At 62.1% G+C, this 56,145-nt stretch carries 55 protein-coding genes, 2 tRNA genes and 3 pseudogenes (1 of these 60 cut by a window edge); 25 read left to right on the forward strand and 35 right to left on the reverse strand.

What is annotated here, in order from left to right:
* From B3547_RS16200 to istB (B3547_RS16210), 3 genes and pseudogenes are all read left to right on the forward strand, one after another.
* Positions 1-349: pseudogene (locus B3547_RS16200) on the forward strand (IS21 family transposase); the annotation flags it as partial.
* The gene (gene istB / locus B3547_RS16205) at positions 336-1,064 is read left to right on the forward strand and encodes an IS21-like element helper ATPase IstB (protein ID WP_292964706.1); all 729 of its coding nucleotides are present in this window, start codon (positions 336-338) and stop codon (positions 1,062-1,064) included. The pseudogene B3547_RS16200 and the gene istB (B3547_RS16205), both read left to right, overlap by 14 nt.
* Positions 1,065-1,243: 179 nt before the next feature.
* A complete protein-coding gene (gene istB, locus B3547_RS16210; protein ID WP_414690569.1) occupies positions 1,244-1,825 on the forward strand; it encodes an IS21-like element helper ATPase IstB in 582 nt (193 codons plus the stop codon).
* A gap of 67 nt (positions 1,826-1,892) precedes the next feature.
* Here istB (B3547_RS16210) and B3547_RS16215 read toward each other — a convergent pair.
* The 6 genes and pseudogenes from B3547_RS16215 to B3547_RS16240 form a co-directional block, all read right to left on the reverse strand.
* Positions 1,893-2,626: pseudogene (locus B3547_RS16215) on the reverse strand (IS3 family transposase); the annotation flags it as partial.
* Positions 2,627-2,691: 65 nt separating this feature from the next.
* Positions 2,692-2,955, reverse strand: a complete 264-nt coding sequence (locus tag B3547_RS16220; protein ID WP_292964708.1) for a YHS domain-containing protein — start codon at positions 2,953-2,955, stop codon at positions 2,692-2,694.
* 34 nt (positions 2,956-2,989) lie between these two features.
* Positions 2,990-4,759, reverse strand: coding sequence for an oleate hydratase (locus B3547_RS16225; RefSeq protein WP_025291896.1), 1,770 nt, complete (start codon positions 4,757-4,759; stop codon positions 2,990-2,992).
* A 29-nt stretch (positions 4,760-4,788) separates the two neighbouring features.
* Positions 4,789-5,649 carry a 3-hydroxyacyl-CoA dehydrogenase gene (locus B3547_RS16230; protein WP_292964715.1) on the reverse strand — a complete coding sequence of 287 codons (861 nt, stop codon included), beginning with the start codon at positions 5,647-5,649 and terminating at the stop codon, positions 4,789-4,791.
* On the reverse strand, positions 5,646-6,143 hold the full coding sequence (locus B3547_RS16235) for an acyl-CoA thioesterase (RefSeq protein ID WP_025291894.1): 498 nt from the start codon (positions 6,141-6,143) through the stop codon (positions 5,646-5,648). The genes B3547_RS16230 and B3547_RS16235 overlap by 4 nt, the downstream gene beginning before the upstream one ends.
* Positions 6,140-6,802, reverse strand: a complete 663-nt coding sequence (locus B3547_RS16240; protein ID WP_223806878.1) for a TetR/AcrR family transcriptional regulator — start codon at positions 6,800-6,802, stop codon at positions 6,140-6,142. The genes B3547_RS16235 and B3547_RS16240 overlap by 4 nt, the downstream gene beginning before the upstream one ends.
* A gap of 102 nt (positions 6,803-6,904) precedes the next feature.
* Between B3547_RS16240 and B3547_RS16245 the strand changes: the two genes are divergently transcribed.
* The 4 genes from B3547_RS16245 to B3547_RS16260 all read left to right on the forward strand — a co-directional run bounded on the left by B3547_RS16245 (position 6,905) and on the right by B3547_RS16260 (position 10,468).
* Positions 6,905-7,999 carry a catalase family protein gene (locus B3547_RS16245; RefSeq protein ID WP_292964719.1) on the forward strand — a complete coding sequence of 365 codons (1,095 nt, stop codon included), beginning with the start codon at positions 6,905-6,907 and terminating at the stop codon, positions 7,997-7,999.
* Positions 8,000-8,040: 41 nt separating this feature from the next.
* Entirely contained in the window at positions 8,041-8,652 is a 612-nt protein-coding gene (locus tag B3547_RS16250) for a hypothetical protein (protein ID WP_025291891.1), read from the forward strand.
* 3 nt (positions 8,653-8,655) lie between these two features.
* Positions 8,656-10,041: a Dyp-type peroxidase gene (locus tag B3547_RS16255; RefSeq protein ID WP_127691147.1), complete on the forward strand. Its 1,386-nt coding sequence runs from the start codon at positions 8,656-8,658 to the stop codon at positions 10,039-10,041.
* 262 nt (positions 10,042-10,303) lie between these two features.
* Positions 10,304-10,468 (forward strand): hypothetical protein, encoded by a 165-nt coding sequence (locus tag B3547_RS16260; protein ID WP_158013973.1) that lies wholly within the window; start codon positions 10,304-10,306, stop codon positions 10,466-10,468.
* Positions 10,469-10,565: 97 nt separating this feature from the next.
* On the opposite strand, the gene B3547_RS16265 is transcribed toward B3547_RS16260, so the two are convergent.
* The 5 genes from B3547_RS16265 to B3547_RS16285 all read right to left on the reverse strand — a co-directional run bounded on the left by B3547_RS16265 (position 10,566) and on the right by B3547_RS16285 (position 15,822).
* The gene (locus B3547_RS16265) at positions 10,566-10,973 is read right to left on the reverse strand and encodes a DUF2147 domain-containing protein (RefSeq protein ID WP_084717660.1); all 408 of its coding nucleotides are present in this window, start codon (positions 10,971-10,973) and stop codon (positions 10,566-10,568) included.
* A gap of 139 nt (positions 10,974-11,112) precedes the next feature.
* Positions 11,113-12,261, reverse strand: coding sequence for an ABC transporter permease (locus tag B3547_RS16270; protein WP_127691148.1), 1,149 nt, complete (start codon positions 12,259-12,261; stop codon positions 11,113-11,115).
* Positions 12,258-13,421, reverse strand: coding sequence for an ABC transporter permease (locus tag B3547_RS16275; protein WP_127691149.1), 1,164 nt, complete (start codon positions 13,419-13,421; stop codon positions 12,258-12,260). Before B3547_RS16275 ends, B3547_RS16270 begins: the two co-directional genes overlap by 4 nt.
* Positions 13,418-14,455 carry an HlyD family secretion protein gene (locus B3547_RS16280; RefSeq protein ID WP_292964720.1) on the reverse strand — a complete coding sequence of 346 codons (1,038 nt, stop codon included), beginning with the start codon at positions 14,453-14,455 and terminating at the stop codon, positions 13,418-13,420. Before B3547_RS16280 ends, B3547_RS16275 begins: the two co-directional genes overlap by 4 nt.
* A complete protein-coding gene (locus B3547_RS16285) occupies positions 14,452-15,822 on the reverse strand; it encodes a TolC family protein (RefSeq protein WP_292964721.1) in 1,371 nt (456 codons plus the stop codon). Before B3547_RS16285 ends, B3547_RS16280 begins: the two co-directional genes overlap by 4 nt.
* An 86-nt stretch (positions 15,823-15,908) precedes the next feature.
* On the opposite strand from B3547_RS16285, the gene B3547_RS16290 reads away from it, so the two are divergent.
* Entirely contained in the window at positions 15,909-16,529 is a 621-nt protein-coding gene (locus B3547_RS16290; RefSeq protein ID WP_292964722.1) for a TetR/AcrR family transcriptional regulator, read from the forward strand.
* 301 nt (positions 16,530-16,830) lie between these two features.
* On the opposite strand, the pseudogene B3547_RS16295 reads toward B3547_RS16290, so the two are convergent.
* Positions 16,831-17,979, reverse strand: a pseudogene (locus B3547_RS16295) (IS3 family transposase).
* On the opposite strand from B3547_RS16295, the gene B3547_RS22080 reads away from it, so the two are divergent.
* Positions 17,978-18,214 (forward strand): diguanylate cyclase domain-containing protein, encoded by a 237-nt coding sequence (locus B3547_RS22080; RefSeq protein WP_414690570.1) that lies wholly within the window; start codon positions 17,978-17,980, stop codon positions 18,212-18,214. The pseudogene B3547_RS16295 and the gene B3547_RS22080 overlap by 2 nt on opposite strands.
* 96 nt (positions 18,215-18,310) lie before the next feature.
* On the opposite strand, the gene B3547_RS16300 is transcribed toward B3547_RS22080, so the two are convergent.
* The 9 genes from B3547_RS16300 to B3547_RS16340 form a co-directional block, all read right to left on the reverse strand.
* The gene (locus B3547_RS16300) at positions 18,311-18,547 is read right to left on the reverse strand and encodes an acyl carrier protein (RefSeq protein ID WP_086485699.1); all 237 of its coding nucleotides are present in this window, start codon (positions 18,545-18,547) and stop codon (positions 18,311-18,313) included.
* A 101-nt stretch (positions 18,548-18,648) separates the two neighbouring features.
* Entirely contained in the window at positions 18,649-18,948 is a 300-nt protein-coding gene (locus B3547_RS16305) for a polyhydroxyalkanoic acid system family protein (RefSeq protein WP_086485700.1), read from the reverse strand.
* Between the two features lie 20 nt (positions 18,949-18,968).
* Complete coding sequence (locus B3547_RS16310; protein ID WP_292964723.1) at positions 18,969-19,391, reverse strand: PaaI family thioesterase; 423 nt, start codon at positions 19,389-19,391, stop codon at positions 18,969-18,971.
* A 3-nt stretch (positions 19,392-19,394) separates the two neighbouring features.
* Positions 19,395-20,327 (reverse strand): electron transfer flavoprotein subunit alpha/FixB family protein, encoded by a 933-nt coding sequence (locus B3547_RS16315; protein WP_127692171.1) that lies wholly within the window; start codon positions 20,325-20,327, stop codon positions 19,395-19,397.
* A 25-nt stretch (positions 20,328-20,352) separates the two neighbouring features.
* Positions 20,353-21,102, reverse strand: coding sequence for an electron transfer flavoprotein subunit beta/FixA family protein (locus tag B3547_RS16320; RefSeq protein WP_292964724.1), 750 nt, complete (start codon positions 21,100-21,102; stop codon positions 20,353-20,355).
* Between the two features lie 16 nt (positions 21,103-21,118).
* Entirely contained in the window at positions 21,119-21,751 is a 633-nt protein-coding gene (locus B3547_RS16325; protein ID WP_292964725.1) for an NAD(P)H-dependent flavin oxidoreductase, read from the reverse strand.
* A gap of 265 nt (positions 21,752-22,016) precedes the next feature.
* The gene (locus B3547_RS16330) at positions 22,017-23,807 is read right to left on the reverse strand and encodes an acyl-CoA dehydrogenase C-terminal domain-containing protein (RefSeq protein ID WP_292964726.1); all 1,791 of its coding nucleotides are present in this window, start codon (positions 23,805-23,807) and stop codon (positions 22,017-22,019) included.
* Between the two features lie 55 nt (positions 23,808-23,862).
* Positions 23,863-26,190 carry a 3-hydroxyacyl-CoA dehydrogenase/enoyl-CoA hydratase family protein gene (locus B3547_RS16335; protein WP_292964727.1) on the reverse strand — a complete coding sequence of 776 codons (2,328 nt, stop codon included), beginning with the start codon at positions 26,188-26,190 and terminating at the stop codon, positions 23,863-23,865.
* Positions 26,187-27,323, reverse strand: a complete 1,137-nt coding sequence (locus B3547_RS16340; protein ID WP_084277353.1) for a thiolase family protein — start codon at positions 27,321-27,323, stop codon at positions 26,187-26,189. Before B3547_RS16340 ends, B3547_RS16335 begins: the two co-directional genes overlap by 4 nt.
* Before the next feature lie 276 nt (positions 27,324-27,599).
* Between B3547_RS16340 and B3547_RS16345 the strand changes: the two genes are divergently transcribed.
* The 6 genes from B3547_RS16345 to B3547_RS16370 all read left to right on the forward strand — a co-directional run bounded on the left by B3547_RS16345 (position 27,600) and on the right by B3547_RS16370 (position 33,390).
* Positions 27,600-28,964, forward strand: a complete 1,365-nt coding sequence (locus B3547_RS16345) for a DUF3422 domain-containing protein (protein WP_292964728.1) — start codon at positions 27,600-27,602, stop codon at positions 28,962-28,964.
* A gap of 162 nt (positions 28,965-29,126) precedes the next feature.
* The gene (locus B3547_RS16350; RefSeq protein WP_127692166.1) at positions 29,127-29,492 is read left to right on the forward strand and encodes a DUF2147 domain-containing protein; all 366 of its coding nucleotides are present in this window, start codon (positions 29,127-29,129) and stop codon (positions 29,490-29,492) included.
* 36 nt (positions 29,493-29,528) lie between these two features.
* Positions 29,529-30,830, forward strand: coding sequence for an OmpP1/FadL family transporter (locus B3547_RS16355; protein WP_414690573.1), 1,302 nt, complete (start codon positions 29,529-29,531; stop codon positions 30,828-30,830).
* A complete protein-coding gene (locus B3547_RS16360) occupies positions 30,830-32,506 on the forward strand; it encodes a long-chain-fatty-acid--CoA ligase (protein WP_292964729.1) in 1,677 nt (558 codons plus the stop codon). The genes B3547_RS16355 and B3547_RS16360 overlap by 1 nt, the downstream gene beginning before the upstream one ends.
* Positions 32,507-32,677: 171 nt before the next feature.
* A complete protein-coding gene (locus tag B3547_RS16365) occupies positions 32,678-33,049 on the forward strand; it encodes a MerR family transcriptional regulator (RefSeq protein WP_254894963.1) in 372 nt (123 codons plus the stop codon).
* A gap of 273 nt (positions 33,050-33,322) precedes the next feature.
* Positions 33,323-33,390: transfer RNA gene (locus B3547_RS16370), tRNA-Ser, on the forward strand.
* Between the two features lie 400 nt (positions 33,391-33,790).
* Here the strand turns inward: B3547_RS16370 and B3547_RS16375 are convergent.
* Complete coding sequence (locus B3547_RS16375) at positions 33,791-34,180, reverse strand: hypothetical protein (RefSeq protein ID WP_292964730.1); 390 nt, start codon at positions 34,178-34,180, stop codon at positions 33,791-33,793.
* A gap of 21 nt (positions 34,181-34,201) precedes the next feature.
* The gene (locus tag B3547_RS16380; protein ID WP_292964731.1) at positions 34,202-35,350 is read right to left on the reverse strand and encodes a serine hydrolase domain-containing protein; all 1,149 of its coding nucleotides are present in this window, start codon (positions 35,348-35,350) and stop codon (positions 34,202-34,204) included.
* A 125-nt stretch (positions 35,351-35,475) separates the two neighbouring features.
* Between B3547_RS16380 and B3547_RS16385 the strand changes: the two genes are divergently transcribed.
* Complete coding sequence (locus tag B3547_RS16385; protein ID WP_292964732.1) at positions 35,476-36,597, forward strand: sensor histidine kinase; 1,122 nt, start codon at positions 35,476-35,478, stop codon at positions 36,595-36,597.
* Positions 36,590-37,315: a LytR/AlgR family response regulator transcription factor gene (locus B3547_RS16390; protein WP_292964733.1), complete on the forward strand. Its 726-nt coding sequence runs from the start codon at positions 36,590-36,592 to the stop codon at positions 37,313-37,315. Before B3547_RS16385 ends, B3547_RS16390 begins: the two co-directional genes overlap by 8 nt.
* 809 nt (positions 37,316-38,124) lie before the next feature.
* On the opposite strand, the gene B3547_RS16395 is transcribed toward B3547_RS16390, so the two are convergent.
* The 6 genes from B3547_RS16395 to B3547_RS16420 form a co-directional block, all read right to left on the reverse strand.
* The gene (locus B3547_RS16395; protein ID WP_292964734.1) at positions 38,125-39,453 is read right to left on the reverse strand and encodes a sensor histidine kinase; all 1,329 of its coding nucleotides are present in this window, start codon (positions 39,451-39,453) and stop codon (positions 38,125-38,127) included.
* Positions 39,450-40,127: a response regulator transcription factor gene (locus B3547_RS16400; RefSeq protein ID WP_292964735.1), complete on the reverse strand. Its 678-nt coding sequence runs from the start codon at positions 40,125-40,127 to the stop codon at positions 39,450-39,452. Before B3547_RS16400 ends, B3547_RS16395 begins: the two co-directional genes overlap by 4 nt.
* A 4-nt stretch (positions 40,128-40,131) precedes the next feature.
* Entirely contained in the window at positions 40,132-41,511 is a 1,380-nt protein-coding gene (locus tag B3547_RS16405) for an efflux transporter outer membrane subunit (protein WP_292964737.1), read from the reverse strand.
* Positions 41,508-44,612 carry an efflux RND transporter permease subunit gene (locus B3547_RS16410; RefSeq protein ID WP_292964739.1) on the reverse strand — a complete coding sequence of 1,035 codons (3,105 nt, stop codon included), beginning with the start codon at positions 44,610-44,612 and terminating at the stop codon, positions 41,508-41,510. Before B3547_RS16410 ends, B3547_RS16405 begins: the two co-directional genes overlap by 4 nt.
* Positions 44,612-45,625 carry an efflux RND transporter periplasmic adaptor subunit gene (locus B3547_RS16415; protein ID WP_292964741.1) on the reverse strand — a complete coding sequence of 338 codons (1,014 nt, stop codon included), beginning with the start codon at positions 45,623-45,625 and terminating at the stop codon, positions 44,612-44,614. The genes B3547_RS16410 and B3547_RS16415 overlap by 1 nt, the downstream gene beginning before the upstream one ends.
* Before the next feature lie 171 nt (positions 45,626-45,796).
* A complete protein-coding gene (locus B3547_RS16420) occupies positions 45,797-46,048 on the reverse strand; it encodes a hypothetical protein (RefSeq protein WP_084276688.1) in 252 nt (83 codons plus the stop codon).
* Positions 46,049-46,057: 9 nt separating this feature from the next.
* Between B3547_RS16420 and B3547_RS16425 the strand changes: the two genes are divergently transcribed.
* From B3547_RS16425 to B3547_RS16435, 3 genes are read left to right on the forward strand one after another with little or no spacing between them, the layout of a single operon-like run.
* Positions 46,058-46,981, forward strand: a complete 924-nt coding sequence (locus B3547_RS16425) for an AraC family transcriptional regulator (RefSeq protein ID WP_292964744.1) — start codon at positions 46,058-46,060, stop codon at positions 46,979-46,981.
* Positions 46,974-47,423: a DUF4199 domain-containing protein gene (locus tag B3547_RS16430; RefSeq protein WP_292964746.1), complete on the forward strand. Its 450-nt coding sequence runs from the start codon at positions 46,974-46,976 to the stop codon at positions 47,421-47,423. The genes B3547_RS16425 and B3547_RS16430 overlap by 8 nt, the downstream gene beginning before the upstream one ends.
* On the forward strand, positions 47,420-47,794 hold the full coding sequence (locus B3547_RS16435) for a DUF1801 domain-containing protein (RefSeq protein ID WP_084276685.1): 375 nt from the start codon (positions 47,420-47,422) through the stop codon (positions 47,792-47,794). The genes B3547_RS16430 and B3547_RS16435 overlap by 4 nt, the downstream gene beginning before the upstream one ends.
* A 13-nt stretch (positions 47,795-47,807) precedes the next feature.
* Here B3547_RS16435 and B3547_RS16440 read toward each other — a convergent pair whose 3' ends face one another.
* Positions 47,808-49,736: an alpha/beta hydrolase family protein gene (locus B3547_RS16440; RefSeq protein WP_292964749.1), complete on the reverse strand. Its 1,929-nt coding sequence runs from the start codon at positions 49,734-49,736 to the stop codon at positions 47,808-47,810.
* A 74-nt stretch (positions 49,737-49,810) separates the two neighbouring features.
* Between B3547_RS16440 and B3547_RS16445 the strand changes: the two genes are divergently transcribed.
* The gene (locus B3547_RS16445) at positions 49,811-50,665 is read left to right on the forward strand and encodes a helix-turn-helix domain-containing protein (RefSeq protein ID WP_292964751.1); all 855 of its coding nucleotides are present in this window, start codon (positions 49,811-49,813) and stop codon (positions 50,663-50,665) included.
* Between the two features lie 13 nt (positions 50,666-50,678).
* Here B3547_RS16445 and B3547_RS16450 read toward each other — a convergent pair whose 3' ends face one another.
* The 4 genes from B3547_RS16450 to B3547_RS16465 form a co-directional block, all read right to left on the reverse strand.
* Positions 50,679-51,128 carry a VOC family protein gene (locus B3547_RS16450; RefSeq protein WP_292964753.1) on the reverse strand — a complete coding sequence of 150 codons (450 nt, stop codon included), beginning with the start codon at positions 51,126-51,128 and terminating at the stop codon, positions 50,679-50,681.
* A complete protein-coding gene (locus B3547_RS16455; RefSeq protein WP_292964755.1) occupies positions 51,125-51,751 on the reverse strand; it encodes a LuxR C-terminal-related transcriptional regulator in 627 nt (208 codons plus the stop codon). The genes B3547_RS16450 and B3547_RS16455 overlap by 4 nt, the downstream gene beginning before the upstream one ends.
* Before the next feature lie 121 nt (positions 51,752-51,872).
* Positions 51,873-52,106, reverse strand: a complete 234-nt coding sequence (locus B3547_RS16460) for an AlpA family transcriptional regulator (RefSeq protein ID WP_292964757.1) — start codon at positions 52,104-52,106, stop codon at positions 51,873-51,875.
* Positions 52,107-52,152: 46 nt separating this feature from the next.
* Complete coding sequence (locus B3547_RS16465; RefSeq protein WP_084276680.1) at positions 52,153-52,614, reverse strand: transcriptional regulator; 462 nt, start codon at positions 52,612-52,614, stop codon at positions 52,153-52,155.
* Between the two features lie 560 nt (positions 52,615-53,174).
* On the opposite strand from B3547_RS16465, the gene B3547_RS16470 reads away from it, so the two are divergent.
* Positions 53,175-53,825 (forward strand): lytic transglycosylase domain-containing protein, encoded by a 651-nt coding sequence (locus B3547_RS16470; RefSeq protein ID WP_414690574.1) that lies wholly within the window; start codon positions 53,175-53,177, stop codon positions 53,823-53,825.
* Between the two features lie 43 nt (positions 53,826-53,868).
* Complete coding sequence (locus tag B3547_RS16475) at positions 53,869-54,048, forward strand: DUF5818 domain-containing protein (protein WP_292964841.1); 180 nt, start codon at positions 53,869-53,871, stop codon at positions 54,046-54,048.
* On the opposite strand, the gene B3547_RS16480 is transcribed toward B3547_RS16475, so the two are convergent.
* Positions 54,036-55,310 carry a tyrosine-type recombinase/integrase gene (locus tag B3547_RS16480; RefSeq protein WP_292964758.1) on the reverse strand — a complete coding sequence of 425 codons (1,275 nt, stop codon included), beginning with the start codon at positions 55,308-55,310 and terminating at the stop codon, positions 54,036-54,038. The two genes, B3547_RS16475 and B3547_RS16480, sit on opposite strands and share 13 nt — an antisense overlap.
* A gap of 104 nt (positions 55,311-55,414) precedes the next feature.
* Between B3547_RS16480 and B3547_RS16485 the strand changes: the two genes are divergently transcribed.
* Both B3547_RS16485 and B3547_RS16490 read left to right on the forward strand, forming a co-directional pair.
* Positions 55,415-55,486: transfer RNA gene (locus B3547_RS16485), tRNA-OTHER, on the forward strand.
* Positions 55,487-55,653: 167 nt separating this feature from the next.
* Positions 55,654-56,145, forward strand: the beginning of a protein-coding gene (locus tag B3547_RS16490; RefSeq protein WP_292964759.1) for a hypothetical protein. The gene runs 564 nt beyond the window's last position; only the first 492 of its 1,056 coding nucleotides appear in the window; the start codon lies at positions 55,654-55,656; its stop codon lies off the right edge, out of view.

The following is a 56,145-nucleotide window of genomic DNA, read 5'->3' on the forward strand; positions in this document are numbered from 1 at the left end:
CAAGCCCGGAGCCTTGCGCAACGGCGCTCCCTTCCAGGGCTGGGACCTGCCGCCGGCACTGGCGCGGCTGCGCCGCAAGCTGGGGAGTGGCGACGAGGCCGATCGGCGCTTCGTCCGGGTGCTGGCGGCCGTGCTGACCGATGGTCTGGACGCGATCGAGGCCGCGATCCGCGAGGCGCTCGACGCCGGTGCCGCCAGCGACGAGGTGATCCTCAACATCCTGGCCCGGTACCGCGATCCACCATCTGACCGGCCTCTCGATGTGGTCGTCGACCTCAAGCTCAGCCATCCGCCAGTGGCGGACTGCGCCCGCTACGACACGGTGCGAGGCCTCGATGCAGCGGCATGAGATGATCGAGGCGATGCGCGGGCTCGGCCTCAGGGGTATGGCCGGCGCGTTCGACGAGGCTGTCACCACGGGGCTGCAGCGCAAGCGCACGACTCACGAGATCCTGACCGACCTGCTGCGGGCAGAAGCGGCGCATCGTCATGCCGCCTCGATCCGCTACCGCATGACCGCGGCGAAGTTGCCCGTGGTCAAGGACCTCGATGCCTTCGTGTTCGAGGGCACGCCGATCAACGAGGGCCTGGTGCGCTCCCTCCATGCCGGCTCGTTCGTGCCCGCACGGCGCAATATCGTGCTCATCGGCGGCACGGGCACCGGCAAGACCCATCTGGCCACCGCGATCACCGCCAGCGTCGTCTGTGCCGGCGCCCGCGGGCGCTACTTCAACACAATCGACCTCGTCACCCGGCTCGAGGAGGAAGCCCGCATCGGCAAGGCCGGCGCCATGGCCGCCCAGCTCAGCCGGCTCGACGTCGTGGTCCTCGACGAACTGGGCTACCTGCCGTTCGCCCGCTCAGGCGGGCAGCTGCTGTTCCACCTGATCAGCAAACTCTACGAGAAGACCTCGGTCATCATCACCACCAACCTGGCCTTCGGCGAGTGGCCTACCGTCTTCGGCGATCCCAAGATGACCACCGCGCTGCTCGACCGCATCACCCACCATTGCGATATCGTCGAGACCGGCAACGACAGCTGGCGCTTCAAACACCGTAGCTGACCACCTCAGAAATCGACTTCGCGCTGCTGCCGCCTCCGGTCGGGCTACGCCCTCCCTACGTCGCCAGCAGCGCGAAACCTGCGCCCAGCATCAATCGTCCCACGCAACCCAAAGGGGGTCCCTTTTGCGCGCCGATAGGGGGTCCCGATTGGACGCCGATTGACACCAAGGCCAGGATCATGGCACTTGCCGAGCTGAACTTCGTCGCTCGCGCCGAGGTGGTCCATCTACTCGGCCCGCCCGGCACCGGTAAAAGCCATCTGGCCAGTGCGCTTGGCCTGGAAGCCGTCAGGGCAGGCAAGAGCGTTAGCTTCATCACCCTTGCCGATCTGATCGGCGCTCTCGCGAAGGCTGAGCGCGAGGGCACATTGCGGGAGCGGCTTCGCTTCTACTGCCGGCCATCGCTCCTGATCGTCGACGAAATCGGATACCTCCCGGTCATACCCGGCGGCGGTAACCTGTTCTTCCAGTTGGTCAATGCACGCTACGAAAGGGGCGCGATGATCCTGACCTCGAACCGCGGCTTTGCCGAGTGGGGCGACATCTTCGGCAGCCCCGTAGTGGCAACAGCCTTGCTCGACCGTCTGCTGCACCACGCCATCGTCATCCAGATCGATGGCTCAAGCTACCGTCTGCGTCGCCATGCCGATCTCTTGCCCGAGCACATCAGGGCAAACGCGCCAATTACACCGCCCGCACTGATCGAACCACGCCGCCGCGGGCGCCCACCCAAAAAAGGAGGCTCGCCACCAACCACCTGACTGCCCAAAACCTGAAGTGGGGAATTTTACTTTGTCACTTCCGGGGATTTTTACAGTGCCGTTGACAGCATTCCCTGCTGGCCTCATCGATGATGGTCAGGATCCGGAACTTGCGGCCCTCATGCGTGCGCCCTTCGACAAAGTGATAGGCCCAGACATGCCCCGGATATTCGGGCCGCAAGCGGATGCACGATCCGTCGTTAAGCCATAGACGCCCGCGTTTTGGCTGGCGCGGCGGCACCTTCAGCCCCTCGCGCCGCCAGATCCGCTCGACCCGCTTATGGTTCACCGTCCACCCCGCATGGCACAGCAACGCCGTCACCCGGCGGTAGCCGTAGCGACCATATTGCTTTGCCAGCGCGATGATGTCCTCGGTCAACGCCTGTTCGTCATCTGCCCCGCGCGGTACCTTGCGCTGTGTCGATCGATGCTGCCCCAGCACCCGACATATCCGTCGCTCGGATACCCAGACTGGCAGATCCCGTCGTACTTGATCGATGCAGCGCCGTCGCCGCGCGGGGCTCAGAAGTTTCCCTTTGCAGCCTCCTGCAGGATCAGCTTGTCCAGCGTCAGGTCGGAGATCGCCCGGCGAAGCCGCTGGTTCTCCTTCTCCAATTCCTTCATCCGCCGCGCCTGGTCGGTCTTCAGGCCACCATATTCCTTGCGCCAGCGATAATAGGTCTGCTCGCTGACCGCGATCCGCCGGCACGCCTCGGCAGTCGAGGCCCCCTGCGCCAACACGATCTCAACTTCACGCAGCTTGCCGATAATCTCTTCCGGCTTGTGCTTCCTGCTCGGCATTCAATGTCCCTTTCGTGGTCCAGACTATCATAGTCTCTGGGCCACTCAGCAGGGGGCAGATCACTCTAACCGTCACGCCCCGCCGAAGCGGGATAGCGCTGTGGATCGGCCACGAACTTGGCCTTGCATCCCGCCGAGCAAAAGACATAGCGCTCGCCCTCATACTCCGCTTCATGGGCCACGGTAGCGGGATCGACCACCATTCCGCACACCGGATCGAGCGTGGTAGAGCGGGAGGCCGTATCATCATCCCGCCCTTCATTGCCATGGAGAGCATGGCCCTGCCCGCCTTCAGTCGCTGGCTCGCTCTCTGGGTCATCGTTGGCCATCCTTCACCTTCCACTGCGCCTGCGGATCCACCTCTCACTCTTTCGAGATCAGGTCGTACTCCTCGAGCAGTTTCGCGATCTCGGTGCCTTCCAGCTTCTTCATCAGCAGCTTGCGCAGGAAGGCCGGCCCCGGCACGTCGATCCCCTTTCCATCACGAAGCGGTGTGACGGCGGCAAGCAGCGTGCGGATATCGTAGGTCGAGTTGAACACTTCGGGTACCCCGCGCTCGACATCCATGAGAGTGTAGACGGCCTCCATTGGTGTCCGGACCGAATATTCGGTCGTGAAGATGCAGTCACGCTGCTTCGACTCCGCAAACTGGCCGATAAAGGCGAAATTGACCGCACCTTCCGGCACGACGTCTGGCCGGTCGCCGGCCTGGCGCGGCATGAAGAAAGCGGTGATGTACGGCATCATCGTCGGCACGGTGCTGGCGCCCTTCGCGGCGAGTTCCGGGATGTCCTCGACAGGCACCCCGAGGTGATAGAGCCACTCCTGCGTGATCTCCTCGCCAGTGCACTCCTGCATCGGCTTCTTCACATAGTCACCGGGCTTGTCCACGAAGAGCGCATAGAACCAGGCGATCATCTGGTCCTTGGGCTGTTTCTTGAAATGCGGTTGGCGATGCACCGTCCAGCTCAACAACCATGCGGAATCCTTCACCGTGACAATGCCGGCCGAGACGATCTTGCCAGTGAACGGGTTACGCTTGGTGATCTTTTCGACATACTCCGCAATGCGGGGATCGGTGGCCGTGATCGACGCCGACGCCCATTTTGTTTCCGGGATATGGGCGCCGAACACATCCGGGCGTCCGAAAGCCGTATCCTTCGCCGCGATGCGCCGCCACAGGTCCCAGGCCGGTGCCGGGCCTTCGTTCAGCTTCGCCGGCGTGTGGTGGTCGCCGTTGTCGGAATTCTCGGTCAGCGACCCGATGGTGATGAAAACGAGGTCATCGGGGCCGAGATCGACACCGCCTTCCTCGCCCTTCTCCTTCCAGTGGATGCGGGTCGCCTGCTTGCGGCCCTCCTGGATATCGAAATCGACATCCGTCACCTCGACGCCATAGCGGAACTTCACGCCCCGTTCCGTCAGCCACTTCACCAGCGGCAGGACCATCGATTCATACTGGTTGTAGCGGTTGAACTTGAGCGAGGAGAAATCCGCCAGATGTGCGATGTGATGGATGAAGCGGTGGATGTAGAGCTTCATCTCCAGCGCCGAATGCCATTCCTCGAAGGCGAACATGGTGCGCCAGTAGAGCCAGAAATTGCTCTTGAGAAAATCTTCGCTGAAGACCTCGTTGATCCGCTTGTTCTCCATTTCCTCGCGGGTCGCGAGGAAGATCGAGATCAGGTCCTTCTGCGCCCGGTCGTTCAGCGTCAGCAAATGCTTGTCTGGAACGTCCTGCCCCTGGTTCTGGGTCGTGCGCTGAAGTGAGAAATTGGGATCGTCCTTGTTGAGCCGATAGAACTCATCGAGAACGCTGGCGTCCTCGATTTCCAGCGAGGGGATGGAGCGATACAGGTCCCACAGGCATTCGAAATGCTCTTCCATTTCGCGGCCGCCGCGGATGACGAAACCCTTGTCCGGCACATCGAGACCATCGAGCGCGCCGCCGGGAATATCCAGCTCTTCGAGGATGGTGATACGCTCACCTGCTATACCGCCGTCGCGGATGAGGAATGCCGCGCCGGCGAGCCCCGCGAGACCCGAGCCGACGAACCAAGCCGTCTTCCTGTCAGCGCCTTCCGGCTTGCGGGGACGGACAAACGCTTCATAGTTTCCGCTGCTATAGTGCATGGCGAACTCCTCTTGTTCTTGTGGTCGGATCAGTCGGCGGGCTTATAGCTGTAGAAGCCTTCGCCCGAGGCGATGCCCAGCTTGCCCTTGTCGATGTAGTTTTCCTTCAGCCATGCGGCGAGCGACCGGGCATGCTTATCGCCGTGGGAAAGAATGTTGTAGGGCGTATTAAGTCCTATCATGTCGTAGATTTGGAACGGCCCCATCGGCGCACCCGTTGCGATCCGCCACACCTTGTCGACGTCATGCGGATTGGCATAACCGCCTTCGGCGAGCTCGGCTGCGGCGTTGAGCAGCGGCACAAGCAGGGAATTGAGGACATAGCCCGCCTTTTCCCTGCGTATGGGGATGGGCACCATGCCGATATCAGAAGCGAATTTGAGAATAGTGTCGATGACCGCCGGATCTGTCTCGGGCGTTCCCATCACCTCGGCCGTATTGAATTTCCAGATGTTGTTGGCGAAGTGCAGCGCCAGGAACCGATCTGGCCGGCCAGTGAAATCCTTTAGATCGCTGGGCAGCAGCGTCGAACTGTTGGTGGCCAAGATCGTGTCCGATGGCGCCAACCTTGCCAGCTTCTCATAAAGCGCCTGCTTGATCGCCAGCACTTCTGGCACGGCTTCGATAACCAGATCGGCATCCGCAACGGCTGCAGCCAGATCGCTTGTCAGTATAATCCTGCCCATTGTGTCGGCTTGCAGGTCCGCCGCGCCGGTCACCTCCTTGCGATAGGTTTCGACCAAAGCTGCGAGCCGCAGCCGCGCCTTCTGCAGGCTCTCGTCACTGATGTCGTATGCGACTACTTCAAAGCCGGTATAGGCCGACTGGAATGCGATCTGGCTGCCCAGCACGCCCGTTCCAAGCACTGCGACTTTTCTGATTTCGGTCATGCGTTCCTCTCCTGCCCTGTGGCATCGCGCAGAAACGGCGCCGCGACTTCAACAGGCACCCGGACCAGCTTGCCAGTCGCTTTTTCGATCAGCGCCCATTGGGAAAGGGCCGACACGAGTACCGTGCCCTTGTTGTCGGTGAAGTCGACGCGGCGCGAATAGCGCGCCCCGCGCGGTCGTCCCTCAACCCAGGTGACCGCGGTTGCATCCTCACCCGCCCGGACATTGCCGCGATAATCGACCTCATGCCTGAGGACCACCGCGACATAGGTGTCGGTATCGCCTGGGCGAGCCGCCGCGAACCAGTGCGCCACCGAGGCATCCTGGAGCCACGTCACCCAGACCGCATTGTTGACATGATCAAGTTCGTCGATGTCGTGTTCCTCGGCTCGGAAGCTGATGTGGAAGCGACATTGTTCGTCGATCTTGCCCGACAGCGGGTCGCCCGCAGCATCGCAACCGATCCGTCGGCGCTTGAGGCCGTCCGAGTTCATGGCTTTGCAGGCTCCAGCACATCGAGCCCCGCCATGGCGCGGAAAAAGCCGACCAGCATCTCGTCGCGCGAGATGGCCCCTTCGACATCACCCTGGACGGCCAGCCCCATCCAAAGCGCATAAAGGCCGATGCCGGCCTGCTCTGCCGGCAAGGCCGGCCGCAGAGAGAAACGCCTGACGAGGTCGGCCACGAGCTCACCGAACATCCGATAGCAAGCCGCCTTGCCCTCCCGGTGTCGCTCGGCAAAGGCCGGATTCCGTCGTGCATGAAGTTGCAGTTCGATCGAAAGCAATGACCATTGAGGTTCTTCGGCCAGCTTCGCGAGACGGTCGGCGAGCACCTCGAGCGTCGCCTCGATATCGTCCCCGACGCACTGCGCAACGATATCGCGCAAGAGCGTGACTTCGTCCTGTATGTGGCTCTGCAGTATGTCGACCAGCAGGTCATCCTTGCTGGCGAAGTTGGAATAGAACGCGCCCTGCGAATGACCCGCCGCGCTGCAGATGTTGCGGATCGACATTGCCGCCACGCCTTCCTCTACGATCGAGGCATGCGCCGCTGCGATCAATCGATCCCGGGTCTGACGCTGTGTTTCCTTGCGCGTAGGTCGCATGACGTTCGCCCTCAAAAACAGCCACGCCTTTGAAACTTTTGCCATCGATCAGCGTTGACCGGAAAACCAGATATCACCTGATATCCCGATTGGATGACAATTTCGAGGCTAAATTGCTCATCCCTCGTCAAATGCTGCCGCAAAGGAGTGGCCTTGGCTGACACCTATATTCTCTACTCCCCTGATGTGGAGACGGTTGGCGATGACGAAGATCGTCTCACCGCCGAAATTCTCGAAATCATGGCTTCGACCAATCGCAGGGCGTTCGAGCGGCACCGGCACGCGGTACGGGACGCCCATGCCAAGAGCCATGGGTTCCTGAAGGCCGAACTTATCGTCCCCGAATTGCAGCGGCATCTGCGCCAAGGCCTGTTTGCGCGACCCGCGACCTATCCGGTGGTGATCCGCCTTTCCTCGGCGCCGGGTGACATTCACTCCGATACCATTCCCGCCCCGCGCGGAATGGCCATCAAGGTCCTCGGCGTCGAGGGCGAACGGCTGCTGCCCGGGGACACTGGACGCAATCAGGATTTTCTACTGGTGAATATTCCAGTCCTGAGCTTCGGCACGATCGGCAAGTACCGCCAGCTCATCGGGCTCCTCGAAAAGAATGCACAGAATCCGGCCTTCCTCCAGCGTGCGATGGCCGGAGTCGCGCGAGGCGTCGAGGCAGCGGTCGAGGCCGTCGGCGTGGAACCGGGCGCGACACTGCGCGGCCTCGCCCGGGACAATGATCATCTCCTGGGTGAGACCTATCACTCGATGGCGGCGATCCGCTTCGGCGATTACATCGCCAAGATCAGCGCGGCGCCGCTGTCCGACAATGTCCGGGCGCTCACGGGCCAGGATGTCGGCACGGTCGAGGATTCCACGATGCGAGACCTGGTGGTCGAGCATTTCCGCGAGCAAGGCGCCGAGTACCAGCTCCGGGCACAACTCTGTGCCGATCTGGACAAGATGCCGGTCGAGGACGCGGCCGTGCTCTGGCCGGATGACCTGTCGCCGCACCAGCCGCTCGCGACGCTGCGCATTCCGCCGCAGGACGCCTATTCGCCCGCACGACGCGTCTATGGCGACGATGTCCTCTCCTTCAACCCGTGGCACGGCATCCGCGAGCATCAGCCGCTCGGCTCGATCATGCGGGTGCGGATCGCCGCATATGAGCGGTCCACCCGCTACCGCCACGAGATGAACGCCCAGCCGCGGGTTGAGCCGACGAGCATCGACGCCATTCCAGACTGAGCCTGCACAAACCTGCCAGATTTCGAGAAAGGAGGCCTGTCATGGCCGATACCGAAGAAGCACCTCAGATCGATGAAACCCGCCTGCAGGCCATCCGCCGCAGGATCGAGGAAGTTGCCGGCGATGCGCCGCAACTCGCCAAACTGGCGCTCGAGCAGATGGTCACCAAACATAATCCTGATCTCAAGGGTACGGCGGGTTCCGCCGGTCGGGTCGGCGCGCAGTCGGGCAATGTCTCGGAACTGACAGCAATCGCCAAACTGAAGCCTGGCGGCGCCGATCGGCTGCGGCGCATTTTCGGCCTGGTCAACGGCAATTTCGACGGTGCCCAGAAAGTGGGCACGCTCCACAATATGCGCTTCGTGTTCTTCGACAACGACACGCGCATTCTGTTCGCGACCGCCTATGATGGCGACTGGGACACCTATATCAACGACTTCGCCACCAAGATCCCGGATTTGATGGACCTGCTCTTCGCCTCGGTCGAGGGCTGGCCCGGCATCGCCAGTCCCAAAGTCAAGGACTTCATCGCCGACCACCAGATCACGGCGGCCGGCTGGTTCGTCGCCAATCCGCAGGTCACCGTCGTCGATGTGCGCCGGCTCCAGCGCATGGAGCACGCCGTCAACGAATTCCTCGACAAGGTGGGCTGACCAATGGCTATCCTTCAAAAGCTGAGAGAGCGTTTCCGTCGCGACAGCGTCACGCTCGATCTCCACGATATCCAGGCGCTGATCCTGCGCAGCCGACCCGAGCCTTATGTCGGCCTCCATGCGATGCTCCACTTCGATGAGGCCGAGGGCGCGCGCGATCTGCTCGGTCGTTTGGCGCCGCATATCGCGTCCGCCGACAATTGGAGTGAGGATCTCGATTTCTGGATCGGCGCGGCGCTGAGCTTCGAGGGCCTCAAGGCGCTCGGCGTCCCCGATGCCCAGCTCAAGACCTTTCCCCTTCCCTTCCAGCAGGGCATGGCCGCACGACGCGAGCAGTTGCGCGATTTCGGCCCGAACGCGCCAGAGCATTGGGAAGAGGTGTTCAAGCCGGGTAACTGCCACATGGCGCTGACCATCTACGCCGTAGACGATGCAGCGCTGGACAAGGCACTGATTGCAGCACGCGTCGAGCTCGACCGGAGCACCGGCGTGACGTTGCTGGGAGAGCATCGTTTCGGCGCGCCGGGCGATGCCAAGAACCCGTTTGGTTTCAGGGACTCCATCTCTCAACCTGCAGTCGAAGGCAGCGGCGTCGATCCCATCCCCGGCGAAGAGCGTCCGATCAAGGCCGGCGAGTTCATCCTGGGTTATGAAAGCGAGAACGGTCAGCCACTTGGCATGCCGGAGCCTGCTGCGCTCGGAAAGAACGGCACCTTCGTCGTCCTGCGCAAGTTCCAGAGCCGGGTCGGCTGCTTCAACGCTTTCCTCAAGGCACATGGCGAGACGTCCGAGGAACGCGAGCTTCTGGCGGCCAAGATGTTCGGCAGGTGGCGCTCCGGTGCACCGCTGACCTTGTCGCCGGATCATGACGATCCGGCACTGGGCGCCGATCCGCTGCGCAACAACGACTTCAATTTCAAGGACGACCCCAAGGGCCGCGTCGTGCCGCTCGGCTGCCATATGCGTCGGCTCAATCCGCGTGATTCCGAGCTCACCCTGCTGACCGACGTCAACATCCATCGGATCATCCGCCGATCTTCGACCTTTGGCCCGGTCTATTCCGAGGACGTCTCGCCCGAGGATGATGCCAAGGGTGATCGCGGCATCTTCTTCATCTTCATCAGCGCGCGCGCCTATGACACGATCGAGTTCATGCAGCAGGAATGGATCAATCGTGGCAACTTCGTTGATCTCGGCGAAGAGCGCGATCCTGTCGTAGGTCTGCATGAGGAGGATAGTCTTTTCACGATTCCCCGTGCGCCGGCCCGCAAGCGCATTGATGGCGTGCAGACGTTCAACGTCATGAAGGGCGGCGAATATCTGTTCATGCCCAGCTTGTCGGCGTTGACCTGGTTATCGAGGGGAAGCTGGCGATCAAGCGGCGTGTGATCGTCGCGCAATTTCCAAGCCTGGGAGAGCAACCCTGCTATGATGATCCCGCTCATCTGGGACGGCACGATGTGCGAAGGAAGCATTTGAGCTTCAAAAGAGAACTCGCCTGATCATGAACGTACTGATCGTTTACGCGCATCCCGAACCCACTCATTTAATGCGGCGCTGAAGCACCGCGCTGTCCAGATTCTTTCCAGATTCGGTCATAGCGTGGTGGTAAGCGACCTTTATGCAATGGGGGTTCAATCCTGTGGCGGGAGTGAACGACTTTGCAGGCGACCGCGCCAGTCTGGAGTTTCTGTCAATTCCGCGCGAGCAGACAAAGGCGTTCGCTCATTGCGATCGCCTGGACGAGTTCGAAAGCTCAGAATATCAGCGCGCGCCGATCAATGTGCTGACGGCGGAAGGTCAGTTGGAGGCATGAATCTATCTCGATGCTGACCAGGCGAGATGAAATACCGATTTGGTTCAGTAGCCGTGCACAACTGACGCGCCTGCGCCACCGCTCCACCCACATAGGCTCACCGCACGCGCGTCCAGTCTTGTGACTTGCACGCGATCCGGCCTACAAGGCAGCCGGAGCCTCGAAGCGTTTTCGCATCAATTGACACAATAGTGCCTGAAAAAGTCTTGGCGATGTCAGGAACGAAAACACGGCCGCGCCAGATTCCGTTCCGATCCTTGGTGAAGTCGCGGAACAGCTGCTGCCCGATCAGATTTGGCGTACCGCCACGCCGAGCATCAGCGATCGCCTTTTCATTGGCCCAGATGACAGTGCCACACATCCGATTGGCGCAAGGTCGCACTTCGACATGCACGCTGTTCTGAGGGTTACGCCATATGCCTCCCGCCCCATCCTGCGGGGCACCGACGCTCGCTGTCGCCATTGACAAGCATATCAGAGCGCTCGAAAGCTTTAGGCCGTGCATGTTCCACCTCACACATAGATCTTCAGCCACTAAGACGGTCTTGGACGTGTTGTGAGCGTCACAGCCGTCCCTCGCCGCTTCTGGCTCGCAGCCCGGGCACACGTCGAGCGCATCTCGCCCGTGACCAGTCAACAGATTATCATTGGCTTCCCGACGGCACCGGCGCCGAAAAGATACGTTGTCGCCTCACGTCCAAGCCTGTGAGACGCCACCAGGCCACTATCCCGTACAGAATTACCAACATGGCGAGGTTGATGACCTCCACCCACTGGTCGATCAGGCTGGCGCCCATCTGGTTTACGCCCACCATCAGATGGATTCCTGGCGTCGTCGGCAGTAGGCGGGCAAGCATTACGAGCCAGGTAGGTGTCTCTTCGGCCGGCCAGGACAGCCCGGCCAGAAAGAAGATGACCAGAGAGGTCCCCATGAGCAACTGCAAGGGGCGCTCTCGGGTCCGGAAGAAACTGGCTAGCGCGAGCGCGGCCGCGACGGTAGCCCCGACAAAGAGGCTGCCTGCTGCCAGCAGCGTAGCGGGCGAGGCTGCAGCTCTGGGGTAATCCTGAAACCAGAAGACGAAGCCTGCGTAATAGGCGATGTCTGCCCAGCCGATAACAAAGAAAGCGAGCGCGACACCGACGAGGCTATGGGCCGAGAAATGAAGCCGGCCCCCGCCATCGCGCATCGTACCTGCAAGCATGGCCAGACCCATCAGCAAGGTCTGATAGATGATGAGGAAGCCGACACCGGGAAAAACGGTACTTCCGTAACCCTCGCGGGTGTTGAAGAGCGGACGCTGGACCAGGGAAAGGGCGGGATTGGCGGGCGCGCCTTGCGCCATCGCTTGATCGACCGCAGCTTCACCACCGATAGCTGCCAATGCGGAACCGACCCCGGCAAGGGCGGTGCTGCTGCGCAGCAGATACGCGCCGTTGCCATAAATGGAAACGATACCCTGCGCGCCATTGAGGATGCGACGCTCGAAACCCTCGGGAATGATGACGATCGCGCCGGCGCCTCGAGTCTGAAGCCAGCTCTGTGCCTGCATTGGGGATGACAATCGTTCGGCAAGATCGACCTGCTGAAGGGCGGAGAGCTTGTGAACCAGCGATCGGCTCGCACCGCTGTTGTCGAGATCGACAACAGCCACCGGAATACGGGTGGCGACCTCCCCAGAATATGCTGACGGGTAGAAGAAGGAATAGAGGATCGTTGAGACGACGATCAGCATGAAGGCCGAACGATCGGTGAAAACCGCGCGGAGGGTTCCAAGGAAGGCGCGGCCGATCATCGTCGCCCCCAGACAGCAGGATTGCTGGAGGCTGCCAGAAGCCGCGGCAAACCGATACACAGGCCGAAAGCGAGAAATCCGCACAGGATGGCGAGCAATTTAGCGGACATGGCGACAGGCGCGCCGATCATCCATTGTTCGGCAACGAGGCGGGCGAACGTGGTATAGGGCAGAAGCGCGCTCCATAGCCGTGCGAAGGCAGAAGAGGACTCGATCGGAAAAATCGCTCCGGCGAACGCGAAGGAAGCGCCCGCATAGAGCGCGGTCATGGACAGTGCCTGCCCCATGGACAGAGTCAGCCCGACGATCAGAACGGCCATGCCGGCATAAGCGAGATACATGGCGAGGTAGCCCGCCATGAGCATCACGACGCTCCCTGCGACGGGCCAGCCGCGTAAGCCCACGAGGTAGGTGGTGGCAAGCGCCGCCCAAAGCATGAACACTGCAAGATAGGGGACCAGCTTGCCGGCGATCGCGGCGATAGCCTCTCGCCTGGATCCCGCCAGCCATGTTCCGATTGTTCCGTCGCGCAGTTCGCGACCCAGCGCACTGACGACCGCGATCATGAACAGCAGATGCAGCAAGGCGGGATGAATCAGGGCGACAAGCTGGAGTTCATAACTGGCTTGTGGATTGTAGAGGATCCGGCTTTGAACAGCGATCGGCGCCGCGCGTACCCGGGCGGGGCCGATGATTGCAGCGGTCTGCTGTGTTGCCAGCACGCGAGCCTGTCCCTGGACGACGGCGCTGACCTCGCGCAGGATCGACCCCGATGGTGTCGAATAGCTGGCGTTGTAGAATACCGACACTTGACCCGTTTCACCGCGCAGCACGGCGCGCTCGAGTCCCTGCGGGATCAATATGACCGCATAAGCGGCGTTGGAACGTACCACATGCTCTGCTTCCAGCATCGAGACCGGACGCGCCGCGACACGCAAGCCCGGAGCCACCTCCAGCCGTCGGACGAGTTCACGCGCAATGCCGCCTCCATCTTCGTCGACCACGGCGACAGGCAGGTCACGCATCACGCCCGACGAGATCTGGATTGCGATCGCCGCCAGCAGCGCCAACGGTAGCCAGCTGATGAGGGCGAGGTCCCAGAAGCTGCCTTGCAGAAACGCAAGTTCGCGGCGGGCACTGACCAGAAAGGCCGCGTTCATTGTGGCCAGTCGAACAATATGGTCATGCCCGGACGCAGTCCGTCGATCGAAGTGACGGGGATGGCGCGCACCTCGAAACTCTTTACATCGAAACCGGTTGATTGCCGGGTCGCGCGCCAGGTCGCAAAATCACCTGCCGGCGCGATGAAGGAGATGCGGAACTGCGCCGTACGGTCACCCAATGCGGGTATCCGCCCGGTCAACGTCTTACCTCGCCGGATGGCGTTGAACTGATCTTCACGCAAAGTGAGAGTGACCCATGGGTTCTGGATGTCAGTAAGGACGAAGACCGGAAAGCCCTGCGGAACCAGCTCACCAACCTGGGCAAGTCGTCGTCCGATTTCGCCTTCCGACGGCGCACTCACGCGTGTTTCCCGTTTTGCCGCCTCGACCTCAGCAACGGCGCCGCGCGCCTGTTGCACCTGGCCCCCGGCCGCCTGTCGGTCCTGCCGTCGGGAGCCGGCGAGCGCGAGATCATATTGTGCGCGCGCCGCGCGGGCTGCTTCGGTTGAAGCAACTGCGTTCGCATGGCTCTCGTCTCGCTTCTGGCCGGCGATCACGCCCTGCTCGAACATCTGCTGCGTGCGCGCATAGGTGGTTTGAGCGAGATCCGCGGCTGCTTGCGCGCGGCGCCACTGGGCCTGTGCTGCCTGGATGTCTTCTGGTCGCGCGCCCTCGTCGGCCTTGTCAGCGGTCGCTTGCGCCGCCGCCAAGGCACCGCCGGCCTGCTCGGAGCGCGCGGCGACTTCAGGGCTGTCGAGCGTATAGAGCAATTGTCCTGCCCGAACCCTCTGCCCTTCTTCCACATGGAAGGCGGCGATCCGGCCGGTCACCTTGCTGGTTACCCGCAGTTCCCGGGCATCCACCATGCCCTGGAGTTGATCGGGCACGGGGCGGTAGCTGAGCCACAAGCCCAGAGCGAGAAAGGCTATCACGAGAAGCGCTACGACCGGCAGCCACTTCCGACCAAGTACAGGCGGGCGCATTTCCTCAGCCTCGTTGGTCGCAGCTGGTTCCCCCTGGGCAGCTGTCATGGCGCGATCCTTTCGCCCCGTTCGATATATTCGGGCATCTTGTCGATTTCTCCGCTGACATGGAGGAGCTGGGCCAGGGCAATCACAAAATCATGCGCTGCCTGGGCGCGTTGGACCCTGGCACGGCCCAAGCCGAGTTGCGCATCGATCACGTCAAGCGAGGTCGTCTGCTGCTGCTGATATCCCACCGCCTGCACGCGAAGATTCTCCTGCGCGGAAGCGATAGCGCTATCCGTCATCAGGAAGCGCCGACGCGCAGCTTCTGTCTCGTTCCATGAGCGGGTGACGCCGATTTCGATCTGGGTGCGTGCCTCCCGCTGACCAGCCTGAGCCTGCGAGACCGTCTCTCGGGCTGCCTGCACGGCCTGGGAGCGACCGGCGCCTGAAAAGATCGTGTAGCGAAGACCTACACCAACGGTCCAGTCCGGATCGGTCAGCAAGGTGTCGCGTCGGTCGAAATTATACTGCGCAAAGCCGTAGACGGTCGGTCGAAGTTTCGAGCGCTGGTTCGTCACCCCCGCTTGCGCGAGCTGTTCCATCGCCTCCAGGCGCTCCAGTTGGGGATGCGCGCGGCGAGCCGCGTCCAGAAAGTCGTCCAGAGGATCCAGCGGGCGGGTGATTACAAAAATCGGCGTCGCAGGAACGACCGGTGAAGAGGATCGAAGCAAACCGGACAGCGTCGCATCGGCGCTTTCGAGATCGGCCTGGGCCTTTTCAAATTCCCTGGCCGCGTCGTCACGGGCCACCTCAGCCTGCAGGCGCTGCGCGCGGCTGATGAAACCCGCCTGTTCGAGTTTGATCGCGTCTGAGACATGGCGCTCCAGCCCACCGAGCACATCGCGACGAACGTCCCTTACTCTGGTGAGCAGTTGCTGCCCGAAATACAGTTGGGTCATCTGCAGTAAGGCGTTATCAATGACGATTTTCCGCTCCGCGCGAGACTGGCCAAGCTGAGCGACGGAACCAGATTGCGCGGCCGAAATCTGACCGCCCGAATAGAGCGGAAGCGTGGCAGTCACGATGGGTCTCGTACTGGTACGCTCTATCTCAAACCGCAACGGATCGCTGATGGCATAATCCTGCGCCACATCCGCCAGAGGCCCGAGGGGAAGATAAAGCGACTTCTGGTAGCGGACCATCTGTCCTTCAAACTCGACGGTCGGCCGTCCCAGCGTCCGCGTCGATCCCGCCTGGGCCTCCTTGCTTCGGACATCAGCATCGGAGCCTTGGATGGCGTCCGACTTTTCCAGCAGTATTGCCTGCGCTTCACGATAATCCAATGGAATGGAACCGATCGATTGAGCGAATGCAGCCGTCGAGGACGTAGCCGTGAGCAGTGCAATCAAAAACCGGCGTCGCAAATCCATGAGGGTATCTCCATTACGCGAAACCTAACATTGACAGAAATATATCTCAATACATATTTGTATCGAATGTCCACGCGAGACCAATCATGAGCCGCAGACCCGCGCGCACCCGGCCGACCAGGGCCCAAACCCGCGAACGCATCATGGACGGCGCGCTTGACGCGTTTGCGGAACGCGGATTTCAAGGCGCGTCCCAGGAAGATATTTGCGAACGCGTGGGGCTTAGCAGGGGCGCGTATAATTCGAGCTTTCAATCGAAAGAGGAGCTTTTCTTCGCGCTTTACGATCGGATTATCGAGCGGCTTCAGGTGCGACTAGAAGCGTCAATGACCGAGGCACTGCTGGCGAGCGGCCCCGTGATAGACAATTTCGTCAAAGCGTTTGTGTCAAACTATAGCTTTGATCGAAAATGGTATCTCCTTCAGGCCGAATTCCGCTTGCATGCGCTGAGAAATCCCGCCGTCGCCTCTCATTATGCAGCGCGTCAGGCGCGCATTCTCACTGTTATCGAACATGCGATCGCCCGCGTAGGCGAACAGAAAAAGCCTGTTGGGCCTGGGAAGCTCAGCCGTATGGCCCGTCTGCTTTTAGCCGTCCATGAAGGCGGTATGTTCCAAGGCTTGCTCGAGCCCACCGAGATCGCCGGCGGAGAGTTGCTCGAGTTTTTTGGCACGTTGGTGATGACACGAGCGCTCGCGGCAAATTAATGCCATAATCCCCGACACACCCAATAGAAGTCGCCAGATTTATCCCACTATTCTGGGCAGCGCCTACCGGCGCCCGAATCCAAGTCTAATTATATAGCACTCTTATGCCAGCACATCGTCGGTCACCCCGAGATAGCAACGAACCTCGATGCGGCCTCATGGGACAACTTCACTTTGCAAGCGGTCAAACATCTGATCGATCCTGGCATAGACATGTTTCGATTCGGGCAGGAATACCGCACTATTGAAGACGTGAAATGCCCCTTTATACTGGCTGACCTGCCCCCCACTGGTCCCGCGGTCATAACGAGAGTCTGCCGGTTTGATATTCGTGCTGCCCGACCGGCACAAGCGCGTCGGGTGTGACGCTTCCATCATGCAGGAACGCCCGACGCGCTTGTGCCGGTGTCCGGTTCCCCAGGGATGAGTGCGGCCGGACGTTGTTTTAGTCGTAGCGCCAGACGGCCAGCTTGCGCCGGGCGTCGGCGAGGCTGTCGAACAGCTCCTCATTCAGGAGCTCGTCGCGCAGCGACCCATTGAACGATTCAATGAACGCATTCTGCTGCGGCTTGCCGGGATCGATGTAGTGCCACTCGACCCGGTTTTCGCTGGCCCACCTCAGGATTGCCTGGCTGGTGAACTCGGTCCCGTTATCGCTGACGATGCAAGCCGGTTTGCCGTAGAGCCGCACCAGCGTGTCGAGTTCGCGCGCGACCCGGACACCGGAGATGCTGGTATCGCCCACGAGGCACAGGTTCTCCCGGCAGGCGTCATCGTTGATCGCCAGGATGCGCAGCCGACGGGAAGCGCCGAACGTGTCAGCCACGAAGTCCATCGACCAGCGATCGTTTGGCCGCAGCGGCACGGGCATCGGCGTCCGGCTGCCACGAGCACGCTTGCGGCCCCGTCGCCGCCGCACAGACAGCCCTTCTTCCCGGTACAACCGGTAGAGCTTCTTGTGGTTCATGACGTGCCCCTTGCGTTCGAGCATCACGCCGACCCGCCGATAACCAAAGCGACGGCGCGTGGCGGCGATCTCGCGCATCTCCTCGCGGATCTTGGCGTGGTCGGGCGGACGTTCTCGCCGGACCGTCTTGGGGTCGACGCCGCACGCAGGCCCGGCGCTGCGAGACCGGCCAGTCTCGCATCACGCCGAGCGCTACGTCCCGTCGCTGGGCCGGCGTCGTCAGACTTTTCCCAACAGGTCCTTCAGGATCGCGTTGTCCAGCACGCTCTCGGCCAGCAGCCGCTTGAGCTTGGCGTTCTCATCCTCGAGCTGCCGCAGACGCCGGGCCTCGGACAACTCCATTCCGCCATACTTGCCCTTCAGCTTGTAGAACGTTGCCGGGCTCAGGCCGTGCTTGCGGCAAACCTCCACCGTCGGCAGGCCCGCCTCCTGCTCCTTGATCATCCCGATGATCTGATCCTCGGAAAAACGGCTCTTCCTCATGCGTCTGCTCCTTCCTTGGGGCAGACTCTACATCAGATCGAGGGAGCCAGCGGGGGGCAGGTCATTTGCAGAGACGAGCATTTTCACTCATGAACAGACCGTGTCACTAACCGTCAGCGTTGGACTGGCTCAAATACCTGCAAAAGCGACGCTTCCTCAGGCAATCAAACTGGCAGATGACGCATTATACGCTGCAAAGGCGGCAGGTCGAAACTGCCTCTCCGTTGCAGCCTGAAGCGCGAAGGGCGATCATTCGGTTAGCGCCGATAAGGGCACAACTCTACGTCTCATAGGAGCGGCCGCAGATCACGCACCTTCATCTCTGGATGCTTTAGCTTTTAAAGCTTTCGACCAACTTCACCGCATCCTCGACCGTCTTGACCCCGCCAACAGCGTCGTCTGGGATTGCTATCTCGAACTCATCCTCAAGCGCCATGACAAGCTCTACTACATCCAGACTATCTGCACCTATATCTTCGTGGAATGAAGCCTCCATCCTCACCTGATCGGGATACACGCCCAAGCTCTTTACGATGATCTCGATGACCCGGTCAGAAATATCGCTCATGGCCTAAACCTCCCAGTGCGTTGGGGAACAAAATCCAAATTAATTTGCTCAGCGCAACGCTTCTGAATTTACTCCCTCGCGCAACTGGTCAGATCAGCTTATTACGCCTTACTCAGCATCTTTTCCGCGCTGGTGCGAACAAAGTCGCCGATCTGTCCCGACATCATCTTCAGGAACATGGGGACAGTTACGTCACCCCGCAGCTTGTCATCATCGACATCCAGTCGGACTGGTATCGTCTGGCCCATGGCGCCGATGGTAAGCTGAAGCGAATGTTCCGAGACCCATGCACTTTTAAGCGAGCCACCCCCTGGGATATGTTGCTCGAGCTTTGGAAGCCCCTGATCAATGCGCCGCTTCGCTTCGGCCTGACCCAGATTATGCGGGATGGTGATTTCCACGGTCGTTATCCTTTAATCGATTATTGGCGCGCCGTTATCAGCAACGTCGATGTAGCAGACGCATAGAGCTTGCCTTGCGCGTCGATCAATTTGGCGTCGGTGTGCGCGACTCTTTTGCCTATTGAGAGAACCTGGCCAATCGCCCTCACCCTTCCGATTTCTTCGGTCAACGGCGCGTGATAGGCTACCTTAAGTTCCAGAGTGACGCAGTTGACCGGCGATGGCGCGGCCGCGTTGGCGGCCACGCCGCAGGCGGAATCCAGCAAAATTGCGGCATAGCCACCATGGGCAATGCCCATGAAATTGTAGCTCTGCCGACCGGGCGAAGCGGAAAAGACCACGCGGCCATGTTCCACCTCGTCCAGGTCGATATCGAACAAAGCCATCATCGGCGGTCGCTCACCAACTGCCATGAGGCTTTTGATCTCGTCGAGACCGGTCATCGCCTAGAGCTTTTCTGCAAGCTCTGGCACAACCTTGAACAGGTCGCCAACCAGGCCGATGTCCGCTACCTGAAAGATCGGGGCATCCTCATCCTTATTGATGGCGATGATGGTCTTTGAGTCTTTCATGCCGGCGAGATGCTGAATCGCGCCGGAGATGCCGACGGCGATATAGACTTCGGGAGCTACGATCTTACCGGTCTGGCCGACCTGATAGTCGTTGGGCACATAGCCTGCATCGACCGCGGCGCGGCTTGCACCAACCGCTGCGCCCAGCTTGTCAGCCAACGGAAAGATAGTCGCTTCGAACGTCTCGCCATCCTTCAACGCACGGCCGCCCGACACGATGATCTTGGCGCTGGTTAGCTCGGGCCGTTCCAGCTTGACGATCTCGGCGCCGACGAAGGAGGAAATACCCTTGTCCCCGGTCGAGTTCACGGCTTCCACCACACCGCTGCCGCTGTCCTTCGACGCCTTGTCAAAGGCCGTGCCGCGAACAGTGATGACCTTCTTGGCGTCCTTCGACCTGACCGTGGCGATGGCATTGCCGGCATAGATTGGACGGGTGAACGTGTCCTCGCTCTCAACCGACAGGATGTCGCTGATCTGCATGACGTCCAGCAGTGCAGCGACGCGCGGCGCGACGTTCTTGCCGTTGCTGGTGGCCGGCGCGACGAACGCGTCATGATGGCCCATCAGTTCGACGATCAGCGGCGCGACATTCTCGGCCAGCGCATGGGCAAAAGCCCCGTCGTCGGCGACATGGACCTTGCCCACGCCGGCGATCCTGGCGGCTTCTGCGGCCACGCCGTCGACGCCTTGGCCGACGACCAGCATATGGACTTCGCCCAGCTTGGCTGCGGCGGTCACGGCAGAAAGGGTCGCATCCTTGACGGCCCCGCCCTCATGTTCGACCCAAACGAGCGTCTTCGTCATGCTGCAACTCCCGCTTTCCGGCGGCTCACGCCGCAACTCCCAGGGCCTTGAGTTTGGCCACCAGTTCATCGACATCGGCAACCTTGATGCCGGCCGAACGCTTGGGCGGCTCGACGACCTTGAGCGTCTCCAGCCGTGGCGCGATATCGACGCCGTAATCAGCTGGCGCCTTGGTCGCGAGCGGCTTGGCCTTGGCCTTCATGATGTTGGGCAGCGAGGCATAGCGCGGCTCGTTGAGGCGCAGGTCGGTGGTGATGATCGCCGGGATGGAGAGCTTCAAAGTCTCCAGGCCGCCATCGACTTCGCGGGTGACATTGACCTTGTCGCTCTCGACCTCGACCTTGCTGGCGAACGTGCCCTGCGGCAGGTTCAGCAGCGCGGCGAGCATCTGGCCGGTCTGGTTGCTGTCGTCGTCGATCGCCTGCTTGCCCAGGATGATCAGGCCAGCGCCTTCCTCTTGCTGCACCTTGGCGAGCAGCTTGGCGACGCCCAGCGGTTCGACATCATCATCGGTCTGGATCAGGATTGCGCGGTCCGCACCCATGGCGAGCGCCGTGCGCAGAGTTTCCTGCGCCTTGGCAACGCCGATCGATACCGCCACGACCTCGCTCGCCGCGCCCTTTTCCTTCAGGCGAATGGCTTCCTCGACGGCGATTTCGTCGAANNGGTTCATGCTCATCTTGACGTTGGCCAAGTCCACGCCCGTGCCATCCGCCTTCACGCGCGGCTTCACATTGTAATCGATAACCCGCTTCACGGGCACAAGGATCTTCATCAGGACATCCTATCTGTCATTGAAGTGTCGCTTCGAATTCATGCTTGAGGTCATCGCACAGCGCGCGCGCGGAGCGCCGCGCCTGCGTCGACCCCACGCCGTGCCCCGCCGACCAGACCGTCTTCCAGGCACGCGCTTCCTCGGAGAGCGAGAGGGCGCCATGCTGCTCGGGAACGCTTGCGGCTGCGAGGCTACGTCCCAGGAAGTTGGCACCGATCCCGGTGACGCGATCGGTGTAGACGATGTCGGCGGCATTCGCTTCGATCATCATATCTTTCTGGTCTCCGCCAGCGAGACTCTCCTCCGCAGCGATGAAGTGCGAGCCGATATAAGCCAGGTCCGCCCCCATCAGACGGGCGGCGGCGATCTGCTGGCCCCGCGTAATGGCGCCTGCCAGCGCCAGCGGCCCCGAAAAGAAGCGGCGTATTTCTTCGACCAGAGCAAAAGGACTTAACGTTCCGCCATGCCCCCCTGCCCCGGCTGCCACCGCGATCAGTCCATCCACGCCGGCAGCTACCGCTTTTTCCGCATGGCGCACGCTAGTAACGTCGTGAAACACGAGACCCCCATAACCCTGCACGACCTGAACCACCTCGGCTGCCGCACCCAGCGAGGTGATGACGAGCGGTACGCGGTGCCGGACCGTCAACTCCAGATCAGCCTCGAGCCTGGGATTGCTTTTGTGAACGATGAGATTGACACCGAAGGGCGCAGCCCCCTCTTCCCCGCAAGCCGTCCCTCTATCTCGTCGAGCCATTCTCCATAGCCTTCGCTGCTACGCTGGTTGAGGACGGGAAAAGTGCCCAGCAACCCTGCCTTGCAGCACTCGACCACCAGGTCCGGACCAGAGACCAGAAACATCGGCGCGACGATGGCCGGGATCGCAAGTCGGTCGCCAAGAAGTGCGGGGAGCGTCAAAAGATCTCATCCTCCAGCGCCATCATCGACTTCTTGCCTGCCTTGATCGACAGGAAGTGCGCGGTCGCCTGCGGCAGGATTCGCTCGAAGAAGAATGTCGCCGTCTTGATCTTGGCGTCGTAGAATCGCTTGTCTTCAGTTCCGAAAAACAGCTGAAATCCGGCGATTTTTGTGGCTTTGGCAAAACAATAGCCCATCGCGACCAGACCGAGCAGACGAAGATAATCTGTCGACGCGGCACCGGCTTCCTCCGGATCCTTCATTGCTCGCTGGGCGACTGTCGCGGTCGAAAGCTGAAGCGCGCCAAATGCCTTGGCAAGCGCCTCGACCATCGGCTTCATCGGCCCGTCGACATTGTTCTCCTCGATGAAGGCCGAAACGGGATGGAAGAAGCTGCGCAGATAACGACCCATATGAGCGCCAAGCTTTCGACCGACGAGGTCAAGTGCCTGAACCCCGTTCGTGCCCTCGTAGATCATGGTGATGCGGGCATCGCGAGCATATTGCTCGACGCCGCTCTCGCGAATGTATCCATGTCCACCATAACATTGGACCGCCAGGTTGGCGCTTTCAAAGGACATGTCGGTGAACATGGCTTTGACGACCGGCGTCATCAGCGCAATGAAATCCGATGCACGCTGCCGCACTTCCGGTTCCGGCGAATGCTTCTCCGCATCGAGCGCGCGAGACACCCAGGCCGACAAGGCGCGACAACCCTCATTATAGGCGCGCATCGTCATCAGCATGCGCCGTACGTCAGGATGCACGATGATGGGATCGGCCGCCTGATCGGGATATTTGGGTCCAGAAAGTGCGCGACCCTGGATCCGGTCTTTCGCATACCATGCCGCCGCCTGATAAGCGGCCTCGCCCACGCCCAGCCCCTGGATGCCTACCGACACGCGCTCGGTATTCATCATCGTGAACATCGCGGCCATGCCCTTATTGGGCTCGCCGACCAGCCAACCGACGGAATCGTCAAAATTCATCTGGCATGTAGCGGATGCCTTGAGGCCCATCTTATGTTCGATGGCCGCGCATTGCACGCCGTTCGATGGTCCCGGAGTGCCATCCTCCTTCGGGAGATATTTGGGCACGAGAAACAGGCTGATGCCCTTCACGCCTTTTGGCGCATCGGGGAGGCGCGCCAGAACCAGATGAATGATATTTTCGGTGAGGTCATGCTCGCCGGCTGAGATGAAGATCTTCGAGCCCGTGACCTTGTAGCTGCCGTCGCCCTGGGGCACGGCGCGCGAACGCAAAAGACCAAGATCGGTACCGCAATGCGGTTCGGTCAAGCACATGGTGCCCGACCACTGGCCACTCACCATCTTGGGCAGATAGGCCTGTTTGAGCGCATCACTGCCATGGCCTTCCACGGCAGTCGTCGCGCCGTGGGTGAGCCCTGGGTAGAGGCCAAAGCTCAGATTAGCCGAACAGATCATTTCCTCCACGAGCTTGTTCACCGTCTCCGGTAGACCCTGACCACCCCATTCCGGATCGGACGCGAGCGAGGTCCAGCCGCCTTCTGCGAACTGGCGATAGGCTTCCGGAAAGCCCTGCGGCGTGCGCACCACGCCATTTTCGAGGTGGCAGCCTTCCTCGTCACCCGATCGGTTGAGCGGCAAGAGCACATCGCGGCAGAAGCGGGCTGCTTCCTCGAGCACCGCATCGGTCAGGTCCGGGGTGAACTCGGACAATGCGGGGATATCCCCGAAACCGTCATCCTGATGGAGCTCGTTGAGGACAAAGCGCATGTCGCGCAGTGGAGCGTCATAGACTTGCATGGTTAAATATCTCCCCGCGGGCCAACGCACCTGACGGCGCACGACCCGCATCTTGTCAGTTGCGAAGCGGCTTGCCGGTCACAAGCATCTGCTCCACGCGCGCCTGCGTACGCGGGTCACGAACGAGCTGCATGAAAGCCTTGCGCTCCAATGCGAGAAGATCGGCTTCGCTGACGATATCGATCAGATCCTTCTCCCCGCCAGACAGCACATCGGCGAGCGCACCCGAGACCACCCCGTCATAGGACGTGGCGAGACCGCGAGCCTGGAAGCCTTCGACGGCGAGTTCGAGGGCCACCTTGCCGCCGGCTCCAGGCAGACGAAATTCCGGCGGAGCGGGCGGCGCATATCCTTCGACCAGTGCCAGAGCCTTCGACTTCGCATCGCTGAGAAGACGATCGCGGTTCATCGTGATGCCGTCGCCGGGTCGCAGGAAGCCATATTCTTTTGCTTCGGCCGCGGATTTGGCGACCGTCGCTGTCGAAACGGTCTCGAAAACCTTTGCGACGGAAGGCATGGGCCCTTTGGGCAAAGCGGGATTCTGCCGCCAGCGATCGAGCATCTCACCGCAGCCACCCCAGCCGGGGATCAGGCCCACCCCACATTCGACGAGGCCGATATAACTTTCGGCATGTGCCTGAACCGCGTCGCTGTTCAGCAGTATTTCACAACCACCGCCCAGAGCCATGCCCGATGGCGCGCTCACCACCGGGAACGGCGCATATTTAAGCGCCTTGTAGGCTTCCTGGCCACCCGCGACGAGCTTTTCGATTTCGCCCCATGCCGCGATATTGAGCGCGAACAGGGCAAGCCCGAGATTCGCGCCGGCCGAGAAGTTGCTGCCTTCATTATAGACGACCAGCGCTTTGTATTTCTCTTGCACCAGCGGGATGGCTTTGCCGATCAGGGCCATGACGTCACCGTCGAGGGCGTTCATCTTGCCGGTGAATTCGAAGGCCACCACACCGTCGCCGATATCCCAGAGTGCGGCCGAACCGTTCTTGATCAGCGGCTGCGAGGAGAGCTTGATGTCCTCGAGCAACAAGACACCTTCGGGCCTGACGACATCATGATAATCGCCATCCAGTCCAAGATATTGCCGTTTGCCATTTTCCACGCGGTAGAAACTGCGATCTCCCGCTAACGTCAGCAGCGCCGGCACCGGACGGCCTTCGGCGGCGAGCCGTTCGGTGAGCTTCGCCGCGCCGATCTTGTCGATGAGTTCGAAGGGCCCGAACTTCCAGTTATACCCAAGCTTCATCGCCGTATCGACGCCAACGATGTCGTCAGCGATTTCCGGCACGAGGCTGGCGGCGTAGGACAGAGTCGCACCGAGGATGGCCCAGGCATAAGCGCCCGCCTCACCGGGTAGAGCGATAAGAGCTGCAAGGTCGCCTTTACCAGCCGCGCCAGAAACAGACGGCGCCTTAATGGCCGGCCGATAGTCGCCGGTCGAAAGATCGATGGCCTCCTTGCGTTTGCCGGCATCTCGGTTCAGGCGGTAAAAGCCGCCTTTGCCCTTGCGGCCGGTATAGCCGTCCGCGATCATCCGGTCGATTAGCGGCGCGGGCCGCGCGATCGCCTGATAGGGATCATCGGCCGGCAGGGTCGAGGTCAGGCTCTTTTGCAGATAGGGCATGAGATCGATGCCTACGAGATCGACAAGCCCGAAAACCCCTGTCTTGGGGACCCCCATGGGCTTTCCCGCGATCGCATCAGCCTGTTCGACCGTGATTCCCAGGTCGAAGGCTGCGTTGAGCGCCGCCTGAATCCAGAAGGTGCCAATGCGATTGGCGATGAAGCCCGGTGTATCCTTTGCGCGAACCACGCTCTTCCCAAGCGTGCGATCTGCGAAGTCAGCGATCCGTTCCACCAGAGCCGTATCGCTCTCGGCTCCTGTCACGATCTCCAGCAGCCGCATATAGCGGGGCGGATTGAAGAAATGGGTGATAAGAAAGTGGCTGCGAAAGCCTTCCGACCGCCCCTCGATCAGTTGCCCCAGCGGGATGGTCGAGGTGTTGGATGACACGGCCGCATCCGGTCTGCGATGCGCCTCGATCTTCTCGTAAAGCCCGTGCTTGAGATCCAGCCGTTCGACAATCGCCTCGACGATCCAGTCACAATCGGCGATTTTCGCCAGATCGTCCTCGATATTGCCAGTTTCGACCAGCTTTGCCGCCGCCTTCGACATGAAAGGAGCCGGGTCCGTCTTGAGCATCTTGGCCACCGCGCCCGCCGCCACGGCGTTGCGATCATCAGGATCGCGCACGATATCGAGGAGGAGAACGGGAATACCGGCATTAGCGACCTGCGCCGCGATGCCCGCACCCATCGTGCCTGCGCCGATGACGCAGACCTTCTTCACGGAAGCAGGGCCGCTCATTCCGCTGCCTCCAGCACCGTCGCGATCCCCTGCCCGCCACCGATGCACTGGGTCGCGAGCGCATATTTGCCACCTTCGCGCTTCAGCAGCGCCGCGGCCTTGCCCACGATGCGCGCGCCGGTCGCTCCCAAAGGATGGCCGATGGCGATCGCGCCACCGTCGACATTGACCTTGTCGACATCGAGCCCAAGATCGGAAATGCAAGCCAGCGACTGGCTGGCGAAAGCCTCGTTCAACTCGACAATATCGAGTTGTCCAACATCGAGGCCTGCACGGCCAAGCGCCTTGCGCGAAGCCTCAACCGGACCGATGCCCATGATCTCGGGCTGACATCCCGAGACCGCGACCGACTTGATCCGCGCCAGAATGGGAAGCCCGTTGGCAAGCGCATAGTCTTCGCTGGCGATGAGAACCGCGCTGGCGCCATCGGTCAAGGGTGAAGATGTGCCTGCGGTTACGGTTCCTTCTTGGGCAAAGGCAGGCTTGAGGCCGGCAAGCGCTTCCACCGTCGTTCCGGGACGCGGCGTGCCGTCCTTGTCGACGATGCCGGCTTTGGTCGGGATCGGGACGATCTCGGCCTCGAGCTTGCCCGCAGCGATGGCGGAGGCGGCCTTGTCCTGGCTCGCGACGGCAAAGGCTTCCTGCTGCGCACGCGAAATCTGATACTTGGTGGCGACGTTTTCAGCAGTGTCGCCCATCCCGAGATAGGCGGCCGTCTTCTTGGCCAGCTCAGCGTTCGGAAGCGGATTGAACCCCATCATCGGTACACGGCTCATCGATTCGACGCCCGCGCAGATAAAGACCTCGCCCGCGCCCAGTTGAATCTGCCCGGCAGCGATGTGCACAGAACTCATCGACGATCCGCAGAAGCGGTTGACCGTCATGCCAGCGACCGAGAGCGGCAGATCAGCCAGAAGGCCGATGAGACGCGCGACGTTGAAGCCTTGCTCCCCCTCGGGGAAGGCGCAACCGAGCACGATATCCTCGATATCCTCGGGCTTTACACCGGTACGTTCAATCAGACCGCGGATGACCTGAGCAGCCAGATCGTCCGGGCGGACGCGCGCAAGCGCGCCCTTGCCAGCCAGATGAAACGGCGAACGGGCATAACCCGCGACAACCACATTACGCATCGATCGAAGCCTCTCCATGGAATCGGGAATCAGAAACACGCTGATGACCTAATGGTGCTAAGATTGACCTATACGTCAACAGAAATGTTTGGCATGGTACGCGGAAGCGGCGCGAGCGAGCACGGGCCATGTGAAGAAGGAGGGTGGCCGTGACAGCAAGGAATGCCTGAAAACCCGCCCCCAGCCCCGACCCAAGCAAACGCTGATGCGTCCGGCAATGCGGCGATCCCGGCCCATCCACAAAGGTAGCGTGCGCCGCGCTGAAGGAGATTCGAAATGCGCCTTCATGAACATGCCTTGCGCCGACAGGTCGTCAACGAAATGCACCTGCGGCGATTTGCGAGACTAGATCCGCCGGCGCTCGCCATACAGACCGTGCGACTGCTCGATGACGAGCAGTGGGAGAAGGAGTGGTCCGTGATCAGCGATCTGCGTGGTGCAGAGCTGCATCGTACCGCGCGACATATGGAAACCGGCTGGAAAGATGCTGTCCGTATCGCTTGGGAAAGGCATAGCGAGGCAATCACAACCACCCTTACATTTGCTACGGAAAATAAAAATCCGGAGTGGAACTTACCCCTGACCGGACCTTCTGCAGAGGCTTTGACCTGGATGGAAGAGCTTCCTGGCAGCGTGATCCGCGCCACGCAGATCGTCGTCGTCACCAGCGACAGCGCTGCCGCCGAGCTTATCGAGAGAGCTGCATTTCACCCTGCCCATTTGGTTTCATGCGTCGTCGACGATGCCATCCGGATCTGGAGCGACTTTCGCATACATGCAGAAGGGTATGGGCGCCTAGTGGTCGCGACCAATGGCGCAAGCGTTGACGAGGTTTCCCGCTGTATCCAGCGCGTGCAGGAACTGGGGAACTATCGGAACCTCGCGCTTCTCGGTTTGCCGACTGCGCGACATGGCTGGAGCGTGCTGGATGAGATCGAGCGCAGTCTGGACGAGACTGGTCGGGCATTGCGCGATTCTTCGCGCACTGATGATAGCCTTCTTGCCTCTCTGTCGTCGCTGACCGCAAGATTGCTAACATTAGCGAGTGAAACGGATTCAAGGCTGAGCGCCACGGCCGCCTATGCTGAGATCGTCGCAGAGCGGCTTACCGATCTCGTTGTATCGCGCCTTCCAGGATTCCAGTCGCTTAGCGACTTCACCGGAAGGCGCTTTAATCCAGCGGTCCGAACATGCCGGGATTTTCAGACGCGCCTAGCCCAGGTCAGCCTTCGAGCCGCACAGTTCACTGCCCTCCTGCGCGCACGGGTCGAGACACACATTGAAAATCAGAATGCGTCGCTGCTTGCTTCAATGGACCGCAGCGTTCGCATGCAGCTTCGCCTCCAACACCTGGTCGAGGGACTCTCAGCGGTTGCCGTGGGCTACTACGCGCTCGGCCTAATCGGATACCCTCTCAAGGCAGCCGAGAAGGCATTCCCCCCCTTTTCCTCCGTTATTGTCCTGGGGGGTTTGGCTCCGCTGGTTGCGGTAATCGCATTTTTCTCAATCGCCTACGCACGTCGCCGAGCCGTCGCCGACGCCTCGGTCAAGTCGATACGTAAAGAAAACCCGGACAGCGGTGGGATGCATCGCCAGCCTCCGGAAGCGGCAAACAGCCACCGGACTAAATCGGAAGAATGATGACGATTTGAGTCCTTGACTTACCTATACGTCAACATGATGGTGAGGGAGAGGCCGATTCGAGCCACTTCGACGCGGTCCAGCAAAGAACAATCGCGTTAGCGGTGCCTCATGGGAGCGGAACGAATGACAATCTTACTGGCAATACTGGCAGCGGCATCGATGCCGGCCGACGCAGCGGTGGGTCGTTGGCAGACCGAAAACCGACATGGCGTGGTCGAGATTGCCAGATGCGGTTCATCCATCTGCGGCACTTTGCTGTCCTCCGACGGCCTTCGGGCGAACCCGCAGTTGCGCGATGAGAAGAACAAGGATGCGCAGCTGCGCAGCCGCCCCCTGAAAGACTTGCGAATCCTGCAGGGCTTCCAATGGAAATCCGGCTCCTGGTCCGGCGGCACCATCTACAACGCCGAGGACGGCGGCACTTACGGCGCGACCGTCACCGTGATCGACAGCGATCATTTGCGCCTGAAGGGCTGCATCGTCTGGCCACTGTGCAAGACCCAGACCTGGATACGTTTACGCTGACATCAACGCATCTGAAATAAATCACGCGAGGGGAGAATAGCATTGAAACACGGCCTGAAACGTCATGTAACCGTAGCTCTTGTCGGAGCGCTGGCAGTGCCGCAGGTTGCACATGCCGGTGGCTTTTATCTTCAGGAACAGTCGGTCAAGGGCGCGGGCCGCGCATTCTCAGGCGAAGTTGCCGATCAGGGAGCGGAATCTCTCTGGTGGAACCCGGCGGCGATCGGGGGCGTGTCAGGCGTCGATAGCCATTTCGCGATCAGCGCGATCCTCCCTAAGGGTAGTATCGACAACGTCAATACGCTCATCGTACGGCCGGGACAGACGCCTGCAGCGGTCGGTGGTGATCAGAGATCGCGTAATCCCATCAACAACGGCATCCTCCCATCAGGAGCGATCGCCTTTGCAGTCAGCCCGAAACTGGCCGTCGGGCTCGCACTGACATCGCCTTACAGCTTTACCACCGACTACGAGGCGACAAGCTGGGTGCGCTACACCACCGATAAGACGAAGTTGCGCACCTACGATATCCAGCCGTCAATCGCGTTTATGCCAACGCCCAACCTCAGCATCGGCGCGGCGCTGAATATCGAATATGCGGACGCTACTCTGTCTAATTATCTGCCCAATCTTTCCCCGCTCCTGGCCGATGGCCATCAGGAACTCAAGGGCGATGGTTGGGATCTGGGCTGGACTGCTGGTCTCCAATATCGCGCAGGTCCCGTCACACTGGGTGCGAGCTACAAGTCCAGCGTGAAGCATGACCTGAAAGGTTCGATCACAACGACCGGGCTGCTTGGACCGCTAGCCGGACAAAATGGCTCGATCGACACCGGCGCGAGTTTCCGCACGCCCTGGCAGGCAACAGTCGGCGCACGCGTAGCGGTGTCTCCCAGGCTGACCTTGAACAGCCAGATTGTCCGCTTCGGATGGTCGGAGTTCGACAGCATCAAGCTGGGGTCTCCGCTCAATACTGCCATCCCGGAAAACTACCGAAACACCTGGAGCTTCGCGGGTGGCATTGATTATTCTGCCTCCCCCCAATGGACCATCCGCGCAGGCGTGCAGCACGATCAAACCCCGACGAGGGACGGCAATCGCGACGCGCGCGTGCCAGATGCGGATCGATGGAACTTCGCGGCGGGCAGCAGCTTTGCTCTTTCCCGCAATTTCACCCTCAATGCCGCCGCCGCTTACATCGCTTTCAAAGACGAGACGATTGATCGGACAACTGCCGCTTATGCTGGAAGTGCCGCGCAGACCCCTATCCTGGTCAACGGCGGGGTGAACGACGCTCATGCCGTCGTGCTGTCCCTTGGTGGTCGGTTGACCTTCTGATGTTCGAGGCTGCCATGGCTGAACCCATTTCAGACATCTTCGACGGACAGCAGGATCCGTCGCTTCCACCCCGATTGATCACCGACCTGCTGGATAACGCGGTTGCGCTCTATCCAGACCGGATAGCGATCGATTTCCTGGGTAGAACCTGGACCTACGGTGAGATCGGCGGCCTCGTGCAGAGGGCAGCCAGGGGCCTGCAGGATCAGGGCTTGAAGAAAGGCGATCGATTCGGCCTTTGCCTGCCCAATTGTCCGTACTTCGTTGTCCTGTATTTTGCCGCACTCCAGGTCGGTGCGATCATCGTGAATTTCAACCCTCTCTACACCGAGCGAGAACTTGAGCATCAAATCCGCGACTCAGGCACGCGGATGATGGCCGTACCGGATCTGAAGGCAATCCATGGGAAAGTGGAGGCGGTTGCAGCAAGCGCCGGCCTGGACAAGATCATTCTATGCGGCATGGTCGACATGTTGCCGCGGATGAAAGGCTTGGGCTTTACCTTGTTCAAGCGCAAGGATCATGCTCGTGTACTGGACGAGAGCATTCACGTCCGTTTGAACAGACTCTTGTCGAGCAATGTTCTCCCGAATCCTGTGCGGCGTGAGCCGGACGACGTTGCGGTGTTGCAATACACCGGCGGAACGACCGGTGTTCCCAAAGGAGCGATGCTCACGCATGCCAACCTCGCCGCCAACAGCGCGCAGATGGTCGTGCATGTTGGGGGGCACAGCTCCCGCCAAGAGCGCACACTCGGCGTTCTGCCCATGTTCCATGTCTTTGCGCTCACCACAGTGCTGAATTTCTCCGTCGAGATCGGTGCGGAGATGGTGCTGCTTCCTCGCTTCGAGATGGACCAGGTCCTCAAAACCATGAAGCGCAAGCCCCCCACCCAGTTCTTCGGCGTGCCCACCATCTATGTGGCTCTCAACGGGCTCGCGGACGACAAGATTCCGAACCTGTCGTCAGTGAGAGCCTGCATATCGGGCGGTGCCCCTCTGCCCCTCGATGTCCGGGAGCGTTTCGAAGAGCGGACCGGGGCAAAAGTCGTTGAAGGCTACGGCCTTTCCGAGACGGCCCCTATCATAGCGTGTAATCCCCTGGACGGCCTCGTGAAAGACAACAGCTGTGGGCCGCGCTTTCCCGGCACCATCCTGGAAATCCGCGATCCGGAGAACCCTACGAGGGCGCTTCCCCAAGGCGAGCGGGGCGAAGTCTGCGCCCGGGGCCCACAGGTCATGAAAGGATATTGGCAGCGCGAAGAAGACACGCAGGCGATATTCGTTGAGGGAGCGCTACGGACTGGGGACATCGGATATCTCGATGAAGATGGCTACCTCTTCCTTGTCGATCGCATCAAGGACGTGATTTTTTGCGGCGGCTATAATGTCTATCCTCGCATCATCGAGGACGCCGCATACCAGCATCCAGCCATCAAGGAGGCAATCGCCATTGGGATTCCGGATCCTTACCGAGGTCAGTCGCCCAAGCTCTTCGTGGCACTACACAAGGATGCAACCGTCACTACGGGCGAACTGAAGGATTTTCTTCGAGAGCGCCTCAGCAAGATCGAGATGCCAAAAGCGATCGAAATTCGCGATAGCCTGCCCAAGACCATGATTGGCAAGCTATCGAAGAAGGAACTTGTCGAGGAGGAGAATAAAAAGCTCGCATGAGCGCCACCGGCCTGCCACTGTCAAACTTTGCTGTTTTGCAACAGGCACCGTGGGATGAGGGTGGCGGACATTGATAGGCGGAGCAAGGCCAACGTGAGACGTGAGCGGATCAAAGCGCCTGTTGATAATAACGGTGCCGGGGCGCGGGATGCGCGTGAATTTACACCCCCACTGCAAGGTATAAATGATGTTGCCCGCGAGTTGGGGGTCACACTGCGAACTCTCCGCTTCTATGAGAAGGAGGGTTTGATCGACCCCCAACGCGTCGGCAATACGCGCATATATTCCAAGCGCGAGATCGGGAGGATGCAACTCATTCTCCGGGGCAAGCGGCTGGGTTTCTCCATTCGAGAGATCAAGGAGTTCCTCGATCTATATGATGCCGACCCGGGACATCATGAGCAGATGGGCAGACTCGTAGAGCGCGTCCGCGAGAGACTTATTGATCTGAAGGGTCAGCGTAGCGCCCTTGATTTAACTATCGAGGAACTGACCAAGATCGAAAATGAGGCTACCACGCACCTCATGCGAAAGCAGAAATAGTCCGCGCCCTAGGATCCTCTTAGCGGCCAAGATCGCCTACGGGAAATTCCAACCCGATTTCCAAGCCATGATCAAACCATGCGCGCTCCACTTTGCCATGCAAAGTCGCAACACTCGCCCTCTCTAAGCGGCGGCCGAAGCCCTCGTCTGACTTGCCCCGGACATTCGCCGGGCGCCGGTCTCGCGCCATGTCATCTTCATGCGCTCACCTGCGATTCCAACTTCAATTCTCAGTTGCCTGTTGATTGCCATTGGAAGCAAACGAATGTCAGTGGACGCTTACGGACAGAAAACCGCTCTTAATCAGCGGGTCCTAGGTTCGAGCCCTAGTGCGTCCACCAAATTCTTTATGAAATACAAAGTCTTAGGGCTATTTGCTGCTGCACTGGACCCATCATTCAGTGCTCTAGGTAGCTCTCTAGGTAGCTGTAAGTCAGGCCCCATCCCTCGCGACTCTGAACCAGGATGGCCGGGTTAGGCATGCAGTTTGGTGGAGACTCTACATCAAATCGAGGGAGCCCGCAGGGGGCAGGTCAGTGGTAAGCGCGATGTCGGCTGAACACGCGCTGCCATCGGAGCAAGACCCGACATTAGATGCAATCGGCGTTCCTCGTTGACGTATGACATGCACAAGCCGTGATCGGGAAGAGGAATGACTGGCTGAACCCGTGGCAAGCGGATGACGCAAAGCTGGAGGGCCACCCGCGGCGTACGGACATGATCCTGCGCCGACAGCAGCCCTCATTTGGGTAAGACGTTCCGGGTGGCCGTCCACATCAGGATGAAGTTCCGCCCTTCCGACCACGTCTGCCCCTCGATGCGGTCGCCTATTAGACAACCGGAGCTGTGGTACGGGCCGGTTCCGTCCTGCGTGCGAAATGCAAAGCATGGACGGCCGTTGGTGGCGCCCACACGTCCACGTTCGATCTGGTGCTCGTAGAAGCGGCCGGTCAGTGTGCCATCGGCCGCGACCGCGAGCGTCATTGCCTTGGGGTAGGCGGGTGCCTGCGGTTCAGGTCGCAGGTCGGCGGTCCAGTTGCCGGCGAGCGTCGACTTGTCCTGCGCGAGCACGGGAACTGTAGCAGCACAAAGCGCGATGCCGAGCAGAGCGGCATGGGCGAGAGGATGCATTGGGTCTTCTCCTTACAGGGTTCAGGGATTGGCCGGGCACAGCGCGGCCGACAGCAGGTCGAAGGTCAGACCCTCGCCCTGCCACACTTCGCCGAATTCGACCGACTGGTCGTTGGTGAACAGGATGACCGCGCGACCAAGCTCAGGGGCGATGATGTTGCGCACCTGCGTGCCCGCGAAGTCGCCGCGCCGTTCCACGATCTGCACCGGCGCAGCGCAACCATCCAGGCGCGCAGGGAACGACCAGACGCCGAGCGCCATGAACCCGAGCTGCGGGTCGCCCTCCCAGGCGGTCGCGCGGGCCTGAGGAGACAATAGACGACCAGCCATCAGCGCGCGGTCGAACTCGGCCAGGTCACGAGCGCTGCCGGTCAGCGCGTGGGACGCGCCGCCCGTGGCGACGTTAACGGCGGCCACGCGCGCCGCCCCGTCATAGCCGACCGCAGCCGCACCGCCGCGCGTCGCGCTGTCGGGCGCAAGGCGCAAGGATCGGAGCCCGAGCGGCCGGGCGATACGTTGATCGACAAGCCGGCCGTAGGGGAGGCCGGTCACCGCCTCCAGCACGGCGCCGAGCACGAGATAGTCGCAGTTGTTGTACTCCCAGTCGCCGCCGCGCGGCCGTTTTTTTGCCCCGGCGCAGAAGCCGGCCGCACGGGCTGTATTTCCGATGCCGCTGCCAGTCTCGCGGTAAAAGGCAGGCACGCCGTCGACTGCTGGCGTGTCAGCCGGGTTCGGCAGGCCCGAGCGGTGCTGGAGCAGCTGGCGGATGGTTATGGCACGGTCGCCGCCGAAGCCGGGCAGGAAGGTGCCAATGGCTGCGTCGAGCGCAATCCGCCCGCGGTCAACCTCCTGCATGACCAGCGTCGCCGTCACCTGCTTCGTGATGCTGGCCCAGACCCAGCGCTGACCAACCCTATTGGCCTTGCGCGCCTCGCGGTCGGCAAGGCCGTAAGCGACGGCGCGCTCGGCTCCGTCTGCATCCGCCACAACAAGTTCGCCAGGAAGCCGCGCCCTGCTCAGCACGGCCGAGGCGCGCGTTAACGCTGCTTCAAGCGGGGGTGCTGTGCCGGGGATTGAGGTCTCGGCTCGGCCCGGTGTCGCGGCGCACAACGCTGTCAGCAGCAGCACCCGTCTCATCATTCTCAATCCCATCATCAGATCCTCGTTCATGATGATGAAGCCATGACGCGACGGAGGTGGGCTGTCGCCGGTCGCGCGACCGGCGTCGCCCTGTCACGACCGACGTCGTCACGATCCATGTTGCAGCGTGGCGGAAGCTGCTACGCAGGAGGACGATGAAAAGTCCGATCGTCATGTCTGGCGCTGCCCTCGTCCCGGCGCGGCTCGCGCTTGCGAGCATCGCCAGCTTCTGGGCGGTGTGGCTCGTGCTCGTGACCGGCCGCGCGCTGGTGATGGATTGGCCCGATCAGGGCGGCATGCTTGTTCGACGCCTCGGCATGGCGGCGGTCGGCGCTGCACTGGCCTGGGTCATTCACCTTTTACTCATGCGGTGCGCGTGCCAGCGCCTGGCTCTGCGTGCAACTGCGGCGTTCACAGCGTGCATCCCGGCGGCGCTGCTGTTCGCCGTGCTCAACAGCTTCGTATTCTACCGCTGGTTTCCGGTGCCGTCAGTGCTGCCTGACCTCGCACGCTGGGACGAAGGCGCCGTGCTGCGCACTGCCGTAGCTGACGGCTTCGTCACCTGGTACTTCTTCTTTGCCGCGTGGGCCGCTTTCCTGCTCGCGCTCGGCGTGGTCGGCGAGGTGCGCATGGCCGAGCGCGCGCGCGGCGAAGCCGAGGCCGCCGCGCGCGACGCACGGCTCGCCATGCTACGCCTCCAGGTCGATCCGCACTTCCTCTTCAATGCGCTCAACGCGCTGTCGTCGATGGTCGCCTGTGGCGAAACCAAGGCGGCAGGCGCGATGATCCGCGACCTCGCTGCCTTCTTCCGCACCGGCCTCGTGGAGGATCCTGCAGCCGACGTTAATCTTGCCGAAGAGGTTGAATTCCAGCGCCTCTACCTTGCGATCGAGCAGGCGCGCTTCGGAGAACGGCTGCGCGTCTCCGTCGACGTTACAGCAAAGCTGAACGGCGTGAAGCTACCGGCGTTGCTGCTGCAGCCGCTCGTCGAGAACGCGGTGAAGCATGGTCTCGGCGGCACGACCGCGCCCGTCCTGATTAAGGTACGTGCGTGGCAGGATGGCGCAATGCTCCACTTGAACGTCACCGACTGCTCTCACGGTCAGCTCGCGATGCCTGACGCGCGGCAGCCTTCAACCGGAATCGGCCTCGCCAATGTCCGCGCCAGGCTGGCCGCGCGATTCGGGCCAACAGCGGCACTGACGGCAGGCCAGATAAAGGATGGCTGGAGCAGCACCATCACCGTGCCGCTCGAGCCGGAAGCGGGACGTGGCTGAGCGGCCGCTCTGCGCGCTGGTCGTCGATGACGAGGCGCCCGCTCGGCGCCTGCTGCGGATGCTATGTAGTGACGCCGGTATCGTCGTCTCAGGGGAAGCCGACGACGGCGACTCGGCACTGGCACTGCTTGAAGAGATACCTGCCGACATCGTCTTCCTCGACATCGCCATGCCTGGCATTGATGGCATGGAGACGGCGCGCCGCATCCCGCAGGGCGGCAATACGGCGTCCGTGCCTGCGGTCGTGTTCACCACCGCATTCGCTCAACACGCGCTTGCCGCCTTCGACGTCGGCGCGGTCGATTACCTGCTCAAGCCCATCGACACGGCGCGCTTCGGGCTCGCAATCGAGCGCGTTCGTGCCGCGCTGGGCGGGCGGCTTGGCGATGCCCGCTCCCCTGCTGATCACCTCTGGGTGCCCCACCGCTCCGACCTTGTGAGGGTCGAAGTCGCGGCGGTCGAACGCGTTGAGGCCGAGCGCGACTACGTGCGCGTGGTGGTCGGCGGTCGCTCCCACCTCCTTCGCGAGACGATGGAAGGGATGGCCAAACGCTTGCCGTCTGACCGCTTCATCCGCATCCACCGGTCGACGATCGTTCGGCGTGACCTGGTGCGCGGGCTGCGACATGAGGGCGGTGGCGTGTGGTCGATCGCACTGGCCGACGACACGATGCTCCGCATCGGCCGAAGCTACCTCGACGCGGTGCGAAGTCTCTGAACAGCCGTCTTGGAACGGAGCTTGTGTCGATTTTCTGTTTCCGTGCTATGCAAAACCCAACCGGTATGCGGTCCGGCAACCAGATCAGCGCCTGACCCTGGCCCTCGACTTACTTGACGCGTGAATCAGGAAGGTTCCCTCATCCCAACCCGTCATCGAGGCTGGACCCTGAGGGTGGGAACGCGGCATCAAACTGTTTCGTTCCAGCTTGCGTGAAGGTGATCGCCCGCGAGTTATCGTGTGCCAGAACCCAGTTTTGCGCGATCAGCAGATCGAGAAAGGCTTTGCCAAGGTTGCCGACAAGATGGGTCTTGCGTTCGCTACAGTCGAGGCATTCCCGGCAGAGCGGGGGCGGCGGGCCGAAAGCCTGGAAAGGTCGATACCCAGACTTTCAGAAAAGGCGCGGCCGTGTGGCGACAGCGACAGCCCGGTGTTCGTCACGATCAGGTAGTCGCGTTGGGTCAGGCTCTCGTCCAGCTGGACACCCGCCGCCCCGGCAAGGTGATTGTAGCACCGCCTTTTCCACCCTGGGGGTTTCGTCGCGGGGGCCGATGCGCGTGCGAACGTGGCCACGTTCCGCGACAAGGCCCATCAGCGCTTCAAGGGCAGCCGCTACCCCCGGCGGAGCCAGTTGGAAGTAGCAGTGGCGCCCCTGCTCGCGCGCCATGACAAGGTTGCCGTTTTGCAACTTTACCAGATGGGCGCTGGTTGTTTGCAGAGTCAGGCCGGCTTCGCGCGCCAGTTCCGACACCGTCAAAGCCTTGCCGTGAGGCGTTATCGCTGTCCGCTTATGCCGGAGGTGACTGAGTTCAAAGCTCGATACTCACGCTAAAACCTGGGCGCGCAGCAATGGTCGCTTTGCCAGAATGGGCGGCGACGATTGCCGCAACCATGGCCAGCCCCAGACCGTGCCCCGGCGTTGATCGACTGCGATCGACTCGTGCGAAGCGATTGAAGAGTTTAGGCGCCTCACTCTCGCTCACTCCCGGACCATCATCAGTGACGGCAAGGCGAATGCCATTATGGGTGCCGTCGATGGCGATGCGGACCGTCGTTCCCTTCGGCGTATGTTGAGAGGCATTGTCCAGCAGGTTTGTGAGCATCTGTTGCAGCAGCCTGCGATCGCCGGGCAGGGTCAGGTTGGGTTCAATGCTAGTGACAAGCTGGTGGCCGCTATTCTCCATGGAGGGTCGGAACGCCTCCGCCACGTCGGCCACCACCAAGCTAAGGTTCACCGGCTGGAAGTGCGCACGGGCGGCCATGCCTTCGACCTCCGCAATCCGCAGCAAAGCAGAAAAGACCTCAAGCAACTCACCTGCTTCCCCGGCGGCAGCCTCGATGGCCTCGCGTTGCAACTCCGGGTTGCGCTCGCGCAAGGCCTCGTCGAGCCGGTTTTGCAGCCGCGTGAGCGGCGTGCGCAGGTCGTGGGCAACATCGCTGGATACCTGGCGCAGGTTCTCCATCAGCCCGACGATGCGGTCGAGCATCCGGTTGAGCGTCGTGGCCACGCCATCAAACTCGTCGCCGCTTCCGGTCAGGGGCACGCGCCGAGACAGATCGCCGGCGATGATCGCAGCAGCCGTGTGATCGATGCGGGCAAGGCGGCGGCGTGTGACGATACCGACCAGCCAAGCGGCACCGATGCCGAGCAATAGCATCGCCCCGAAGGCACCCAGGAACAGCACGATAAAGCGGTTGTCCATTTCGTCGATGGCGGCGCGATCCGCTCCAACAAGCAGCCGGTAGCCACCCGGGAGGACCGTGGTCAGCGATTGCGCGATCCGCTCCTCGCCGTCCACCTTGTAAGGCAGCAGTTCGACATAGCCGGGCTTTGGTGGGACAGTGGTATCGAGCGACCCCGCTACGGGTCTGTTTTGGGAATCAACGAGCCGATAGCCCAAGCTCGCCGTGCTCCTTGCCGCCTCGCGCCGACGGATGGCGGCAGCCACGCCCTCATGCCCGTCCTGCCCTTCGTCAATCAGCGCCTGCGTTTCGATGGCGATGCGATGATCGAGTTGCAGTTCGAGCGCCTCATGGGTGGTTTCGAACACCACAGCCCCGATCACCAGCGTCGCCAGCGCAAAGCCGAGAGCGACCGCAGCCACCAGGCCGAACGTGCCGCGCCACCAGCGTTTCATCCGCCGTCCCTGACGAGATAGCCCGCGCCCCGCACGGTTTCGATCGGGTCGCTGTCGAACCCGGCGTTGAGCTTGGATCGCAATCGGCTGAGATGGGTTTCGACGATATTGGTCTTGGGGTCGAAGTCGAAATCCCACACCCGTTCGAGCAGCATGGTGCGGGTCATGATGCGACCGGGGTTGCGCATCAGTTCGGCCAGAAGGGTGAACTCGCGGGGCTGAAGTGCGATCTTGCGGCCCGCACGCTTGACGGTGCGGCGGTGCAGATCGAGCACGATGTCGCCTGCCGTCAGCCGCGCGGGCTCCGCTGCGGCCGAAGGCCGCCGCCCCAGCGCATGGATGCGGGCTGCGAGTTCGGTAAAGGCGAAGGGTTTCACCAGATAATCGTCCGCCCCGGCTTCGAGCCCTTCGACCCGGTCGGCAATCCCGCTGACCGCCGTGAGCATCAGCACCGGGGTCATGTTTCCGGCAGCGCGCAAAGCCTTGACGAGTGCCAGCCCATCCAGCCCCGGTAGCATCCGGTCCACCACCATGGCATCGAAGCCGCCATCGGTTGCATGGAACAGCCCATCGCGCCCGTCGCCGCTGGTCACAACTTGGTGGCCCAATTCGGCAAGACCGCGGGCGATGAACTGGTTCGTATCGGCATCGTCCTCGACGATCAGGATTCTCATGCGGTTATTCTAGCGGCTCACCGCCGCTGCGCCAGCCACCGCCAAGTGCACGGAACAGCGCCACTTGCGCCTGCGCTACGGCGAGTTCGGACTGCGCGAGCGAAAGTTCGGCCTGCGCCAGCGTGCGGTCGGCGTCGGTCCGCAGGAGCGGTGCCGCATCGCCAAGCCGGACGCGCGCCTCGGCGCGGCGGGCGTAGAGGCGCCCCTCGTCTTGGGCCTCGGTCAGTGCCCGATTGCGGCGAACTTCGCCATCATAGGCCGCCAGCGCCGTCTCCACATCGCGCAACGCTCGGAGGACTGCGACATCCCATCCGGCAAGCGCTGCGCGCTCGGCCGCTTCAGCCTGTTCAATGCGCGCGCGGGCCGGAGCCTGATTGGGGAAAGCCCAGCTCACCAGCGGCGAACCCGTTGCAACCAGCCCCCCGCTCAACAGGCCCAGTGCCCCGCCAAGGTTGATGCGGGGATAGAGATCGGCGCGCGCAACACCGATCCGCGCGGTAGCGGCGGCAAGGCGGCGCTCGGCTTCACGGATGTCTGGACGGCGCAGCAGCAAGGCCGTGCCATCACCAACCGGAGCCGCAGTGCGCAATTTCGGCGGCGCGGTGCAAGTCACGGGGTTGCTGCGCGCCTCTCCCGCCGGACGACCTGCAAGCGTGGCCAGGCGGTAGCGTGCATTGGCCTGCGCTGCTTCCAGCGGTGCAATGGCCGCTTTGGTCGCGGCGACAAGGTTGGCTGCCTGCGAGACTTCCAGCGGTGAGACCTCGCCTGCCGCCAGCTGACTACGGGTGATTGTCAGCGCGCGGTCCTGAAGCGCGACCTGTTCTTGGACGACGGCAAGGCTGCGAGTTGCGCCGCACAGATCGACATAGGCCAGAACGGTATCGGCGACGACTGCGACCTTGATGCCATCGAGCGCAGCGGCCTGGGCTTCTGCATCGGCGCGGGCAGCGAGCGCACCTGAGAGAAGCCGACCGAATAGGTCCGCATCCCAGCTTGCGGTTACCCCCAGGTCGTAGTCCGTCGTCGGTACATTGCCTGAGGCGCTTGGCTGATTGGCAGGATTGTCGATGCCGAGACTGCTCTCGATCGTGGTCTGAGGCAGCCGGGCGGCTTGCGCCTGACGCAGCGCCGCGCGCGCGCCGTCAAGATTGGCATACGCGACCCTGAGATCAGCGTTGGCCCCGATGCTGGCTTCGACCAAGCGGTCAAGCACAGGGTCATCATAAAGCCGCCACCAATCATCGGGCACAGGCTCGATCGAGGCGACCGGCAGGCTCGCGAACGGTCCGGCAGCAATCGTGGGATCGATCTTAGTTGCCGCAGGCTGGGACGTGGTCGCGCAAGCGGTCACCATTAGGGCAGCGAGGGGAACAAACCTCTTCATGCCACCGCCTCCGCCAGTCCGGGCTCGGGATCCTGGCGTTCCTTGCCGAACCGACCATAGAGCGCAGGCATCAGGAACAGGTTGAGCGCGGTCGATGTGATCAGGCCACCGAGGATGACGATCGCCATCGGATGCTCGATCTCGTGACCCGGTTTGTCGCCCGCGATCACCAGCGGCACTAGCGCAAGCCCTGCGCACAGCGCGGTCATCAGGATCGGCACCAAGCGTTCCTGCGCGCCGCGAAGGATCAGGGCCGGGCCGAACTCCTCGCCCTCGAACCTGCGAAGGTGATCGTAGTGCGAGAGCAACATGATTCCGTTGCGCGCCGAAATGCCGATCACCGTGACGAAGCCGACCAGCGATCCGAGCGACAGAATGCCGCCGGTGAGCGCGACCCCGATGACCCCGCCGACCAGCGCAAAAGGCAGGCTGAGAGCGACCAGCGCGGTGATCCGGGCCGAGCGGAACTCCAACCAGACGAGCAGCAGGATGCCGAACAGGCAGGCAAGGCCAACCGTCCACAGCCGCGATCGCGATTCCTTGAGCGCTGCATATTCGCCAAGGATCTCGGGATGATAGCCGGTGGCGAAGGGCACCTTGCTCACAGCCGCCTCGACCCCGCGCGCCACGGCACCGAGATCGGCATCGCTGGCGATGTTAAGCGTGACGTCGAGCCGGCGCTGGCCGTCCTCGCGCTTGATTTCGTTGGGCGCGGGCACGATCACCACATCGGCAACGTCGCGCAGGCGCACCGGCGCGCCGACCGGGGTCTGGATCATCAGCTCGGCAAGCGCATGCTGGTCGCCCCGAATGGCCGGCTCGCCCCACAGGGCGACATCGAACGCTTTCTGATCGCGGTAGATCTCGCCCAGCTTTTCTCCAGCGACGAGGGTCTGTGCCTGTCGCCGCACTTCGCCCGGCGTCAGGCCCAGCGTGACCAGATCGGCCGCACGTGGGCGTATCTGGATTTGCGGCACCAGCACCTGCTGTTCGACCTTGAGGTCGGTGACGCCGGGAATGCTGGCGACCTTGCCGCGCAGCCGCTCGGCTGCTGCGCGCAGCTCGTCCTGATCCGGGCCGTAAATCCGCACCACCACGGTCGCGCCTGCGCCCGAGAGCACTTCCTTGATGCGTTCGCGCAGATAGGTGAGCACGTCGCGGTACAGGCCGGGATACCCTTCAACCACTTCCTTGATGCGCGCCACACTGGCATCGTAATCGACATCGTCGTCGAGGCTGATCCAAAGCTCGGTGAAGTTAGGGCCGACCACCTCGTCGGCCGCTTCAGCGCGGCCGATATGCGCCCCGAAGTTGCGCACCCCGGGTATCGCGCGCAGCTCCTTTGAGGCGCGGATGGTGATGCGGTCCATCGCATCGATGCCCACGCCAGGCTTCTCGACGAAGTGCATGAGGAAGTCGGTTTCGCGGAAATCGGGCAGGAACTGATCCTTGAACCCAAGGTAGCCCACGCCCGAAAGCAACAAGCCGCCCGCGACGATGCCCATGGCAAGCCTTGGCCGGTCGATCAGCCGGGGCAGCACGCCAAGATACCGCTGCTTGAGCGAGGCAACAAAGCGTGTGTCGCGATGCTCCTTCATCGGCGCATTGGGGAGCAGCATCAGGCACATCGCAGGCGTCACCACCAGTGCGACCAGCAGCGAGGCGGCAATGGCCAACACATAGGCAATCGCGAGCGGCCGGAAGAATGTGCCAGCCACCCCGCCGAGGAAGAAGATCGGCAGGAACACCAGCATCACGATCAAAGAGGCGAAGACCACAGCAGTGCGCACTTCAAGCGATGCTGACAGCACCACGGCGAAAGCCGGCCGCGGATTGCCCGCCTCGCGGTTCAATCGCAGTCGGCGGGCGATGTTCTCGACATCGATGATCGCATCATCGACTACTTCGCCCAGCGCAATCACCAGCCCGGCGATCACCATGGTGTTGATCGTCGCCCCGCTCCACAGCAGCACGAGTCCGGCTGCAAGCAGCGACAGCGGGATCGCCACCAAGCTGATTGTCGCCTGCCTCCAGTCACGGGTAAAGGCGAACAGCACGAGCGCGACCAGCAGGCAGCCGATCATCAACGCGCGGGTCAGGTTATCGATCGACTTTTCGATGAAGGTCGCCGGGCGGAAGATCGTGGTGTCGATCTTCACATCCTTGAGGCCGGGGCGGAGCTCTGCCACCGCAGCCTCGACATCGCGGGTCAGCTGAAGCGTGTTGCCGGTGGGCTGCTTCTCGACGATCAGCATGATGCCCGGGCCGTCGTCGATGATCGCATTGCCGATGGGGGCGGCAAAGCCATCGGTCACCCGCGCAACATCACCCACGCGCACCGGCGCATCGCCTGTGATCTTGACAACTGTGCGGGAGAGGTCCTCGGCGGTCTGGATCGCGCCCGCCTGCTGAACGGGCAGCCGCTGGTTGGGCGTATCGACAAAGCCGCCGCCGCCGACCAGCACTGCATCCCCGGTCGCCGCGCGCAGTTCAGCCAGCGTGACGCCGGAGGCTTGCAGCCGGTCAGGATCGGCTAGCACCTGCAACTGCCGGTCGCGATAGCCCCAAACGGCGACATTCGCGACGCCCGGCACCGACATCAGCTTGGGCCGGATCGTCCAGCGCACCAGCTCGGACAGTTGCATCTGATCGAGCTTCTTCGACGAGATACCGATCTTCAGTGCCCGGCTCGTGGAAGAAAGCGGCGGCAGCATCACCGGCGGGCGCGCAGCGGCAGGCAATCGCGCCTGCACCTGCGCCACGCGCTCCTGCACCAATTGGCGAGCGCGAATCACATCGGTGCCGCGTTCGAACAGGATCGTCACCGACGATAGGCCCAGCACCGACTTCGAGCGCAACGTCGCCAGATCGGGCACGCCGTTGACGGCGGTTTCGATCGGCACTGTGATCAGGCTTTCGACCTCCTCGGTCGAAAGGCCCGGCGCTTCGGTCTGGATTTCGACGATAGGCGGAGCGAACTCGGGGAACACATCAAGCGGCACATCGGCAGACGCGCGCAAGCCGAGGACTACCAAGAGTGCCGCCATTGCGAGCACCAGCACACGCTGCTTGAGCGCGGAGCGAACCAGCCAGGCCAGCATCAGTGTGCTACCCCGAACTCGGTGCCGAACAGCTCAGCAGCGCCTGCCGTGACCACCAGGGTGCCGGGACGCAGGCCCTGCGACAGGATGGCGCGGCCACCTTCCGTTGCGGCAACCTCGATCCGCTGGCGCACGTAGGTGTCGGCCTCGGTCTTGGCATAGACCCATTCGCCGCCATAGATGTCGCGCAGGATCGCGGAGGTCGGCACTGACAGCCCTTCGCTCCGTCCACCGGCGAGCGGCAGGGCGACGCTGACGCGTTGGCCAACCCGGTAAGCCCGGTCGCGATTGTCGAGCGCGAAGTAGAGATCGACGGTGCCCGCCACCGCGTTGGCCGATGGCGGCGCGTCGACCGGCATTGCCGATCGTTTCGCGCCATCCTGTCCGAGCGGCGAGACCAGCGCCGACTGTCCTTGTTGCAGCCCGGCAAGATCGCTCCCGAACACCGGGACACGCACCCATACGTAGCGCTGGTTGCCAATGCTCGCCACCGCTGGCCCGAGCAGGCGGCGCTGGGCCGCTGCGGCGTCGGCAGCGGCCTTGGCCGCACCTAGCGCCGCAGTCGCCTCGTCACGGGCACGAATGCTGCCCGCGTCCTCGTCAACCAAAGCCGAGGCACGGTCATAGGCGACGCGCGCCAAGGCAAGCTGCGCCCGCGCCCGCGCCAGTTCCCCGTCGGCTGCGACCTGCTGCAAGCCAAGCTGTTGAAGATTGCTGGCAGAGTTGATCGGCGCGCCGCCGACGCCTGCCGGAATGACGATCTCGCCGCTGGTCATGCGCATGGCCGATGCGGTGCCCGTTCCGACCCGCTCGGTCACAATCCCAAGCCGCTTTTGCGCTTCCGGCGTGAGCTTCAATCGGACGAGTTCGGTCTCGTGGGCGATCGCTTCGCTGTGAACCGGGGCCTTGGGGGGAGTCGTCGGCTCGCTCCCGCAGGCGGTCAGGAGGACGGCAGGGACGAAAGCGGCAAGGGCGAAGCGGTTTGGCATTTTCGCCACATAGCGCGCTCGCATTGGGGCGATGTTGGCAAAGCTATACAATATCCCAATGCTGCAGCGCGATCCGCAGAAGTCTTGATGTTGCTATACTGATGGCGGCTATGGGGTCGCTTCTTGATTGGCAGCAAACTTCCAGAAGCATGACAAAGTCGCCATTGGCGGTTCCGTCTGAACAGCAATGATCCCCTAAAGGCTGCGCGCGGCGCTCGACCCAAGCTTGGCAATGCGGCCGCTTATCCCCACAGCGCCTGGCAGGCAGATAGTGCCTTCTTCTTCGCAACCGACATCGATGCGCAGGGTGCCGCCGAATTCGCGGCCTATGAGGCGAAGCTCGCCTTCCTGCGGCAGGTCCTGCGCTGAGCATTTGCGCAAGAAGTGTGTGGTCGCCGCGTTTGACTGCCGCTCTGCGGACTGCGAGGCGTATGGCGGCAAACTCATGGGGCAAACGTGACCGAAGCTGGCGTCCACGGCGAGCGATACGAAGCGCGGATCGCGCGTGCCATCGCCCACGTCGAAGCGCACCCCGACGAACCGCTGACACTCGAACGGGTCGCTGCGATCGCGTGCCTTTCGCCTTATCACTTCCACCGGGTGTTCCGTTCGCTCACCGGCGAAAGCCTGCGCAGCTTTGCCGAACGGCGCAGGCTTGAACGGGCGATCCTTCTCTCCCGGCGCGGACAATCGTGGAAAGTTGCTTCCGCGTCTTGCGGTTTCGCCTCGCCGGCGAGCTTTGCGCGGGCCTTCAGGCGGGTCTACGGTGTGCCGCCCTCCGCCTTCGATCGCGAGGCGTGGTGGGACGCGCGGCCGGACCGGACCGAAGTCGAAGCGGTGTCGGCGTTCTTCCTGCGCCCGGCGCCCCCGCTCGATCCCGACTTTGCGGTGACGCTCGAGCAACGCCCCGCGGCCCGGCTCGCCGCGGCGCGCGTATGGGGCGGCTATCTTGCGCCAGGCAAGCTTGTCGCAGCCTACCAGAGCCTGCGCGCCTGGGCCGATGAACAGGGGCTTGAAACGCGCGGCGGCAGGATTGTCGGCGCCTCGCGCGACGATCCCGATCTGACGCCGCTGTCGCGATGTCGCTATGATTTCATGATCGAGCTGCCCGATGGCCTTAACCCGCCGCCGCGTTTCTCAGTAGCTGAGCGGGACGCGGGCTTGTGGGCAGTCACCCGGGTGAAGGGCGATCTTGCCGCTGTCGATCGTGCGTGGTCGTCGCTGTTCAAAAGCTGGCTTCCCGCCTCCGGGCTCGATCTGCGCGACGCCCCGGCCGAAGAGGCCTATCTGCAATTGCCCGAGGACATCGGCTGGGACGCGTTCGATCTCGAATGCCGCGTGCCTGTCGCCGATCCCCCCAACGGAGGTCATCATGCCTGATCTGAGAACAACCTTGCTTGCAGGGCTGCTGTCGGGCGGCGGCGCCATGGCGTGGACACTGTTCGAGTTCGCGATGGGCTGGCACAACGAGCATCTCGATGTCGGGGCGAAGACCGGCTTCGTCGCGGTCATTTTCCCGGTTGTCGCCGTCGTCTGGGCTCTGCGCCGGGCGCGGCAGGCGGGGAACGGGCAATTGAGGTGGCGCAGCGCGCTGGCAACCGGGCTGGGGGTTTCTGCGATCAGCGCCGCCATCGGCCTCGCCTTCTTCGCGGCTTACTATACCATCATCAATCCCGAGTTCGTGGCGGCGATGCAGGCGCGCGGGGCAGCGGTCGACGTGCCGTCGCAGCTGGCTGCGGTGGTCATGGGGTCGCTGGTGGTGGGCATGGCCATCACTGTCATCGCCACGCTGATTATGCGCAGGGGAGGGCAGTCGGAATGAGTGTGTTGTTTCAGAATATCTTCGCCGAGCTGCGGGCGATCATGCTCGAGGCCGCACCAGGGATGACGGTTGCCGAGGACTCGCCAAGCAACCTGACGCTCAAGACCCACTGGATCGAGGCGCGCACCGGGCAGCCGGCATGGTTCGGGTGGATCGCGATCAAGAAGTCCTATGTCGCCTATCACATCATGCCGCTCTACACGCTCCCCGCGCTGGAAGCTGCTGTGCCCGAGGGGCTCGCCACGCGGCGTCAGGGCAAGACATGCTTCAACGTGAAGAAAACCGACGACGCGGTGTTCGCACAGCTCAGGGAGCTGACAGCGCTTGCGGCGCGGATGGAGCCCGACCTGCGCGCCGCAATCGGCGCCTGACCCTAAAGAGCGATCAGCACTCGATAGCCCTGCCGGCGGCGCGGAACGCATCCAGCGCCCGGGTGGCCGCGGCGGGCGGTTCGGCGCCGACCTGCCCGCCCAGATGGCGCGCGAAGAACACTTCGGTCGCGCGGGTGATCGCGAGCGAGGTCTCCTCGTTGGCGAAGCTGTGGCCCTCGTTTGCAGCCAGCAGGTAGTCGACATCGATCCCCCGCGCCCGCAGCGAGCAGACGATGCGGTCCGACTGGTCCTGCCGCACGCGGGGATCATTGGCCCCCTGAAAGATCAGCAGCGGTGCGCGCATCGCCCCGACATGGGTGAGCGGCGAGCGTTCGCGCATCCGTGCGGCATCCTCCGGCCGGTCGGGGTTGCCGACGAAGCGATACCACGAGCGCGGCAGGAAGGGCTGCCAGCTCGGCGGGAAGGCGCGGACGAGGGTCTCCAGATCGGCCGGCCCGGCAAAGTCCACCGCGCAGCGATAGGCAAAGCCGCCCTCGCGCAAAATGCCGGTAAGCGCTGCGAAGCCGCCATAGGATCCGCCCATGATGCACACCCGCGCAGGATCGGCCCAGCCCTGACGGACGGCGTGCCTGACCGCATCGTCGACATCGTCGGACATCCGCGCCCCGAATTCGCCGACACCGCCATCGAATACCCGCTTGCCGAGGCCCGTCGATCCCCGGAAATTGACCTGTATGACGGTGTATCCGCGATTGGCGTAGAATTGCGTTTCCCGCTCGAAGGTGGCCGCATCGCGGGTCCAGGGGCCGCCGTGGACCGCGACGATGGTCGGCCCCGGCCCGCGGCTCCCAAGCGGGCGGGTGACATAGCCGAGCAGCGGGAGGCCATCGCGGGCGCGCAACCGGAACGGCTCGGTCGGTGCGAAGGCATAGCCGACAAGCTCGGGGCGCGTTTCGGCAAAGACCGAGGCCTTGTCGCCGCGCACCAGGATGAAGCGCCCGGGCCGGTGTCCGGCATCGGTGTAGAACAGCGAGATCTGCCCGTCAGCCGACCGGGATTCGAGGCTCAGGCTGTCACCGGGCGCTACCGCGCGGGCCAGTCGGACCGCTTTGGCAAAGTCGCCGTCCAGCGGCGCGAGATCGCTCGCGATGCGCGTGCAGGCGGCCGCGATCGGACCTGACGCGGCCTGCAGGACATCGTCGACATCGAAACTGCCGCAATCGGCGCCCTTCAGCCGCCGGGGCTTGCCGTCGCCAAAGCCGATCAGCAGCGCGCGCTCGATGTCATTGCCGCGATTGCTCCGCACGATCACGGATCGCCCGTCGGCATGGATGCCGATGATCTTGAAGCGCTCTGTCGCGGGCGCGGCATAGAGGCGCACGAAGTCCCCGTCCCCCTCGCCACGCCCCCACAGCTCGAGCGATCCGTCCGGCGTGATCCGCCCGGCCGCGCGCACGACGCCTGACGCATCGGCGAAGAACTCGGTATAGCCCGCATCATTGCGCAACACTTCGCGCACCGTCCCCGCGTCGGGGTCGACAGCGTAGACATCGGCGTATTCGGGGTCGCGCCGGTTGATCGCGAGGAGCAGCGGTCCGGCCTGTCCTGCGGGCGTGCGGAGAATTTCCGCATTCGCGCCGGCAAACGGCGTCAGGTCGCGCGCGCTTCCGGGGGTGACGGGATCTATGCGGAACAGGTGGTAGCCTTCGTCTCCGCCGCTGTCCTGCAGGACCAGCAGCCAGCGCCCGTCGGCCGACCAGCGCACATTGTCGATCGAACGATCGGGATTGCGCAGCACCAGCCGACGCGGGCCCGCCAATGGACCGACATGAACGGCACCACGCCCGTCCACGGTCTCTATGGTCGCCACCCGCGTGCCATCGGGCGATAGAACAGCGGCCGAGATCGCCGGTGCCTTTGCCAGAATTTCGAACGGGATCAGCGGGACAGCAGAAAGCGGTGTGGCAACGGCAAGCAGCATGCTCGAAAACATCGTGGCGGGCCTCTCCGGAAACATCTATGCCCTCCCCTTATGATGCGCGGGAAGCACTCGTCTTGAACAAAACGGAAGAGACGGCAACCAATTGGAGCAGCCCGCTGCCGCCAGCGCTGCGTCCGTGGATCCGCATGGCGATCCAGCGCCGCGCCGTCGCCCCACCGAAGCTGTATCGCATCTTCCCCAACATGAACTGCGAGATCTTCATCAATTGCGGTGAGCATTTTGCCAACGCGCGCTGCGGCGAACCGCTTTACCCTCTGCCCCTGGCCAGCGTGTTCGGGCCGAAGACCCGGTCCTATGACCACGCGACCGGCGCGCGCTCGGACTGGTTCCTGCTCCAGCTGACCCCGCTGGGCGTGCGCGACCTGCTCGGTTGCCCGCTCGCCGCACTGGTCGATGCCGATCACGATCTCACCGCAGTCGCGCCCGGGGCCGCCGTGCTCGCCGAACGGATCGCTGGAGCATCGCAATTCGCCACACGGCTGCGGATTGTCGAAGCCTGGGCGATGGCGCGGCTCGACGGTGCCGCGATAGGAAGCCGGCACAGTGCATTGTCGCGGGTTCACGCGGTCATGCTGAACCGCCCGAGAACCTCGGTCGGCGCAATCGCCGCTCAGCTTGGCATCGGCGCCCGGCAGCTTCGCACAATCATGCGCGACGAATTCCGGATTAGCCCCAAGGCGCTGCTAGGTCACGCACGGTTCGAACACGCCTGGGCCACGCTGTTCCACACCGGCTCGATCAGCCAGGCCAGTGCGCTTTTCGCCGATCAGGCGCATTTGACGCGCGCCTTCCGGCGCTATGCGCATCTCACACCGAACCAGTATCGCCGTCTCAAGACGAGCGGGGACGCCATCCGCAACGGCGTGGACCGGGGTCTTGCCGAAAGGATGGGGATCGCGCTCTACTGAATGCCAACGGCCGTCAGCGCGGGACGTGGCCCATGATCGCGAGCATGTTGCCGTCGGGATCGGTAAATTGCTGAAGCCTCAGAAAACCAGCCGGGTTGGACTGCACCGTCTCCACATCCCCCACCAGTGCAGCGTCGCTCGTTTCAAGACGAGCGCGGGCAGCGGTGAAGTCATCGACATGGAAATAGAGGATACCCGCAGGTCGCTCTGGCTGTTTGCGAGCACGATCATGCGCCAGCATCAGCCGCGTCCCAGCGACGTCGAAGAACAGCATATCGCCCGCCTCGAAGAGCAAGATCAGCCCAAGGCAGTCGCGGTAGAATGCGCGAGCCCTGCCGAGATCGGTCACGGTCAGGGCGACTTGCTCGAACTGCGCCCTGGCAAGTACTGGTGCGCGCCCGTCTTCTGCACAGACCGTCACCGGGGTGGCTGCGAGAGCAAGCGTCAAAATCCACTTCATCATGCATCTTCTCCTGCTTTAGGATCGACCACGCTCAGCAGGCCAATGCTGCCGCCGTCGGGATCGGCAAAGAACGCCATCCATTCTTCGCGACCGTCGGGGTGGACGTGGATTCGGTGCGGTACGCTGAGGATGGTAACGCCCGCAGCGCGCAGACGCTGGGTTTCGCCTGCAATGTCGCCCACGCGAAAATAAAGGATCGAATTCGTTCCCTCTTTGGCCGCGGACAGATACAGGCGCACGCCGCCACAATCGAAGAACGCGGCGTTGGGGAAGCGCATGATCTCCGGAAGGCCGACGATGTCGCGCAACCAATCGGCCATAGCATCGAGATCGCGCGCAGTTCGCGACACCTGCCCTAGCGACCAATCGCCGAGGTCGGAGCCAATTATTGCGGTCGCCATTGCGCTGTCCGCCCGCACACCCGGCCATTGTCGCAATTCGCTGCGGGACCGAAGGCCAAGCTTGCCCAGTATGTTACTGACATGAAATTTTACCGCATCGGGCGAGAGTGTGCACAGCCTGGCGATCGCCGGATTACTGAGACCGTGGCGAACGCCTTCAATGACCCGCCATTCCGCGGGGGTTAAGATATCGGGGTGAGGTGGTCTGCCACGACTGTTCATGTGGTGGGCATATCGCAGAGTCGATCTATTTACCCTACCCTGTCCAGCAATTGGGCATTCGCGTTGCTCATACTCGGGGTCGTATGTACCGCATCAAGGCGTCTTATTGGCGATTGTCTGCTCATGCTCTGGCTACGGCGCGGATCCATTCATCGATCTCGGCTTCAACCCAAACTGCGCATTTGGGCCCCAGCGATCGCGATTTCGGAAACCGCCCCTCGCTCATACGCTGGTAGATGGCGGAGCGGCGCAGTCCGACGCGGGCGATCACTTCCGGTAGGCGCAAAAGCCTCGCCGGCGGAACCGCTTCGGGCGGTTGAGGCGTGTGCATTTCATCTGGTGTTACATGCGGCATTGTTGATCTCATTGGCTTGGGTTCGGTCCCCTTCGAACTTTAGGATTTACCGCGGCAGCGACATCGCGATGTCGCGCCCCACAAAATCATCGATGTGCTTGGCAAGCATTCGCGCCACCAGCTGTGAGGTACCGTTGGCCCACCGAGGCCGCAGATCCTCAATCCGCCGTCCCAGGGTCCGCTGAAGATGGACTGGGAGGCTAGTGAAGAACTCTTCGAGAAATTCGCCCATCTCGCCATGCATCCACTCGCAGGCGAGATCTTCCTGCCCGGCGAGTGCGAGGATCATGGATGCGCGGGGATGGGCTCCACAGGCGGAGAGCACACGTGCTGCTTCGTCGAGCCCGATAGGCCGCTCGCCGCGCGCAAGGCGAAGCAGGGTCTCGCGATGCATGCCGCATTCATTGGCAATCCGGTGGCGAGGTTTGCCAGCGGCTTCGATCGCATGGGCAAGGACGCGGGCCAAGCTTTCATTGGCCGGTCTGGCGGCGGCGGTTGGATGGTACATGGTTGTCTCCTAGGTTCTGCACTGGTGCGACTCGCAGGCATAACGCGAAGCATCCCATGTAGGAAAACGAAAAGAACATAAACGGAACATCTCGTTTAGAGGCGAATCAGTTCCTCTATCCGATTCGTCGCCAAATCCCGGCTGCAGTGGCGGCTTTTACCGACACAAAAATACTGAATTTACGTCGTTATCGTCGATTTCAGGCGCTGGACTGGCAAAGATGCGTCCGCATCCTTCCACCTCCAGGCGGTATTGCCGCTGAACACTTTCCTACGACCATTTCCTAGATGCATGTGGAACACACAGCGAACGCCAGAACGCTGTGACCACCCCTCCAACCGGAGCTTCACATGCAGTCTCTCACCCTCCCCAGGCGCGCCAGCGTCAAGGGTCTCGGCAAGACCCTCAACATTGCCATCCCGGTCGCAATCGCGGCGCTTGCGGCGAGCGCCGCCTATGCCGGCGCTGACACGACCTTCACCCCTGCCCTCACGAAGTTCACCTACATGGTGTGTTCTATATATGTTCTCACTCGATTCGGCCATAGAAGGAATCGAGATATGAGACTGAGATGGGCAACGATCACAGCGGTGCTGGCGGGATTGGCGTTCGTCGTCCCGGCTCAGGCGCAGGAGGAAATGGCTGCTGCTGCACCTGAGCTGCGACCTGACGGCTTCCGCATTGCCGAGGGGTCGAACGGTTTCCAGCTGGTGGAGCATGGGATTTGGCGCCAGCCCCTAGCCGCTTCGTCAGGGGCTCCGGTTCTCGAAGCGGGCCGGACCTACCTTCCCTATCGTTATGCAAATCCCGAAGCTGGAGGGCCCTCAGGCTTTCGACGGGCAAGCTACCTTCCCCATGTTTATGCTGCTGAGGCTCAATATTCGCTGCCGAGTGGTCTTCTCGACGCCCTGGTATGGACGGAATCGCGGTATAATCCTCTGGCGATCAGCAAGGCTGGCGCCGCCGGTCTTGGTCAGCTGATGCCGGGGACCGCCCGCGACCTTGGCGTTTCCAATCGCTTCGATCCAATGGCCAACATCTTCGGTGCGGCGCGGTATCTCCGCCAGATGCTCGACAAGTTCGGGGTAGTGCATCTGGCCCTCGCCGCCTACAATGCAGGCCCTGGCGCCGTCGAGCGAGCCGGCGGTATCCCACGCAATGGCGAGACACCGGCCTATGTGCGCGACGTGCTGCGTCGTTGGCGCTTTTGAGCAGGGGGTAGTTGTGAGTTCCGGTCGAATACGCGTGTCGGGAATGCTGAGCCGCGGACGACGCGGAATGATCCTGACCACGAAATCGGACGAGGTTTGGATCGTCGAAAGCGAGGAAGTTGCCGATGATCTCATCGGTTCGAATGTGACTGTTGAAGGCGTCGTTGCAGGCATGGATCGTCTACGCGCCGGCTGGATTGGCGCGGACAGTCATCCTTCCTGATTCTCCTGCGGCGGATATTTCGCGACGAGTTGGAGAACCTCCCTGCCCCATAGTGCGAGAGCTTCGCGCTTCTCATTGGTGTACTGATGCCGATGATAAACCCCGGCGACACCGGCCATTGCCGAGCCCGACTGATGATTGAGAACCGCTTCCGAAACGACCAGAGGTATTCCAAGCCTTTGCAGTCCCGTTGCCACTGTCCGGCGAATATCATGCATGGTGAAATGACCGGCCTCATAGCCGAGCTTCTCGTCTGCGCTTGCCCGAATCCGCTTCCAGGCCTTTGACAGCCCACTAACACTGTTCGTGTTGGTGACCTTGGAGGCCAATAGAATTTGGGATTGCTTGTGAGCGTCGTCAGGGGCGATCCCCGCGGCCGCAAAGATCTCGGTCGCGGCTGCGAGAGCCTGCGTGGACAGCGGGACCACATTCGCCTTGCCGTTTTTCGCCCTGTCTCCCGGTACGGTCCATACCTTCCCCTTGAAGTCGAACTCGTCGCAAGTGGCGTCGAGCACCTCTCCCCGGCGCTGGGCTGTAAGAATCAGCATCTGCACAAGATGACCAAACGGATAGCCATCCTCGACAGCGGCCTGCCACAATGCCGCGAGTTCTCGATCGCTGAGTACGCGATCGCGGGGCTCGCTCCGCTTTGGACGCCATGCATCCCGGCAAGGATTGGCTGGCAAATGCTCGAGTCTGGTGAGTGCCCAAGTGTAGAAAGTCGAGAGATGGCGATACACGATGCGCGCCATCGTCAGGGTTTCCTTGCCCCGCTCGAATGCGATCTTCTCGACAAAACGGCTCACGTCGCTTCGAGTGATGGAATCGGCGAGACGGTCACCCAGCTCAGGTTCGATGTACTTCCGGAAGACCCGGTCGAACTCCTTGGCGCTCCGCTTTTTACCCTCGATCTGCTGGGACAGGTAAATCTCGTATAGCTCGGCAACCGTTCCGACGCCCTTCGATCCCTTCCTCTTCGCGCCGGGCTTTCTGGCGATGTTCTTGCCCTGCTCAACATCGACGAGGAGATCCCGTGCCTTCCGCCGAGCATTGGCAAGCGTGAAGCTCGGGCCATGCCGTCCGATCGTGACGTTCAGCCATTTCCCCTGAACGCGCTTGCGCAAAATATATGTCTTGATACCGCTTGCGCCCATACGCAGGCGAAGGCCGATGACGATGCCGTCCGCGAGCTCAATCTGTCCTGTCGCTGGGGCCTTCAACCCTGCGATCCGAGCATCCGTCAATCCAACTTTGTTCGCCATATGTACCTGCTACCTTAGGTAGCTTTTGGTACTGGATACTGGCGAACATTTCAAGAACAATACGGACTATGAATCCCAGATTTCCGCCATTTTTTGACCCATGCGGACGCGCTAGGACCCTCTGATTGCAGCTCTTAATCAGCGGGTCCTAGGTTCGAGCCCTAGTGCGTCCACCAAAAACTCCTATAAAATCCAAGGTTTAGGGTAACTGCCCGAAAGGGCCGGAGCCCAACATGCACCGTGGGCTCCACATAATGGCGGGCTCCATTCCCTCGCTTAATGGACTCCGAGCGGGCCGAAAATTTATTTTCGCTCAGCCCCCTGACGGGGTTAATCTCGCTCGATGGTGACGCAGGGAAAGAATCAGCACGAACAAATAGTTCGGGGCTTTTCCGGCGTGGTGCTTGGCGCACAGGCAATCTTTCATCCCGACGAATATGGGAAAGCGGCCCGCAAGGAGCCTGCGGACGTCGCGTGGGTGGCCAACAGATGCGCGATCCTGTTCCACCTCAAAGCGGGCGGCGGCTCATTTGATAAGAAGATAAAGGGCAATCTCAACCAGCTTCGCGGGTGGCTGCGTGCGTGGAGAGCAGGCGAAGTCCTCCGGGGCACGTCCGAGGCGGGAGCACACGCGTTTACCTTTGCCGACGTGGATTACGTCGTCGGTCTGTCCGTCGTGGATGGCGGCGAAGTCTGGTGCGAATATCATGCCGACCATGTAATCCGATCTCAGGATTTGAAGCTGGCTGCGTGCGCGACGATCACCGGCACAGCTTTGCGAGCACTAATGGCAACAGGCGGGTCCGCCCGCGATCTCGTCTCCCTCGTCTCCTTT

The sequence above is a fragment of the Novosphingobium sp. UBA1939 genome, assembly GCF_002336885.1.
GTDB lineage: Bacteria > Pseudomonadota > Alphaproteobacteria > Sphingomonadales > Sphingomonadaceae > Novosphingobium.

Excerpts from the sequence above, each read along its gene's own strand:
- istB (WP_292964706.1), top strand. The coding sequence starts at position 336 with ATGCAGCGGCATGAGATGATCGAGGCGATGCGCGGGCTCGGCCTCAGG.
- istB (WP_414690569.1), top strand. The coding sequence starts at position 1,244 with ATGGCACTTGCCGAGCTGAACTTCGTCGCTCGCGCCGAGGTGGTCCAT.
- B3547_RS16220 (WP_292964708.1), bottom strand. The coding sequence starts at position 2,955 with ATGGCCAACGATGACCCAGAGAGCGAGCCAGCGACTGAAGGCGGGCAG.
- B3547_RS16225 (WP_025291896.1), bottom strand. The coding sequence starts at position 4,759 with ATGCACTATAGCAGCGGAAACTATGAAGCGTTTGTCCGTCCCCGCAAG.
- B3547_RS16230 (WP_292964715.1), bottom strand. The coding sequence starts at position 5,649 with ATGACCGAAATCAGAAAAGTCGCAGTGCTTGGAACGGGCGTGCTGGGC.
- B3547_RS16235 (WP_025291894.1), bottom strand. The coding sequence starts at position 6,143 with ATGAACTCGGACGGCCTCAAGCGCCGACGGATCGGTTGCGATGCTGCG.
- B3547_RS16240 (WP_223806878.1), bottom strand. The coding sequence starts at position 6,802 with ATGGCAAAAGTTTCAAAGGCGTGGCTGTTTTTGAGGGCGAACGTCATG.
- B3547_RS16250 (WP_025291891.1), top strand. The coding sequence starts at position 8,041 with ATGGCCGATACCGAAGAAGCACCTCAGATCGATGAAACCCGCCTGCAG.
- B3547_RS16255 (WP_127691147.1), top strand. The coding sequence starts at position 8,656 with ATGGCTATCCTTCAAAAGCTGAGAGAGCGTTTCCGTCGCGACAGCGTC.
- B3547_RS16265 (WP_084717660.1), bottom strand. The coding sequence starts at position 10,973 with ATGCACGGCCTAAAGCTTTCGAGCGCTCTGATATGCTTGTCAATGGCG.
- B3547_RS16270 (WP_127691148.1), bottom strand. The coding sequence starts at position 12,261 with ATGATCGGCCGCGCCTTCCTTGGAACCCTCCGCGCGGTTTTCACCGAT.
- B3547_RS16275 (WP_127691149.1), bottom strand. The coding sequence starts at position 13,421 with ATGAACGCGGCCTTTCTGGTCAGTGCCCGCCGCGAACTTGCGTTTCTG.
- B3547_RS16280 (WP_292964720.1), bottom strand. The coding sequence starts at position 14,455 with ATGACAGCTGCCCAGGGGGAACCAGCTGCGACCAACGAGGCTGAGGAA.
- B3547_RS16285 (WP_292964721.1), bottom strand. The coding sequence starts at position 15,822 with ATGGATTTGCGACGCCGGTTTTTGATTGCACTGCTCACGGCTACGTCC.
- B3547_RS16290 (WP_292964722.1), top strand. The coding sequence starts at position 15,909 with ATGAGCCGCAGACCCGCGCGCACCCGGCCGACCAGGGCCCAAACCCGC.
- B3547_RS22080 (WP_414690570.1), top strand. The coding sequence starts at position 17,978 with ATGCGTCTGCTCCTTCCTTGGGGCAGACTCTACATCAGATCGAGGGAG.
- B3547_RS16300 (WP_086485699.1), bottom strand. The coding sequence starts at position 18,547 with ATGAGCGATATTTCTGACCGGGTCATCGAGATCATCGTAAAGAGCTTG.
- B3547_RS16310 (WP_292964723.1), bottom strand. The coding sequence starts at position 19,391 with ATGACCGGTCTCGACGAGATCAAAAGCCTCATGGCAGTTGGTGAGCGA.
- B3547_RS16315 (WP_127692171.1), bottom strand. The coding sequence starts at position 20,327 with ATGACGAAGACGCTCGTTTGGGTCGAACATGAGGGCGGGGCCGTCAAG.
- B3547_RS16330 (WP_292964726.1), bottom strand. The coding sequence starts at position 23,807 with ATGCAAGTCTATGACGCTCCACTGCGCGACATGCGCTTTGTCCTCAAC.
- B3547_RS16335 (WP_292964727.1), bottom strand. The coding sequence starts at position 26,190 with ATGAGCGGCCCTGCTTCCGTGAAGAAGGTCTGCGTCATCGGCGCAGGC.
- B3547_RS16340 (WP_084277353.1), bottom strand. The coding sequence starts at position 27,323 with ATGCGTAATGTGGTTGTCGCGGGTTATGCCCGTTCGCCGTTTCATCTG.
- B3547_RS16345 (WP_292964728.1), top strand. The coding sequence starts at position 27,600 with ATGCGCCTTCATGAACATGCCTTGCGCCGACAGGTCGTCAACGAAATG.
- B3547_RS16350 (WP_127692166.1), top strand. The coding sequence starts at position 29,127 with ATGCCGGCCGACGCAGCGGTGGGTCGTTGGCAGACCGAAAACCGACAT.
- B3547_RS16360 (WP_292964729.1), top strand. The coding sequence starts at position 30,830 with ATGTTCGAGGCTGCCATGGCTGAACCCATTTCAGACATCTTCGACGGA.
- B3547_RS16375 (WP_292964730.1), bottom strand. The coding sequence starts at position 34,180 with ATGCATCCTCTCGCCCATGCCGCTCTGCTCGGCATCGCGCTTTGTGCT.
- B3547_RS16380 (WP_292964731.1), bottom strand. The coding sequence starts at position 35,350 with ATGAACGAGGATCTGATGATGGGATTGAGAATGATGAGACGGGTGCTG.
- B3547_RS16385 (WP_292964732.1), top strand. The coding sequence starts at position 35,476 with ATGAAAAGTCCGATCGTCATGTCTGGCGCTGCCCTCGTCCCGGCGCGG.
- B3547_RS16395 (WP_292964734.1), bottom strand. The coding sequence starts at position 39,453 with ATGAAACGCTGGTGGCGCGGCACGTTCGGCCTGGTGGCTGCGGTCGCT.
- B3547_RS16400 (WP_292964735.1), bottom strand. The coding sequence starts at position 40,127 with ATGAGAATCCTGATCGTCGAGGACGATGCCGATACGAACCAGTTCATC.
- B3547_RS16405 (WP_292964737.1), bottom strand. The coding sequence starts at position 41,511 with ATGAAGAGGTTTGTTCCCCTCGCTGCCCTAATGGTGACCGCTTGCGCG.
- B3547_RS16410 (WP_292964739.1), bottom strand. The coding sequence starts at position 44,612 with ATGCTGGCCTGGCTGGTTCGCTCCGCGCTCAAGCAGCGTGTGCTGGTG.
- B3547_RS16415 (WP_292964741.1), bottom strand. The coding sequence starts at position 45,625 with ATGCGAGCGCGCTATGTGGCGAAAATGCCAAACCGCTTCGCCCTTGCC.
- B3547_RS16420 (WP_084276688.1), bottom strand. The coding sequence starts at position 46,048 with ATGAGTTTGCCGCCATACGCCTCGCAGTCCGCAGAGCGGCAGTCAAAC.
- B3547_RS16430 (WP_292964746.1), top strand. The coding sequence starts at position 46,974 with ATGCCTGATCTGAGAACAACCTTGCTTGCAGGGCTGCTGTCGGGCGGC.
- B3547_RS16435 (WP_084276685.1), top strand. The coding sequence starts at position 47,420 with ATGAGTGTGTTGTTTCAGAATATCTTCGCCGAGCTGCGGGCGATCATG.
- B3547_RS16440 (WP_292964749.1), bottom strand. The coding sequence starts at position 49,736 with ATGCTGCTTGCCGTTGCCACACCGCTTTCTGCTGTCCCGCTGATCCCG.
- B3547_RS16450 (WP_292964753.1), bottom strand. The coding sequence starts at position 51,128 with ATGATGAAGTGGATTTTGACGCTTGCTCTCGCAGCCACCCCGGTGACG.
- B3547_RS16455 (WP_292964755.1), bottom strand. The coding sequence starts at position 51,751 with ATGAACAGTCGTGGCAGACCACCTCACCCCGATATCTTAACCCCCGCG.
- B3547_RS16460 (WP_292964757.1), bottom strand. The coding sequence starts at position 52,106 with ATGCCGCATGTAACACCAGATGAAATGCACACGCCTCAACCGCCCGAA.
- B3547_RS16465 (WP_084276680.1), bottom strand. The coding sequence starts at position 52,614 with ATGTACCATCCAACCGCCGCCGCCAGACCGGCCAATGAAAGCTTGGCC.
- B3547_RS16470 (WP_414690574.1), top strand. The coding sequence starts at position 53,175 with ATGAGACTGAGATGGGCAACGATCACAGCGGTGCTGGCGGGATTGGCG.
- B3547_RS16475 (WP_292964841.1), top strand. The coding sequence starts at position 53,869 with ATGCTGAGCCGCGGACGACGCGGAATGATCCTGACCACGAAATCGGAC.
- B3547_RS16480 (WP_292964758.1), bottom strand. The coding sequence starts at position 55,310 with ATGGCGAACAAAGTTGGATTGACGGATGCTCGGATCGCAGGGTTGAAG.